Below are 57,671 nucleotides of genomic sequence, written 5' to 3'. Positions count from 1 at the left end.
GCAAAGGTTCCTGTTTGTTGATGACGATTTTCGAACCATCGACAAATTCTAGCTGTAACACGTTACCACTGGCATCAATATCCACATCGGCATCTTGTTCATCAATTGCGGTTTCGATAGCGGTCTCTATCGCTTGGAACATGTCATCGGCGAGCTGGTGAAATTCTGTATCTGTCATGGCCATGCATTTCTGTCCTTTGCTTTCGTCAAGATGGGTGCGATTATAAGACGATTAGACACTAGATGCACAGATGTTGAGAAAAATGAGACTGTTTTTATTGTTATTGATTGGTAGCCTATTCATTACGGCCTGTGGTCAAAAAGGCCCCCTGTATAAATCCTCTCCAGTAGAGGCGACTCAGTCTAAAAAAAATAAGCCAGCTAAGCGTGATGCTACGCCTGTACAAGCCGCGGAGCCTCAAGCTGAAACTGAAAAAACACAATAATAATCAGCATAATTACTACAAAGCGCAGTAAGGAATCGGACATTGGATCACTTTCTCTACCAAGATAATACCCTGTACGCAGAAGGCTGTCGGGTCAATGATTTAGCCCAGCAGTATGGCACGCCGCTGTATATCTATTCCCGTGCAACGCTCGAACGTCACTGGCATGCCTTTAATAATGCGGTTGCCGACCATCCACATTTAGTGTGTTACGCGGTAAAAGCCAACTCGAACTTAGCCGTACTGAACGTATTGGCTCGTTTGGGTAGTGGTTTTGATATTGTCTCGGGCGGCGAGTTAGCGCGGGTGATTGAAGCCGGTGGTGACCCTGCCAAAGTGGTGTTTTCGGGCGTGGGTAAAACCGTTGCCGAAATGGAGCAGGCATTAAATCTTGGTATCTACTGCTTTAACGTTGAATCGAGCGCTGAGCTTGAACAACTTAACGATGTTGCAGGCCGCTTAGGTAAAGTTGCTCCAGTGTCACTGCGGGTGAATCCTGATGTGGATGCGGGCACGCATCCCTATATTTCTACCGGCCTTAAAGAAAATAAATTCGGTATCGCCATGGATGAGGCCGAAGTTGTATTTGCTCGCGCTCATGCGCTGCCGCATTTGCAGGTAAAAGGGGTTGATTGCCATATTGGCTCACAGCTCACTGAAATTCAGCCGTTTCTCGATGCAATGGACAGAATGCTATCGCTCATTGACCGCCTAGCCGAGCAAGGGATAGTGATTGAGCACTTTGATGTCGGTGGCGGTTTAGGGGTGACCTATGATGATGAAACGCCACCGCATCCTGATGTGTACGCCGCTGCACTGCTCAAGCGTTTAGGTCATCGCAAGCTCAAACTGATTTTCGAACCGGGCCGTGCGATTGCTGCCAATGCGGGGATTTTTGTGACTGAGGTGCTGTACCTCAAAGAAAACAGTGACAAACGTTTTGCGATTGTTGATGGTGCCATGAACGACTTAATTCGGCCCGCACTCTATAGTGCATGGCAAAATATCATTCCGGTGAATCCACGGGATGAAGAGGCGCAAGTATTTGATATTGTAGGACCTGTGTGCGAAACCGGTGACTTTTTAGGTAAGGACAGACAACTCGCGATTGCGGCAGGGGATTTATTGGTTGTGCGCTCAAGCGGGGCCTACGGTTTTGCGATGGCGTCGAACTACAATACTCGTCCCCGTGCGGCCGAGTTAATGGTGGATGGCAATAAGGCTTATTTGGTGCGTGAGCGAGAAAAATTAGCGCAGCTCTGGCAAGGTGAGCAGCTCCTGCCGTAAACTAGAAAATTATATTGATTCAGGCGCTTGGCTAGTTATTGCGGCGCCTAGGCTTAAAGGATAAGTATCTTGATCCAATTCACTAAGATGCACGGACTTGGCAACGATTTTATGGTGGTCGATGGTGTCACGCAGAACGTGTTCTTTTCGCCTGAGCAGATCCGCCGTTTAGCTGACCGTAATTTTGGCATCGGTTTCGACCAACTCTTGCTGGTTGAGCCACCCTATGATCCCGACCTCGACTTTCACTATCGCATCTTTAATGCCGACGGTGGTGAGGTCGAAAACTGCGGCAATGGCGCCCGTTGCTTTGCGCGCTTTGTCCGTAATAAGGGGCTGACGAATAAGAATAAAATTCGTGTAAGTACCTCTGCGGGTAAGATGACACTGCGCCTTGAGCGCGATGGTACTGTCACTGTGAATATGGGCGTGCCCGTGCTCGAACCTAGCCAAATCCCCTTTAAAGCCAAAAAGGCCGAAAAAACCTATCTACTGCAAACACCGCAACAAACCTTTTTGTGTGGCGCGGCCTCCATGGGCAATCCCCATTGCGTGCTCGATGTGGAAGATGTTGCCAATGCTAACGTTGCCGAAATCGGTGCGCTACTCACCAAGCATGAGCGCTTTCCACGCGGGGTAAACGTTGGTTTTATGCAGGTGGTGAACTCGGGTCATATCAAGCTTAGAGTTTACGAACGTGGTGCGGCTGAGACTTTAGCCTGTGGCACAGGTGCTTGTGCTGCCGTGGTAGTTGGACAAATTCAAGGTAAACTTGACCAACAAGTACAAGTGGATTTACCGGGCGGCAGCTTAACCATCAATTGGGAAGGTGAAGGCAAACCGCTGTGGATGACGGGCCCAGCGCAGCACGTTTATGATGGACAAATTCAGTTATGACCGAGCCTTTGATGCCGCAGACCGATCTTCCCTTTGATGAGTTGATTATTCGCGAATATCTACTCGATAATCCTGACTTTTTTAATCGGTATCCCGAGCTGTTATTGGCGATGCGTTTGCCCCATTTGGAGCGCGGTGCGATTTCCTTAGTCGAACGACGTCAAGAGTTGTTGCGCCTGCGGGTTGGGCAACTCGAAGAAGAAATCACCAGTTTACTGGCCATGGCTGCACGTAATGAAAAGATATTCCGATTTAATACTGAACTGTCTTTTAAGCTACTCAATTGCGTTAACTTAGAATCCCTTAAAGAAGTGCTGGCTGATAATTTAAAGGCGCAGTTTAATTTTACCCATGTGCGTCTTATCAGTGTGTTAGAGGCCGATATTGAGATGAAGGCGATTTGGGCGCAGCGTTTACGCAAGAATTACTATTTTGGTCGTCTGACACAACAAGAGGCGAAACGCTTATTTGGCAGTGAGGTCGGCTCGGTGGCATTAGTTAAATTAGCTGATGATATTCCTGTCATTTTTGCAGTTGCCAGCCACGATGCCACCCATTTTCATCCCGATATGGACAATATGCTGCTCGAGCAACTGCGGCGATTGCTGGCACATATGCTCGCCAAACTCTAAGCCCCGATGAGGAGTCCAATATGAACTCGCCAGCTAATGATATGCCCGCGCGTTGTCACTCCTATTTACAGCAATTTGAAACCTATATGCAGTCTGAACGTCAGTTATCGGCGCATACGGTTCGCAATTATATGTACGAGTTGCAGCGGGGAAGCGAGTTACTGCCCGAAGGTGTTGATCTGCTTAATGTTGGGCGTGAGCATTGGCAACAAGTGCTTGCTAAGTTGCACCGCAAGGGACTGAGTCCGCGCTCGCTGTCATTATGGTTATCGGCAGTAAAACAGTGGGGAGAGTTTTTACTGCGCGCAGGCGTGATAGAACTCAATCCTGCCAAGGGGCTGAGTGCGCCCAAGCAAGCTAAGCCTTTACCGAAAAATATCGATGTCGATTCCCTCACACATTTACTTGAGATTGAAGGCAATGATCCGCTAACACTGCGTGATAAAGCCATTATGGAGCTATGCTATTCCAGCGGGTTACGTTTAGCAGAACTCGCAGCGCTCGATTTATCCAGTGTGCAATATGATCAGCGTGAAGTGCGGGTATTAGGTAAGGGCAACAAGGAGCGTATCGTCCCCGTTGGGCGTTATGCTATTGATGCCTTAGGCGCTTGGCTTGAGTGCCGCAGGCAAATTCCCTGTGAAGATAACGCATTATTTGTCACCGAAAAGGGCAAGCGTTTATCCCATCGCAGCATTCAGGCGCGCATGAGCAAATGGGGGCAGGAACAGGCGCTTTCTCTGCGGGTGCATCCCCATAAGCTGCGCCATTCCTTTGCGACGCACATGCTGGAATCCAGTGCCGATTTACGGGCGGTGCAGGAATTATTAGGCCACGAAAACCTGTCTACCACGCAAATTTATACCAGTTTAGATTTCCAACACTTAGCTAAGGTGTATGATAACGCCCATCCTAGAGCGAAAAAACAACAGGATAAATAATGCGTTGTTATCTTAGACCCCAGAATATTCGTGCGATTAGCTTCGATCTCGACGATACCCTATACGATAACGAACCCCACATTCTCAATGCCGAAGCTGAGTTAATGCAGTTTTTGCATCAGGCTTACCCGCTGACTCAAGCTTGGCAACCGCAGCAATGGCGACTGCTCAAGTTGCAGTTGCTACAGCAAAATCCGGCCCTCGCCCATGACACCTCGGCGGCGCGAATTGCGACTCTGCATAAAGGCCTTTTACTGCTCGGTTATAGTGAGCCTGAGGCAAAACGGGGCTCGCAGGAAGGTTTAGCTTGTTTTTATTTTCATCGAAGCCATTTTCAGGTTTCAGACGACGTCTTGGCGCTGCTCACGCGTTTATCGGTCCATTTTAGGCTGATTGGCATCACTAATGGTAATGTGGACGCACAGCGTATCGGCTTAAGTAATGTGTTTGAATTTGTGCTGCATCCTGGTAGTGGTGTAAGGATGAAGCCTGCTAAAGATATGTTTTCACAGGCCTGTGAAAGGTTAGATATCGGCTTAGATCAACTGCTGCACGTTGGCGATAGTATGAATGCCGATGTTCGCGGTGCGCGTTTGGCGGGGTGTCAGTCAGTTTGGCTCAACCCAAGTTTTGGCCGCGTGGCATCGTTACCGATTGCAGCACTCTTACCCCATATGGAGATTGCCACTCTCGATTCATTACAGGAAATGTTATTGCCTTAAAAGAATAGCAGCCTATTTAAAGTGATACGGATCAAGGATTGGCATATCGTTTTGCCGTAGAGTATTAGCATTTGTTTAACTCAGTCGTTACGCCCTCACTAACAAGGAACTGCTATGGTGCGTTTAAGTCTGTTGCTCCTCTTGAGTCTATCGTTTATAGCCCCTGCGTCGGCGCACGAAATCCACTCCGGTGGTGGTTTTATGGCGGGCTTTAACCATCCCGTTTTAGGCTTTGACCATCTCCTTGCCATGTTAAGTGTGGGCATGCTCAGTACGCAGCTCGGTGGTCGCGCGATTTGGACTGTGCCCTTAGCCTTTGTGTGTTTTATGTTGGTTGGTGGAATACTGGGGCTTTATGCCATTCCGGTGCCCTTTGTTGAAATTGGCATTGCTTTGTCAGTACTGTTGCTTGGGTTAGCGATTGCCTTTGACCGCCAATTATCGCTCTTATTTGCGATGGCATTTGTCGGCGTGTTTGCGATTTTCCACGGTCATGCCCACGGCATGGAAATGCCTGAACTTGCCAGCCCAGTTCTTTACGCCTTTGGTTTCTTATTTGGTACTGCGGTTATCCATTTAGGTGGCGTTATGCTAGGGCTAGGCATGCAGCGCGTCACTGGGCAACGCAGCTTAATGCGCGTATCTGGCGTGGCAATTGCCGCCATGGGAGGCTATTTACTCGCTGGTTTTTAGAAAAAGCACTACCGCGCCTTTATCAGCTTATTGCAGTGATGGGCGCGGCGTAGCATTTGTGTAACCTGTCTCCGGCTGGCATGCATGTCGGCATCTCCAACCCGAAAATAAGTCCCTGTATAAGCATCGGTGCCTATAAATACTGGCTTTAGGTGCTCTGGCGCGAGCGGGACACGAATCCTTATCAGCTTTTTATTCATAATTTCAATCAGCTGCACATCAGATATCGCTAAAATATTACAGCTTATCCGGCTAGGGTCATCGAGGATTTCCCAAAATTCCTGTAATACGGGTAGCGGATTAGGGATGCCTTCAATGGTGAAATGGCCACGATCTTCGCGTACCCCAAGAATAATCTCTCCGCCTAAGGTGTTGGCGAAGGAGCTATAGGTTGCCCAAATATCTTCAGGTAATTGACCTTGACCATCACGGCCTCTTGCGAGTTTAAATTCTACTTGGGCTGATTCGTGTAGAGAAGCAATATCATCGAGTGCGAATGTTGGGTATGTCATGGCGGCTTATCCTTGCAAGGCACACCACTTTTTGTAACACGCCAAAATCACAAAGGCCAGCAGTTATGCTGACCTTGGTGGTTAATCAATCTTGTTTATTAGGCGAGTTGCAGCGCCTTAGGGAAGAGAATGTTGTTTTCTAAATGAATGTGCCTATGCAGGTCCGCCTCAAATTCTGCGAGCGTTGCATAACAAACCCGCCAAGTAGTACACGCATATTCGGGAGGCGTAAAGTCGTTGGTTAACTCATGTAGCTTTTGTAAAATCAATCCTGCTTCTTCGTGCTCGTGTTGCATTGCATTGATAGGGTTACCTATATGACCAAAACAACCCTGCACTTGCTCGCCTTGACTCATCGCCCGAATCGCAGGAAAGAGGATATTTTCTTCCTTCATCAAATGCGGCATTAAATCTTCTATCAACGCACGAACCCAACCTGCAAATGGAACAATTTCGGCATAATGCTCGCCATGAGCGCGTACCATCTTTTCTGAGTATTCCAGCAATAACGGTGCTTTAGCACGGACATATTGGTGGTGAGTACGCTCAATATAATCAATTAGTTGCTCAAGTGGTAGTTGATTAAGTTCATCTTCTTTAGCACCTGAATGTGTCATGTACTCTAATGCGGCGACGACTTTATTTGGGTCGGCTTGCGCTCGCTCACAGGCACTGATCAGTGCTCGACCACCGCCACAGCAGAAATCGATACCAAATTGGCTAAACACATGGGCGCGGCGAAAATCCTCCGCGACCAACTCGCCTACTTTACGCTCAAGCCATGGGGATAAAGGGGCTGATGGTTGTTCAACGTGAGACGCTGACGAAAAGCTAGTTGATGACATTGCAACACTCCAAAGCACAAATAATTTACATGCATATTATTTGCAGCTTTATTGTGATGCAATAAATCCTGACTAATTTAGTCAGGATTTGCTGCGGCTGTCACATTAAATTGTCTGAATTATTCCCAAAGGAGTAGGGTGTAGAGGCTGATAAAGATGAGTCGATGTTTTATCTAATTAGTATGTTTTTGGAACTGTGTGGCGTATTGAATTTACCATTCTTTGCGTATCATCTAAGGCTCATCGAATATTAAGTATCTGATGATAAATGAAACTACAAAGATGCTTTCAACGCCCTAAGAGTAGGGCATTAAAAGCAAATTGCTGAAGAAATGAGGAGGTTATTCCACGTTTTGTATCTGCTCGCGCATTTGTTCGATGAGCACTTTGAGCTCGACGGCGGCGGCGGTGATTTCGGTGCTGATGGATTTAGAGGCGAGGGTGTTCGATTCGCGGTTAAATTCTTGCATCATAAAATCTAAACGGCGACCTTCGCTGCCGCCTTTTTTGAGGATGCGGCGGGCTTCGTTAACATGGGCTTCGAGCCTGTCCATCTCTTCGGCCACATCTTGTTTTTGTGCTAATAAGATCATCTCCTGCTCGATGCGGGCGGGATCGAGTTCACCTTTGATTTCGGCGAGACGATTGGTGAGTTTATCGCGCTGATATTCCATCACTTTAGGCATATGCTCGCGCACAACGGCGATTTGCTCGCTGACGCCATCCAAGCGGCTTAAGAGCATGTCTTTGATGGCTGCGCCTTCACGGCCACGGGCTTCAATGAATTGGTCGATAGCTAAGTCGAAGGCGGTCATTAAATCGGCACCAACCGCGTCCATATCCTGCTCAGCACTAGAAAGTACTCCTGGCCAGCGCAAAATATCGGTGAGGTTGACTTCGCCTTGTCCGGCTTCTTGTTTGAGCCAACTAGCGGCGTCGAGTAGCTGTTTGGCTAACCCTTGGTTTAATTTAAGTTCGTTATTGCTGTTATCGGCTAATTCGTAGCGTAAATTGACCTCGACTTTACCGCGGCTTAAGCGTTTACGCAGGCGGTCGCGTAAAACGGGCTCGAAGCTGCGGAATTGTTCTGGCAGACGTAGGTAAGTTTCGAGATAACGCTGGTTGACTGAGCGAATTTCCCAAGAGGCAGTGCCCCATTGTGCTTTGTGCTCAATGCGAGCGTAGGCTGTCATGCTTTGGATCATGGGTTGTCCTAGTGGTTTAATCGTCATAATGAGAGGCGATTATAGAGTCAATGGCTTTAGGATTAAAGGCATACCACTACTCGCGAGGAGGATTAGGTGTTTGTGTGACGAGTTTGCTAGAGAATCACCCTAAGCATGGCATCTATAGGCACAAAACCCTATAATATGCAGCCAAAATCGGTCAATGACTCAGAATACAGGAATTTCGCATGCGTCCAAGTAACAGAACGCCAGCACAAACACGTCCCATCACTATCACTCGCCAATTTACGGCCCATGCCGAAGGTTCTGTGTTAGTGGAATTTGGCGAAACAAAAGTGCTTTGTACCGCCAGTTTTACTGAAGGTGTGCCACGTTTCCTTAAAGGTCAGGGTCAAGGCTGGGTGACGGCGGAGTACGGCATGTTACCTCGTTCGACCCATAGCCGTATGGACCGTGAAGCCGCTCGTGGTAAACAATCTGGCCGCACGCAAGAAATTCAACGTCTTATCGGCCGTGCGTTGCGTGCCTGTGTGGATATGAAAGCGCTGGGTGAAAACACCATTGTCATCGATTGTGATGTGATCCAAGCTGATGGTGGTACCCGTACTGCGTCAATCACTGGTGCTTGTGTCGCCTTAGTGGATGCGCTTAACTGGGCTCGTGGTAAAGGCATTATTAAATCTAACCCGCTTAAGTTCTTAATCGCTGCGGTCAGCGTGGGTATCTACAACGGTGAAGCGATAAGCGACCTAGAGTATGTTGAAGACAGCGCTGCCGAAACCGATATGAACGTGGTAATGACAGAAACCGGTAAGATTATCGAAATTCAAGGCACTGCCGAAGGTGAGCCGTTTAGCCATGAAGAATTGATTGAGCTACTCGGGTTGGCGAAGAACAGTATTCGTGAAATCGTCGATGTGCAGAAAGCCGCATTAAATTAATTGTTGTTGATAAGAAGCCCCGTTATGGGGCTTTTTATTAAATCAATATTGCTATAACCCAATAAAAATAGAACGTTAAAGTCGTAAGGAGAGATTGTGAAAGCCTATCAACGTGAGTTTATTGAATTTGCCCTAGAGCGTCAGGTACTGCGATTCGGTGAGTTTACCCTTAAATCGGGCCGTATCAGTCCTTACTTCTTTAATGCTGGCCTATTCAATACTGGCCGTGATTTAGCCCGTTTAGGGCGTTTTTATGCGGCGGCGTTAGTGGATTCTGGCATAGAGTACGATCTGTTGTTTGGCCCAGCTTACAAAGGTATTCCGATTGCGACCACGACAGCGGTGGCTTTGTGCGAACATCACAATATCGATATTCCTTACTGCTTTAACCGTAAAGAGAAAAAAGATCACGGTGAGGGCGGTAGCTTAGTCGGTAGCGAGCTTAAAGGTCGGGTGATGCTGGTGGATGATGTGATCACTGCGGGAACGGCGATCCGTGAGTCGATGGAAATCATCGAAGCTCATCAAGCGCAGCTCGCTGGCGTATTAATTGCGCTGGATAGACAAGAAAAGGGCAAGGGCGAATTGTCGGCCATCCAAGAGGTTGAGCGTGATTTTGGCTGCGGTATTGTGGCGATTATTAAGCTTGCGGATCTAATCCGCTATTTATCTGAAAAACCAGGTATGGAAGCGCAACTAGCAGCGGTAAGCCAGTACCGTGAGCAGTATGGCATCGAGGCCTAATAAGGCTTAAGCGTGTTATAAACCGCTAAAACAGAAACGCTGCGATCCTGTCGCAGCGTTTTTTATGCCTCGCACAAAGTAAGGTCTTACTTCGACTGGTGTAAAAACTCGGCGCGGGTCGCGGGGTTGGATTTAAAAATGCCACCTAAGGCCGTAGTGGTGGTTGAGCTGGTGGAGTCCATTACGCCGCGGGATTTTACGCAGTAATGCACCGCATCCATTTTAACCGCAACATCTTTAGTTTCGAGCAAGGTCTGCAGCGCGACTAACACTTGCTGAGTCAAACGCTCTTGTACCTGAGGACGTTGGGCAAAGAAACGTACAATGCGGTTAATCTTTGATAAACCAATAATTTTTTTACGTGGAAGATACGCAATGGTTGCTGTGCCATCAATAGTGACAAGGTGATGTTCACAGGTACTGGTCAGGCTAATATCCTGTACGCGCACCATTTCATCAAAGCCCATTTTGTTATCAATCACAGTGATCTTCGGGAAGTTAGCATAATCTAGACCGGAGAAGATTTCGTCGACATACATTTTGGCGATGCGGCGTGGGGTATCGGCAAGACTGTCGTCAGAAAGATCCAGTGACATAAGTGTCAGGATTTCCTTCATATGGTGTTCAATCTTGTCCTTACGCTCTTCAGGAGTAAACACACTGGGGAGCATGGGGGTTTCAAGTCCGCGCTCTTGCAGGGCGGCCTGTACTTTTACTGCTGCTTCACTTAATGCCATTATTATCCTCCACTACTTTTGTAGCGGCTATCACTGAAAACCTAGCACTGGTCGCTGAGTATCAGCAATCAGGCGCACTAGGGTACAAATCGATTCGTTGTCACTTGGACAAGAATAAGGTGGGGCAGAATAGCGCGAATTGCGGACAATTCATACCAAAAAACGCGCACGTAGCGGATGAAAAAGCCGATAGTCCTTATCGATTATCGGCTCCTTGGGGCGCTAAAACATCATTATCTTGATGAAGATAGCTTTTATTTTAGTTAAGGCTAAAGTTTTAAATTGGTTTTTAAGAAGCTCAGCATCTGATCGTAATACTTGGCTCTATGAGAATCGTTATAAAAACCATGGCCTTCGTTATCCATCACCAGTTTTTGGTAGGGATAATTATGGGCTTTGAGGGCTTTTTCGAGTGATTCCAACTGTTCAATTGGCGCGCGCTCATCTTCACCACCGTGCACCAGTAAGAGGTTCGCTTTTAATTTAGCAACGTTTTCAGAGGGAGACATGGCTTTTAGGGTGGCTTTATCTTGGCCAAGTACGTCCTTAAGATAGCTTGTTCCTGAACGTGTTCTGGCGACGTCACCTTCATCAAACATCAACTCCAGATCATACACACCGGCAAACCCAACCGCGCATTTAAACATATCGGGTGCTATTATCGCACTTTGCAATGCGCTATAACCGCCAAAGCTACCGCCTGCGATACACACCCGTTCTTTATCGGCAAAGCCTTGGTCAATCACATATTGAGTTGCATCGATAATATCGTGCTGAATATCCGAGCCCCATTTTTGATAGCCAGCTTGCTCGAAACGCTCGCCATAACCACCTGAGCCACGGAAGTTAACCTGCAACACCGCCATGCCATTTTGAGCAAGTAGTTGGTTTTGTGGGTCAAATCCCCACCAATCACGAATGCCATGGGGACCGCCATGGGGATTAACGACCAAGGGTAAATTTTTGGCTTCTTTGCCGAAGGGTAAGGTTAAATAGCCATGTATTTTCTGGCCATCGCGGTTAGTGAAGCTAATGGGTTTGACCTCAGCCATTTGCTCTGGGTCGAGCCATTTACGGGCGGCGGCTAGATACTCTAGCTTGAGTTTTTTCGTATCAAACACATAGTAATCACCGGGATTGCGATCGTTAAATGCAATTACCACCAATTGTTCGCCATTACGGGTTTCGCTAACGATTTGTACTTGATGCCCCGGCAGGGCCGCGAGTAAATCCTTGAGTAGTTTGGCGTGGCTGTCGTTGTTATCGACAAAGGCATAGCTTGGATAGCCATTTTCAAACTCAACGGCATAGAGCTGTTTGTTGGTGCCGTTGATCCAGAAGTTGCTAGGATCAACAACCTCATCTTGAATGATCTCGGCCTTATCGCCTGTTTCGAGGTTGATGCGATAGACGCCTAAGGTTTCAGTGCCCACTCGACCCGCTGCATAGATGGTATTTTTATCATCAGCGAAGGAGATAGGCGTAAAATCACTTAAGCCTAGGTTGAGTTTATCGGTGTTTATCCATTCGCCATCTTTACGGTAAAAGACTTTAGTAATGTTTTTGCTGTCTTTCCCTGCCACAAAGCGGACGTCACCATCATGATCGGTCATAAAGCGAGCTTGGCCTATGGGAGAGCCTGTGATGCGTTTACGCACCCCGCTAAAAAGGTCAACGCGGTAGACATCCTGAGGCGTTTCACTCAAGTCCGGAGCACCAGTCCATGGGAGCGCGTTGACCAGCATATAGCGTTCATCATCCGGTAGAGGGTCCAGTATGAATGCTGTGGCATTTATGGCGGTATTTTTCTTGAGATTTGAACCCGTTTGCTGCTCGCCGCTGTTATAACCAAATAGATATTTAGGGCGAGAACCATCGGCGTTGACCGCCATTAATTCGCCGTAGTATTGGGGCACATCGCTCCAGCCCTTAAGGTATTCTTTTGCCAGTACAATACGCTCACTATTGGCCCATTCATAGGTGCCTACCTGGGCGTTGCTTGGGAAGCGAATCGCATTCAGCAGTTTTTTGGTTTGAGCATCTAATACTATGAGTACATTTTTACCCTCAATACTGGTAATTGCACTTAAGTATTTGCCGGTAGGCGAGATCTTGACGTTAGAATACTCGTTGCCGCGACTGAATAATTGGGATTGTGACAGGGCATTTGTCGCCGAGGTTTCGGCCGCTAATGTGCTGAAAGGCGTAATAGGCAAGCAAATTACGGCCAATGCAGCAAATGGCAAAGATTTCATCTGACATCCTTGTAATATTATTGTGTTTTTAGTTTTAGAAATGTGTAAACAAGATTAAAGCAAAAGCACTACTGATACAAGGAGTCGGGATAAAAGAAAGGACGGTGATTACCGTCCTTTATGTTGATAAATCATTAGCTTTGCAACAGCTGATGCTGAATAAAGCGCCACTGTTCATCGAAGTGCTGAGTCGGTTTGAGTTTAAACTCGCTGCGGACAAATTGAGCAATTCGCCCCTCTGCGAAGGCTAACAGCAAATTGGCTAAAATAGCCTCATCTAAATTAAAGCCTTTGCCTTCTCGCAGGGTCTTTTCCCGCAAAATTTGCTTAAGTTGAGTTTCTATTTTTGCAAATAGCGTACTAATGCGGCTACGCAGACGCTCATTTTCACCTAAAAGCGCATCACCATTGAGGACGCGCGAGATCCCTGGATTACGTTCGGCGAAAATCAATAACAACTGTAGTACTAATTGACAGCGTTTCATGGTGTCTTTTTCATCATCCATGATGATGTTAATACGGGAGAGTAATGATTCTTCAATAAACTCAATTAACCCTTCAAACATCCGCGCTTTACTCGGGAAGTGTCGATAGAGTGCCGCTTCCGATACGCCTACTTCTGAGGCGAGTTTAGCGGTGGTAATACGTTGTCCTGGGCTGGTTTCTAGCATTTGTGCTAGGCATTGCAGTATGTGTTCACGACGATTAATTTTTGGGCTTACAGCCATTGCAGTATCCTTCGCTCAATAACGATTCAGGTTATTTAGTGCCAGAATGGCCAAATCCACCTTCACCACGGTCTGAGCTATCGAACTCATCAACGAGTTTGAATTGTGCTTGTACCACAGGAACAAACACCAGTTGTGCGAGACGATCACCGATTTCTAAGGTAAATGGGGTATCGCTGCGGTTCCAACAAGAGACCATTAAGGGCCCCTGATAATCCGAATCGATGAGGCCAACGAGATTTCCAAGGACGATACCGTGTTTATGGCCAAGGCCTGAACGCGGTAAAATCACTGCTGCAAGGCCTGGATCTGCTACGTGGATGGCGATACCCGTAGGGATTAACTGAGTTTCTCCTGGGGCTATCGTCATGGTGGTATCTATCATGGCGCGAAGATCCATGCCTGCGCTGCCTAGTGTGGCATAGGCAGGCAGCGGGAATTCAGAGCCAATACGGGAATCGAGGATCTTTAATTCAATCGGTGTTTTCATTTATGTTGTTTTTCTTTCACTATCAACGAAAGTAATTGCCGAGCCAACGTGAGTTTATCGGTAGCAGGCAAATCTTGACTACCCTGTGGCCAGAATACGCGCAGGGCATTGGCATCGGCGTTAAAGCCTAGACCAGCAACGGATACATCGTTTGCCGCGATCATATTCAAATTTTTACGTTTGAGTTTATCGCGGGCGTAGGCTTCTACATCATGGGTTTCTGCGGCAAATCCCACCATAAAAGGACGGTTTGCCAAGCTTGCGACCGTCGCTAAGATATCAGGATTCCTCACCAGCGCAAGTTGCATTTCTTCCGCTGACTTTTTGATTTTACTGGTGGCAATATCGCTGACTCGATAGTCAGCAACCGCCGCACAGCCGATAAAAATATCTTTATTATCAACATTCTCCATCACAGCATCGAGCATATTCTGTGCCGATTCAACATTGATTCGCGTCACCCCTTCTGGGGTGGCTAAATTTACGGGCCCTGCGACCAAGGTCACATCGGCGCCCATATCGGCCGCGGCCTTCGCTAAGGCAAAGCCCATCTTGCCTGAGCTGTGATTAGAGATATAGCGTACAGGGTCGATGGCTTCGCGGGTTGGGCCTGCGGTGATCAGTACCGATTGGCCTGCTAGCGGTTGTGATTCCTGTTCAGCATAGACATCTTTTGTTGCAAAAAAGCGACTCGCAAGTTCGGCAATTTCGAGCGGTTCGAGCATGCGGCCTGGGCCAACTTCACCGCAGGCTTGACTGCCACTTGCCGGTCCCCACAGGGTGTAACCACGGCTTTGTAAACTGGCTAAATTGGCTTGAGTGGCGAGATTACGATACATCTGCTGATTCATTGCTGGACAGAGCGCAATTGGTGCTTCAGTGGCAAGACAAGTGGTTGTGATTAATTCATCTGCCATGCCTGCATTGATACGGGCGAGAAGATTTGCTGTAGCAGGGGCGATAATCACTAAATCGGCCCAGCGTGCCAGTTCAATATGGCCCATCGCCGCTTCGGCAGCGGGATCGAGTAAGCTCGATGATACCGGATGCCCTGATAAGGCTTGCAGTGTGAGTGGGGTAATAAATTCCATCGCACTTTGGCTCATGACCACACGCACATCAAAGCCGCGTTCTTTTAAGCGGCGCACTAAATCCGCACTTTTGTAGGCCGCAATGCCGCCACCAATACCCAGTAGGACGTTTTTCGTTATCAGGCTCACAGACATCATCCGAGATTGAAATAATGTCGCCAACCATACCACAAAGCGATGAATTGGCGTGACTGTCCCAGTTCAAAAAATCTCGTCCATACTTGCTAAAGTAAAAATATGCGACGACAGGAGGTCACATGGCGATTAAGGATTGGCCAGAGGGTGAAGGGCCGCGGGATAAGTTATTGCTAAAAGGCGCCAGTCATCTCTCGGATGCCGAATTACTGGCGGTGTTGTTGCGTAATGGCCTGTCTGGGCTGAATGCCGTAGACCTTGCCCGCTCACTTATTCAAGAATTTGGTGGTTTAAGAAGCTTACTTTGCGCACCAAAGCATCAGGTGTGTCGACTTCCGGGCGTGGGACCTGTAAAATACGCCCAGCTTCAAGCCGCGGCTGAATTAGCGAGGCGTGTGGCACAAGAAAACCTGCAGAGAGGTCAGGTTTTGACAAATCCTGATTTAACTCGGGATTATTTAATGAGACAATTAGCTGACCGCTCCTATGAAGTGTTCGCAATTTTGCTGCTGGATAGCCAGCATAGAGTGATTCAGTTCGTCGAATTATTCCGCGGAACAATAGATTCAGCCTCAGTATACCCACGTGAAGTGGTGAGCTTAGTGCTGGAAAAAAAGGCTGCTGCCGTCATAGTGTGTCACAATCATCCGTCTGGTATTGCCGAGCCCAGTCAGGCTGACAGACGAATAACTGAGCGATTAAAAAATGCGTTGGCAACCATAGATGTATCCCTATTGGATCATATGGTTGTTGGTGATAGAGAGATAGTTTCCTTCGCGGAACGAGGCTGGATTAATTAATCTAACGCTTGATCTTACCTCTATGATCGTGTATAAAATGCGCCCTCTTTGTGCCTCGGGCGACGGCCATACGAGGTACATTAATGCTCGAGCGTTAAAATTGTTTTTGGAGAAGACTGACATGTCAAGAGTATGCCAAGTTACTGGCAAGAAGCCGATGGTTGGTAACAACCGTTCGCACGCAAAAAACGCGACCCGTCGTCGTTTTTTACCTAACCTACAAAACCACCGTTTTTGGTTAGAAGAAGAAAAACGTTTCGTACAGTTACGTGTATCTACTAAAGGTATCCGTCTGATCGATAAGAAAGGTATTGAAGTTGTTGTTGCTGAACTTCGTGCCCGTGGCGAGAAGGTGTAATAGATCATGGCTAAAGCTAAAGGTAATCGTGAGAAGATCAAATTAGTTTCTACAGCTAAAACTGGTCACTTCTACACAACTGAAAAAAACAAGCGTAACATGCCAGAAAAAATGGAAATCAAAAAATTTGATCCAGTTATTCGTCAGCACGTTATCTACAAAGAAGCAAAAATCAAGTAATCCTTGTTTAGTGTTTCGAGAAAAGCCCCTTATCTAAGGGGCTTTTTTTTTGGCTTTTCGTCATCAAGATGAGATAAATCTGTCCCATATTTGGCGATTGCGACTAAATCATATTTGGTTAAAAAAATGTGACCATTTATCAAAAGTGCAATTTTTTGAAAATATAAGCACTTTGTTGTATTAAAACTGCATTTTAATGAGAATAAATTCTTTATTGGTGAATTAAAATGCAATACTATACGCGGGTTTTCGTTATTCACTCCTGGTAAGCCATTTTGGGGGGACCAGCTTAAATATGAGGTGTAAACAACGCGTGCGTACCACTGAACTGGTTGATGGATTTCGTCATTCTGCCCCTTACGTTAATGCCCATAGAGGGAAAACCTTTGTGGTGATGTTGGGTGGCGAGGCTTTAGCACAAAATCAATTTCGCGGCATTTTGAATGACGTGGCGTTGTTACACAGTTTGGGTATTAAAGTGGTGTTGGTGTATGGCGCGAGGCCGCAAATCGATGCAGCGTTAGCCGCCAATGGGATTGAACCCGCCTACCACGAAGGTGTACGTATCACGGATGAAGACTCACTCAAAGTCATTAAGCAAGTCGCGGGTGCATTACAGTTTGATATTACCGCGCGTTTATCGATGAGTTTAAGCAATACGCCGATGCAAGGTGCGCAAATTAACTTAGTCAGCGGTAACTTTGTGATTGCTCAGCCACTGGGCGTCGATAATGGTGTGGATTTTTGTCTAAGCGGCAAAGTGCGCCGTATCGATACTCAAGGGCTTAAGCGTCAGCTCGATAACCACTGTATCGTGTTGATGGGGCCGATTGCTGCATCTGTCACTGGCGAAAGCTTTAACCTCACGGCTGAAGAAATTGCTACTCAGGTTGCTATTAAGCTTAAGGCCGACAAGATGATTGGCTTTAGTTCGCAAAACGGTATTCTCGATCGCAATGGCGATGTGATTGCCGAATTAATGCCAAATGATGCGCAAAATATTCTGACTAAGCTTGCTGAGCAAGGTTCTGCCTGTGTGGGCACGATGGCTTTCCTCAAGGCAAGTATTGATGCGTGCCGTAATGGGGTGCCCCGTTGTCATTTGGTTAGCTATCTTGATGATGGTGCCTTGCTGCAGGAGTTGTTCTCCCGCGAAGGCATAGGCACGCAAATCGTGACAGAAAGCGCTGAGCGCCTGCGCCGCGCATCGATTAGCGATATTGGCGGCATATTGAATTTAATCCGTCCTCTGGAAGAGCAAGGCATTTTAGTGCGCCGAAGCCGTGAGCAGCTTGAGATTGAGATCGAGCAGTTTATGTTGATTGAGCGAGACGGCTTAGTGATTGGCTGCGCGGCCCTGTATCCGTTCGAGGAGGATAACGCCGGTGAGTTTGCCTGTTTAGTGGTGCATCCAGATTATCGCGATGCGGATAGGGGCAGTCTGCTGCTGAAAAACATCATAGGTCAGGCGCGTCATCGGGGTTATTCGCGTTTGTTTGCCTTGACTACCCGCAGCATTCACTGGTTCTTAGAGCATGGCTTTGTGATCGAAGATGTTGATGCATTGCCACAGAAGAAAAAGCAGCTGTATAACTATCAGCGCCGCTCTAAAATTCTCGCCCTTGATCTGTAAGCTTTTTACGCTTGATAAGATGCCAGCCTAGCGCTGGCATTTTTGTTGACATAATATGTCTTTGTTGGCAGATTAAGCTTTTCTTCCTTAAGGACTGCCCACCATGGTGACTCAGTTTTTCTCCCTCGCGCCTCTGACTCAAACTTCAATTTTAAGCTTTATTATCTTGCTGTTAGGTTTAGCTGGCTTACTGTGGATGTTGTGGGTTAAACCTATGCCGAAAGTGGCTAAATCGGCGAGCTTAGGCATCTTGTTAGTGATGATTGGCGGATTTTCTTGGGTGTTTTATCAATCCCATAATGCTGAAATCGCGTTAACCGACACCGAACTAAAACTCGATATTCCCTTCTATAAAGTGCAATTAGCGCGTTCCGAACTGTTAGTCGAGCAGGCGCGTCTTATCGACTTGAAGCAGGAGGCGGATTTAGCGCCCAGCTTTAAAACCAATGGTATAGGTATGCCAGGGTATCAACTTGGCTGGTTTAATTTGAAGGGGAAGGGCAAGGCATTTGTGGCAGTGACGGATAAATCCGAGCTAGTGTTAGTGCCAACGACACGAGGCTACAATCTGCTCTTGTCTGTGCCCGAGGGCGAGAAATTTTTAGCCCAACTACAAAAGTAGCAGGTTCAGTACACTTACCACTACTTTTGTAACCATTGGCTACAGCGCGATATTATCGCACCGTTTTGCGTTTATAGGCCATATCGAAGGTGAACACCAGCAGGGCGCTCCAGATAAAACCAAAGGTGATGCTCTTCTCGGCATCGAAGGGTTCATTGAATAAGGTTACCGCGAGGATAAACATAATACTCGGGCCGATATATTGGAAAAAGCCGAGCATAGACAATGGAATACGTACCGCTGCACCGGCAAAACACAATAGTGGAATCGTGGTAACAATCCCGGCTGCTATCAACAATAAATTAAGGTGCCAATCGTTGGTGAGCATATTCGCCGTGGCGCTATCTAAGGTTGCGACCAGATAAACCAATGCGACCGGTAGTAGGATGGCGGTTTCGACTAGCAGACCCGATTTAGCATCCACGTTGACCTTTTTACGCAGCAGAGCATATACCCCGAAGGTGCCCGCTAAGGCGAGGGAGACAATAGGGATTGAGCCGAATGAGACTAATTGGATCAGCACGCCAGTACTCGCCAGCGCGACGGCAAACCATTGCAACTTGCGTAATCTTTCCCCTAAAAACAGCATGCCGAGCAGTACATTGAGTAATGGGTTAATAAAATAGCCTAGGCTAGCATCGAGCATATGATCATTATTCACTGCCCAGATAAAAATCAACCAGTTACCTGCAATTAACAGAGAGGTGATTGTCAGTACAAGCAGTTGTTTTGGCTGTTTAAACAGCTGGCGCAGTTTTCCAAAACCGCCAATAAACAGCATGATGATCACCATAAATACAAATGACCAGATCACCCGATGCAGTAAAATTTCGGTCGCCGAAACATGGTGGAGTAGTTTGAAATATAAGGGCGCAAATCCCCACATACAGTAAGCACTGACGGCAAGTAGGATCCCTTTGCGGTATTCGGTATCAGGCATGAGACATCTTCGAAGGACAACAGGACGGCGATTGTAGGAGGCTATGGGAATTGACTCAAGATGTGTGTAGTCGCCTTTTTCGTTACAGGATGTCTCTGATGACGAGTGCTCGAAATGAATAAGAGGGAAACAGCTGAATAATCAAGGTGTTTCCCTTTAGTTTATTGATGTTGAATGCGGTAAATTAATCTTGAAAAAACGATGGGTGACAACGGACTATCCCACCATATAAGTGCCAGTGCCGAAGGCGATATGGGTTCCTTGCTCGTTGTGTAACTCCATTCGGCAGACCGAGACGCGATTGCCGGCTCGGATCACACTGCCAGTGCCAGTGAAAATCTGTCCACGCCCGGGGCGCAGGTAATCGACACGCATATCAATAGTGCCTAAGGTTTGCAGCCGTTGCTGTAACTCTTCAACCGTCCAATCATCACGGCTAGCGACCAGTCCTGCAAAGGCGGTGAGCCCTCCTACGACATCAAGCACTGTGGCGGTGACACCACCGTGGAGAATTTGTTGATGAATATTGCCAATGAGCTCTGGCTTCATATTGATCACCACTTCAACGCCATCTATGTCGTATCGCTTGATATCCAGACCCAATAAATTATGAAACGGTACGTGCTGGTCAAACACTTCGGCAACTCGTTTGAGTACTTCGGCTTGAATTGGGGTTGTCATGCTGTTCGTCCTTGTAGGCTGTAGGGCTTCTTAGAATAGGGTCGAAGCGGGCGCAATGGCATTCGACTTAGAGCAATTAATCTACCGCTAAGCCTATGTCTAATGCAACTTAAGCCGCTGTGCAGGCAAATTTGTGATGAGCTGTGGATGTAGGCTAAACCTATTATCTGATTGTTGGCGTGGGCCAGTTTGGGCAAGATGGCGCAAGACAGGAGCGATTCTGTCCTTTAGAATAGGCGCCCTTACTTTTTAGCTAGAAGATCCATGGAAACTCAGTTACTCGACATACATGATGATCCGCTGTCTCAACGCCTGGCTCAGGTGTTTGGTTACCGTGACTTTAGGGACGGTCAGCGCGAGGTTATCGAACGTGTATGCAGTGGTGAGGACTGCCTGGTGATCATGCCCACCGGCGGCGGTAAGAGTCTGTGTTACCAGTTGCCCGCACTGCTGATGCCTGGCATCACTATCGTGGTATCACCGCTGATTTCATTGATGAAAGATCAGGTCGACAGCCTGTTGCAGACGGGGGTCAATGCAGCCTATTTAAACTCATCGCAGCCGCGGGAGCAGAGTGTAGAGGTGCTTAGGCAGTTGCATCGAGGCGAGCTAAAACTGCTGTATGTGTCCCCTGAGCGGTTGCTGACGGCTGATTTTATCGAGCGCATGCGCTCCTTGCCGCTGTCGATGTTTGCTATTGACGAGGCGCACTGCATCAGCCAGTGGGGGCATGATTTTCGACCTGAATATGCCGCCCTTGGGCAGTTAAAGCAGCTCTTTCCCCGTGTGCCAATGATGGCGCTCACCGCCACCGCGGATCAGGCGACGCGACAAAATATTTGTGAGCGCCTAGGGATTAATCCCTTTAAATTACTATCGAGTTTCGATCGGCCCAATATTCGCTATACGGTTGCCGAAAAACTCAATGCCGCGAATCAATTACGACAGTTTTTACTGCAACAAAATGGCAGTAGCGGCATTATCTACTGCAGCAGTCGACGCCGCGTGGATGAGGTGGCAGAAAGGCTCACCCTGCAAGGGTTTCATGCTAAGGCTTACCATGCGGGCATGACGGCAGAAGAGCGCGGCGAAGTGCAGGATAGCTTCCTTAAAGATCAAATTGATATTGTGGTTGCCACCGTCGCCTTTGGTATGGGGATTAACAAATCCAACGTGCGCTTTGTGGTGCATTACGATATCCCGAAGAGTATCGAAGCTTATTATCAAGAAACTGGCCGAGCGGGCCGTGATGGACTCGAGGCCGAAGCCTTTATGTTGTTCGATCCCGCTGATATTGGTCGAGTGCGCCATCTTATCGAGCAATCGGAGCCAGGGTCGCAGCAGCAGGTGGATTTCCATAAACTCAATACCATGGCCGCCTTTGCCGAGGCGCAAACCTGTCGGCGCCAAGTGCTGTTGCATTACTTCGATGAAAGCGCATTAGAACCCTGCGGTAACTGTGATATTTGTCTTGACCCGCCTAAGCGTTATAACGGCACCGAAGATGCGCAGAAGGTGCTTTCTTGCATCTATCGTCTCGGGCAACGCTTTGGTATTAATCATTTGATTGAAGTGTTGCGTGGCTCCAAGGGGGCCGCGATTGTTGACCGTGGCCACGATAAGCTCAGTACATGGGGGATTGGTAAAGATAAGAGCCATGAGTATTGGCTGAGTGTTATTCGCCAACTGATCCATTTGGGTCTGGCAAGCCAAGATATTACTCGTGGCTCATCCATCACCTTAAATCCTTCAGCAAGACCGATCCTTAAGGGCGAGGTGGCGCTGATGTTGGCAGAGCCGCGCATTCAACTCACCAGCATAAAGCGTAAAACGACACAGTCGAGAGTGCCGCTTAACTATGATCGCAAGTTATTTGCCCGCCTTAAAACACTGCGCCGCACTATTGCCGAAGAGCAGGATGTGCCGCCTTATCTGGTGTTTAACGATGCTACTTTAGCGGAAATGGCGGCTATGATGCCGACAAGCCCTGGGGAAATGCTGGCAGTTAATGGCGTGGGGGAGCGTAAACTCAGTCGATTTGGCGGTGAGTTCCTCGACGAAATAGCCGCTTATTTAGCGGGGGAGTAGTCGTTTTGTGTATCGGTCACCTTGAGTTTGCTGAGTTGATTGATGTTGGCACGTTTCACTAAAGAATCCAACGTATCAAACTGTTGCATCACTGCAATCCCGATATCGACCTTGCTTGATCCTTGTGATGTTTGAATTGTGGGCGTTAACTGGTTGACGACTCGTTGTGCGCCGCGGGCGGAGGTGTAAGGTAGCACTATCACAATTTCATCCATCGAATACCGTAATAGTATGTCTTGCTCACGGAGTTTATCTTGTAATTTATCGATCAAGGTTGGCAGATCGACTTGGCGAATTTGGCTAGCATTAAAAAGTAATAATGTCAGTGGATAAGCGCCCTGTTTGGCACTATGCAGGGTGAGCTCAAGCTGCTGGATAGGTGCAAGGCGCTTGGATTTGGTGTCAGGTGATGGGGCGTGTTTATTTTGCTTATCAATAAAGTACCAAATGGCGCCACCTAAGAGTGTCATGCTCACTAAAAACAAGGTACTAAAGGCCCAATCTACATTCAGCTCATCCAGTAAGGTGGGATTGCTCTGTGGATCATCTGCGCTGAGTTGCTGTAATCCCTGCTGATTTAATCTGGCTTTAAACTGCAAAATTCGCATGTTGTTTATTGATTCGTTAGCCAGTTCTGCGGCATCGAAGCGCTTTTGTAAAAATTCGTAGGCGAGTTTGTAGTTATCTTGAGTGTGGTAATAATCACTCAATATACCATAAAACCATTTAAGATCAGTATATTGCTTAAGCGTTTCGCCTTGTTCAATGGCAGAGTGCATGAGTGTTAGCGCTGCTTCATCCCTATGTTGTGCAAATCGTACTTGAGCGAGTAAACGAGTCGAACGCATCATAGCAACCTGTTGCTTTTGCTGCTTAAAAGTGTTCATTGCAATGGAGATATACTCTTCGGCTGTATCAATTTTGCCTTTATCAAGGGAAATTGAAGCCAGAATGGCATAGCTGTAGGCGAGTTCAAGTGGGGAGCCTATTTCTGGTAGTAAAGTTTTGGCTTGTTTTTCTAGTTGATCACTGTATTCACGCTCACCATTATCTAGTGCAATCCGCGCGGCATTGCTCAGCAGTACATGCCGGACTTTTCCTTGGGCATCAGCACTTTTTAATGCCAATCTAGTGTAATACATGGCTTGGGGTAAATCTTCGGTGGCATAGAGTAAACTCCCCATCGCAGCATAGACATAACCCTCTGGCGGCCAGACCCAATTTTGCGTTTGAGTATGGATATCGGGATAGATATCAATAGCGATGCGTAAATCTTCAATTGCGGAGGAAAAATTCTCCGTATTGGTATCCAGTTGCCCTCTTAATCGGAGTGCATCGATAAGGGCTTGAGGCTGCTGGTAGCGTCTAGCAAGAGTGATTGCGGAGTCCAGTATGGGTAATGCATCTTTAATATTGTCGTAATTTAGATAGGCATCGGCCTGACAATTCAAAAAATAGGGGCGTGCTTGATCTAACTTAAGCTGTTTAGCATTGGCTTCACCCATTTGCGAAAGATTAATCGCCGCTTCATTTTCACCGAGTTGTAACAGGTTTTGACACTTCAATATACTGAGGCGAAGCTTATCAATATTACTAGTATTATCAGTTTGTTGCTGCTTTTCTAATGCGGTAATTTGTGCCAAAGCCTTGGTTGGATACTGATAAACTTCCCATGTCAATTTATCTAACTGCTCATTAGCGCAAGCCCATAACGGCACAAGCCACAATAATAGGCTCAGCGCTAAGACGCGAAAATCCATTTTTTGCTCCATACCGTGCATTTATTCTAGTATCCGTAACTTCGGGCGAGGATTATAACGTGTCTCAGGCTATTTTTGCATAAAAAATGATTTTTTTGTTAAAAGTTTGAGGTGCAGCATTTAATTTATTTATCTTGTATTGCAAGGGATTAACAATACAACCTTGAGACAAACATATCTGTTTCTGCCATTTTGCAGCAGATATATTAAGGAACATGAAAAAAATTGGGGTTGACACATTTAGCCAAGCAAGTTAAATATTAACCAAAGCAATATTCAATCAACAGAATAAATATTTAATTTAAATGAATAGAATTAGCGGCAAACTCGACCTCCTCCTTCTATCTCTCGCGCCACAAACGCGGAGGTCTTAGTGTTGCTCGCTCGATAGATAGGCAAAACACTCAAAAACCCCGCACCGATGTTGCGGGGTTTTTTGTATCTGAATACAGCAAAAGTTAAATAATGAACGGTGACGTTCCATGGAGAAACCCGATGTCTAACAGAGTCATTATATTTGATACCACCTTACGTGATGGCGAGCAGGCGTTAGCGGCAAGCTTGTCGGTCAAAGAAAAGTTACAGATCGCCATGGCGTTGGAACGTCTCGGTGTCGATGTGATGGAAGTCGGTTTTCCCGTATCTTCCCCTGGTGATTTTGAGTCGGTGCAAACCATTGCTCGCACCATTAAAAATAGCCGAGTGTGCGCATTATCCCGCGCCTTGGAAAAAGATATTGATGCCGCCGCTCAAGCATTATCGGTGGCTGATCAGTTCCGCATTCATACGTTTATCTCCACCTCGACCATCCATGTTGAGAGCAAATTAAAACGTTCATTCGAGCAAGTGTTGGAAATGGCGGTCGGTGCAGTGAAATATGCCCGTCGTTTTACCGATGATGTTGAATTTTCATGCGAAGATGCGGGACGTACGCCGATTGATAATTTGTGCCGTATGGTGGAAGCGGCGATTCATGCGGGGGCGCGCACTATCAATATCCCAGATACCGTGGGCTACACAGTGCCAAGCGAGTTTGGTGGCATTATTCAAACTTTGTTTAATCGCGTACCGAATATCGACCAAGCCATTATTTCGGTTCACTGCCACGATGACTTAGGTCTGTCGGTCGCCAATTCGATTACTGCTGTGCAGCATGGCGCGCGCCAAATCGAATGTACCATGAATGGTATTGGTGAGCGTGCGGGTAACTGCTCTTTAGAAGAGATCGCCATGATCTTAGCAACCCGTAAGAACCTGCTAGGGTTTGAAACGGGGATCAATGCGAAGGAAATTCACCGAACCTCAAATTTAGTCAGCCAGTTGTGCAATATGCCAATCCAGTCGAATAAGGCGATTGTTGGCGCTAATGCCTTTACCCATTCGTCGGGAATTCACCAAGATGGCATGTTAAAAGCGCAAAACACTTATGAAATTATGACGCCAGAGAGCATCGGCCTGAATCGTAACAATCTGAATATGACCTCGCGCTCCGGCCGTCATGTGATTAAGCATCGCATGGAGGAAATGGGCTACAGCGAGCAGGATTACAACTTGGATGCCCTGTACGAACAGTTTTTAAAATTGGCGGATAAAAAAGGCCAAGTCTTCGATTATGACTTAGAAGCCTTAGCCTTTATGGAGACACAAGCCGCAGAAGATAACTTCTACCAATTACAGCAATTGGTGGTGCAATCTGACTCAACCGAAGGCGTGGCCACGGCAACGGTGCGTATTGATGTCGGCGGTGAGATTAAAACTGAGGCCGCTACAGGCAATGGCCCTGTTGATGCAGCCTATAATGCTATCGCCCGCGCGACTGACCGCCGTATCGATATCATCAGCTACAAATTGGGGGCTAAGGGCGTAGGACAAAATGCGCTCGGCCAAGTTGATATTACCGCGGTTTACCATGAGCAAAATTTCCACGGTGTCGGGTTAGCGACCGACGTGGTTGAGGCATCAGCCCGTGCATTAGTGCACGTGATGAACTTGACATGCCGTGCCGATAAGGTTGCAGATTACAAACAGAATATGCATAAAAACAAAGAGCTGGGCGGCGTATAGCCAAGGTAATATCGAGCATAAAGTTTTCACATTGAAGGAGTGAGCGGGCGTATGAGTTATCAAATTGCAGTATTAGCCGGGGATGGCATTGGGCCTGAAGTGATGGCCGAGGCGCGTAAGGTGTTAAAAGCGGTTGAGGCACGTTTTGGTCTTAATATTGAATACACTGAATATGATGTTGGCGGTATCGCCATCGACAATCATGGTTGTCCATTGCCAGAGGCAACACTGAAAGGCTGTGAAGCGGCCGATGCCATTCTATTCGGCTCTGTCGGTGGCCCCAAATGGGAAAAACTGCCGCCCAATGATCAGCCCGAGCGCGGTGCATTGTTACCGCTACGGGGTCACTTCGAACTGTTTTGTAACCTACGCCCCGCTAAATTGCATGATGGTTTAGAACATATGTCACCGCTGCGCAGCGATATTTCTGCAAGAGGTTTCGATGTTCTCTGCGTACGTGAGTTAACGGGTGGGATCTACTTCGGCAAGCCTAAGGGGCGCCAAGGTGAAGGTGAGAGCGAAGAAGCCTTCGATACCATGCGTTACAGCCGCCGTGAAATTAGCCGTATTGCGCGCATTGCCTTTGAAGCCGCTCGCGGACGCCGTAAAAAAGTCACTTCGGTCGATAAGGCAAACGTATTGGCTTGCTCGGTATTGTGGCGTCAAGTGGTCGAAGAAGTGGCGGTCGATTTTCCCGATGTTGAGCTGGAACATATCTATATCGACAACGCGACCATGCAGTTACTGCGCCGCCCCGATGAGTTTGACGTTATGCTGTGCTCTAACTTGTTTGGCGACATTTTATCGGATGAAATCGCCATGCTGACGGGTTCTATGGGCTTGTTGTCTTCGGCGAGCATGAATAGCACTGGCTTTGGTTTGTTTGAACCAGCTGGTGGCAGTGCGCCGGATATCGCTGGTAAAGGTATTGCTAATCCGATTGCACAAATTCTGTCGGCGGCACTGATGCTGCGCCACAGCTTAAAGCAAGAAGAGGCGGCAAGTGCGATTGAACGTGCTGTGACTAAGGCGCTGAATTCTGGCTATTTAACCGGTGAGCTATTAAGTAGCGACCAACGCCATAAGGCTAAATCGACGGTCGAAATGGGCAACTTTATCGCCGATGCAGTTAAGGCAGGTGTGTAATGACTAATCCTTCAATATCAAGCGCTCCGAAAACCCTGTATCAAAAGGTGTGGGATGCTCACGTTGTAGCAACTCCCGAGGGTGAAGCACCGATCATTTATGTCGACAGACACTTAGTTCATGAAGTGACTTCTCCCCAAGCCTTTAGCGGCTTAAAAGTCGCGGGGCGTCAGTTGCGTGCGCCCGAAAAAACCTTTGCCACCATGGATCACAACACTTCGACACGCAGTGCCAGTCTCGATGCCTTAAGCCCGATGGCGCGCACTCAGGTCGAGACCTTGGCGCAAAACTGTAAAGACTTCGGCGTGCGCTTATATGATATTCACCATCCTAATCAAGGTATTGTGCATGTGATGGGGCCTGAGCTTGGGATTACCTTACCCGGCACTGTGATCGTCTGTGGTGATTCTCACACCGCGACCCACGGCGCCTTTGGCGCCTTGGCCTTCGGTATCGGCACTTCCGAGGTGGAGCATGTGTTGGCGACCCAGACACTGCGCCAATTAAAAGCCAAGACCATGAAAATCGAAGTCCGTGGTCAGGTCACCGATGGCGTGACCGCCAAAGATATCGTACTGGCGATTATCGGTAAGATAGGTATGGATGGCGGCACTGGCTATGTGGTTGAGTTTTGTGGTGATGCCATTGAAGCCTTATCGATGGAAGGGCGCATGACAGTCTGCAATATGGCGATTGAAATGGGCGCTAAGGCGGGCATGGTTGCGCCGGATCAAACTACCTTCGATTACTTAGAAGGGCGTGAATTTGCACCCAAGGGCGAAGATTGGGTGCAAGCCGTCGCTGAATGGAAAACACTGAAAACCGATGTTGGCGCTGAGTTTGATGCCACCGTGGTGTTGGATGCTGCCGATATCGCGCCGCAGCTCACGTGGGGTACTAACCCTGGACAAGTCGTTGCTATCGATGCGCCTGTGCCTAATCCTGCCGATGAGGTGAATCCAACGATTCGCGCTAGCATGGAAAAAGCACTGGACTATATCGGCTTAACTGCTGGTACGCCAATGACAGATGTGACGATCAATAAGGTCTTTATTGGCTCTTGCACTAACTCGCGGATTGAAGATTTACGCAGTGCGGCGAAACAGGCGCAAGGGCGCAAAGTGGCTGCGGGCGTTACAGCAATCGTAGTACCGGGCTCTGGCCAAGTGAAGGCGCAGGCCGAGGCCGAAGGCTTAGATAAAATCTTTATCGAGGCCGGATTCGAATGGCGTTTACCGGGCTGCTCTATGTGTTTGGCGATGAACGATGACAGATTAGAGGCGGGCGATCGCTGCGCTTCGACCAGTAACCGTAACTTCGAAGGTCGCCAAGGACGTGGTAGTCGTACGCACTTGGTGAGTCCGGCGATGGCTGCTGCGGCGGCAATCGCAGGGCATTTTGTCGATATCCGTAAACCTTACTAACCGTCACCCCAACAGGAGAAGTTAATGCAACCTTTTACTTGCCATACCGGGCTTGCGGTGATGATCGACAGCGCCAATATCGATACCGATCAAATTATCCCGAAGCAATTTTTATCTAAGGTGACGCGCGATGGATTCGGTGTGCACCTATTTCACGATTGGCGCTATCTCGATGATGCGGGAGATGTGCCTAATCCTGATTTTACTCTAAACAAACCTCGCTATAGCGGCGCCTCGATTCTGCTGGCGCAGGAAAACTTTGGCTGTGGTTCTAGTCGTGAACACGCCCCGTGGGCATTGGTGGATTTTGGCCTGCGCGCCATTATCGCCCCGAGCTTTGCCGATATTTTTTATGGAAACTCCATCAATAACGGTTTACTGCCAGTGAAGCTTAGCGCGAATGAAGTTCGTCAGTTAATGGATGAGGTGGCGAGCGAAGAAGGCGCACAAATCACCGTCGACTTAACCACTTGTAAGGTGACGTCGCCTTCGGGGGCTGAGTTTAGCTTTACACTGGCTGAGTCGGCGCGACATAAATTGCTGAATGGATTAGATGCCATTGGATTGACCTTATCCCACGGGACGCAGATCAGCGAATACGAATCACAAATCCCAAGTTGGCGACGCTGAGCTATTCGGCGAACACTTGTACCTTAATAGATGTTAATCTTAAACGCCTAGTTCGAAAACTAGGCGTTTTTGTTATTTCTGCTTAAGCGGCTAAATGTAATTTATTGTATTTATTATTTTAAAATGAATGGCGGTTTTCCTGTATGGTAAGGAAAATGATTGCTAGTGATTTGTGCTGAATTTTTATGAACAAAACGGCTTACAAGTGTTTATGAGTTTTATGTTGTTTAATGTGTTGTTTTTAAATTAATTTGACTCTTGTGGTGCTTGCCTTGAAAATGCTTTCAGCAAATCTATCTTTGGAAATGCACTGATTGTTCTTGTTTTAAAAGTGATTTATCTCACTAAAAATATTGATTAGATTGTTTTGGCTAGTTTTTTTATCTGTTTTATTCTCGCTTGTTGCAAACATCTTCTGCATCAGTAAACTGCCGAGCATTCAATATGGAGTGTTTGCTCTATTTTGTGTGAGCGCCATTGTGATCCCGTGAATGGCACAAGATAACAATAATATTTTTCGAGAATAATGATGCAAAAACGTCTTCTGACTTTGGCTGTGACTGCGGCCCTATTAAGTACAACGACTCAAGTCCATGCCGCAGGTTTTCAACTTGCCGAATACTCAGCAACTGGCCTAGGCCGTGCCTTCGCCGGTGAAGCCGCTATTGCTGATAATGCTTCGGCACAAGCGCGCAACCCTGCGATGCTGACCTATTTAGAAGGTCGCCAGTTATCTGCTGGTGGTATCTATGTGATGCCAAATGTGGATGTAAAAGGTGATGTGAGCCTAAGCTCGCCTCTGCTTGGTCCTAATCCAATCGTGATGAACGGTGATGCTATCGACGTAGCCGATGACGCTTTGGTACCTAACTTCTATTATTCCAATCAGTTAAATGACCAATGGACTTGGGGTCTAGCGGTAAACTCTAACTATGGTCTTGCCACTGAATTGCCAGCGACTCATGCTGCGGCCATTTTTGGTAACAAGACATCAGTAACGACCGTTGAGTTTAATCCAAACATTGCGTACCGCATCAATGATGCCGTCAGCGTTGGTGGTGGTGTGCGTATCGTTTATGGCGAAGGTGAAATCGGTGCTTCGTTACCGGGCTGGGTGGATAAAATTAAACCCGGTTTACCTCCACAAGTAGCTGGTATGCTGCCTCCTGGTGGCACTGAACTCAAAAGCATGAAGGGTGATGACATTGGCTACGGTTGGCAACTCGGTGCTAGCTGGCAGATTAATCCTGCCCATCGTTTAGGTTTGGCTTACCACAGTGGCGTGCAGCTTGACTTAGATGGTCATGCTTCGGGGGTGATTTACGATGGTGGTCAAAATCTATCAATCGAAGGTTATTTACCCCTTGAGTTACCTGCGTTTGCAGAGTTGTCGTCTTATCACCAATTAACGGATAACTGGGCGATGCACGCCAGTGTTAACTGGACCGATTGGAGTGTATTCGATCAGTTAGTGGCGTACTTCCCTGGTGAAGTTAAGCCAAAGGGCGGCTTAGAATCTGACTTAGTGAAAGAAGAGCACTTTGAAGATAACTGGCGCTTTGCGTTAGGCACGACTTATCAAGTGAACAATGAGTGGTTAGTGCGTGCGGGTGTGGCCTTAGATAAAACGGCGGCAACTAATGAATGGCGTACAACAACTATCCCTGACTCAGATCGTCTGTGGTTCTCTGTTGGTGCAGGTTATCAGGCGACTAAAAACCTGAATGTTGATTTCGCGCTGACTTATATCCGCGCCACGGGTGATGCGCCAATTAACGAGCAGCAAAATCTGTTAAACCTCGCGACTGTTATCTTTAACGGTGAAGCCAGTGGTAATGTCTGGTTAGCGGGTATTCAAATGAGCTACAAGATGTAATATCAAGTTTGATTAAAATAGCCCTGAATCTTCAGGGCTTTTTTGTATCCTCAATCTAATAAGTTGATTTCCGTTTAGGCATGTTTGCTGGTCATTAGGGAAAATTGCGAATATATTCATAACATAATCAACAAGTCATTAGGCTCCATGTCGGTCTAGATACCTCAGCTGAGCCAGACAGGATAGTCGCGTGCAGAAAAAATATGTAGTGGCGCTAGATCAAGGCACAACCAGCTCAAGAGCGATTGTGTTTGACCACGATGCCAATATTGTCAGTGTTTCACAGCGGGAGTTTACTCAACTTTATCCTAATCCCGGCTGGGTTGAACACGATCCAATGGAGATTTGGGCAAGCCAAAGTTCAGTGCTTATTGAGTCGTTGGCTCGAGCGGGGATTCACAGCGATGAAGTGGCGGCGATTGGTATTACCAATCAGCGGGAAACCACCGTTGTTTGGGAAAAGGCAACCGGTAAACCGGTTTACAATGCCATTGTCTGGCAGTGTCGCCGCAGCGCTGAGATCTGTGAGCAACTGAAAGCGCACGGCTTAGAAGATTATGTGCGTGAGAATACCGGCCTTTTACTCGATCCTTATTTTTCAGGCACTAAGATCAAATGGATCTTAGATAATGTGCCGGATGCACGTGCGAAGGCCAAACGAGGTGAACTGTTATTTGGTACGGTTGACACTTGGTTACTGTGGAAACTCACGGAAGGCAAAGTGCATGTGACCGATCCCACCAACGCCGCTCGCACGTTGCTGTTTAATATCCATAGCTTGAGTTGGGATAGTAAGCTGCTTGAGGCGCTCGATATTCCTGCTGCCATGTTGCCCGAAGTAAAACCTTCCTGCAGTGTGTATGGCACAACCCGTATTGCCGGTGAGGGCAGTGAAATTCCACTGGCGGGGATTGCGGGGGATCAACAGGCGGCGCTCTTTGGCCAGCTCTGTGTTGAGCCTGGAATGGCCAAAAACACTTATGGTACAGGCTGCTTTTTGCTGATGAACACAGGTAACAACGCCGTGCGTTCATCCCATGGTTTATTAACCACAGTGGCGGTAGGTGCGCAAGGTGAAGTGAACTACGCCCTCGAAGGCTCAGTATTTATGGGCGGTGCGACTATTCAATGGTTGCGAGATGAGCTGGGACTTATTCGCGATGCCAGCGATACCGAATATTTTGCCTCTAAAGTGTCGGATACTAATGGGGTGTATTTCGTCCCCGCTTTTGTGGGGCTCGGCGCACCCTATTGGGACCCCAATGCCCGTGGTGCATTATTTGGATTAACGCGCGGTGCTAACCGTAATCATATTATCCGCGCGGCATTAGAGTCGATTGCCTACCAGAGCAAGGATTTGCTCGATGCCATGATCAAAGACAGTGGCGTCAGCCTAAAGCGTTTGAAAGTGGATGGTGGCGCGGTCGCAAATGACTTTTTAATGCAATTTCAAGCAGATATTACCGATGTTGAAGTGTTGCGGCCGAGTGTTTGTGAAACGACCGCTTTGGGTGCGGCATTCTTAGCTGGGCTGGCCGTTGGATTTTGGCACTCGGTAACTGAGCTGGAGCATAAGGCCTGTATCGATAAACACTTCAAACCGAATATTGATGCGAGTAAAAGGGAGCGGTTATACGCTGGTTGGCAAGATGCGGTGGCAAGAACGCGCTCTTAGTTTCGTTTAGGCTTGAAACACATAAGGCGCATCCTAAGGTTGCGCCTTATTTATTTAACGGCCAGCACGTTAAACTTCGATATCGATAATATGTTTGTTAGCTGGCTGCGCTGTGTCAGCGGTATCGTCAGTGACTTCAAGTACTTTTCCTTCTTTTAAATCTTGTTTGTCCGCTGCGCGGCGTTTTTTATTGCGACTGGCATTATCCTGTTTACGTCTTTCTCTGACTTTTGCATCTAGGGTGGGTGGCAATTGCGACTGCGGCGTTTCATGGCTATCGGGCGCATTGGCGGTGGCACTGCTCACCTGATCAACGATCCGCTTTGGGGTTAATACGGGTTTTACTGGCTGAGCCAGCATAGCGTAAAGACTGTCCAATCCACTCATAGCGCCTCCTTGGTTTATGACCACTTAACCCTTTATCGGCAGGGGCTGCTCAATATTTAGACTATACGCCGATTGAAGCCTATGCGCGACACTCTACTTTGGCCAATATCTGTGTTGCGCCTTAGTGACGAGTGCAAGTTTGCTAGGGCTGGCCTTGTGTTGGCAGCTTAGGCGAATGCCCTGTTCAAGCTCTGCTGTGGTGAGTTTATCCAGATCATAATCATTGGGGCTGGGCGCCTGCTCGACAAACCTTAGTTTACACAGGCCGCAGCGTCCGCCACCGCCACATTGGGTTCTTAGCCTTTCACTCCCTCGATTAATGCTTTCTAAATAAGTGCCATTGAGCTCAGTAAATTCGGCAAGAGGCTGATTGTCCTGAGTATAAAGCGCCAGTTTTCCTGTTGCGGCCTTACGTCTAAAGAAAGGGAGTGATAACTGACTTTGATGGAATTTATGCCCAAGAATGTAGATACCCGTAAGACCTAATAACAGCGCGGCAATGCTGACGAGTTGTACCAATAAGTGGTTAAAACCAATGCCATTATCGGGAGCATAATCCATAAAATGCAGTATAAAGAGCAGATCTTTAAGATCCGATTGGCGATTTTGGTGGGCAAGAACCAGGCCTGAGGCTGTGTCGATATAAATCCGAGTGCCGACTTTGTCCGCGGCTGTCAGCATAGCAACTGGGCCACTGGCGTCGAATGGCGTTTCATGGGTGAGGATTTGCGGTGCGCTGAGTTCACCAGGGCCTGAGTAACTCTGTTTGGCAATAGCGAGTATCTCGGCATCATGCAAGGATAGCGGTTGGAGTGAGTCCGCCCAAAACCAGCGGTTTTGCTGAGTTGTTGTGAGGGCATACACTGCGCGGCTAAGTACTGAAGTCAACTTAAGCTCGATAATGCCTTCTGCTTGGTATTGTTGCAGTAGTTTTGCTGTAGGAGCGAGAGGCGAATTGAAGCTCTGAGCTTTAGCGGCGATACGATATTGATTAGCATCCAGAAACTGCTCGTCAATTAGGTTAAAGGCCAGTCCTGTTACGATCCAAATCAACAGTTGTAGGCCAACAATAAGTGATAGCCATTTGTGTAGAGTTTGCATCACTAAACTGATATGGCGTTTACTCTCAGCATTCCGTTTGTTTGAGAAGCTCATTTTGGCTCCTCTTGGGAGTTAGTATTGCGAAAACTGATATAGCTCAACGCGATACCAAAGAGTGCGGTCAATAGGGCGAGTGTACTCATTACCGTGAGTAACGGGTTCTGCACATTCTCCCGAGTCTTGTAGTCCATAATGTGCAGCATCCACATTATATCGAACAGCCGCCAGTAATTATGTCGAGCGCTGACCAATTGTCCTGTGACCGCGGAGATATAGAGTGTCGAGTTCATTGCATCGTCCAACTCCAACTGCCATACAGGTAATGCGCGGAGGGAGATTTCATTCGGTGCTGTTTGCTGGTGGAGTGTTGAATGGATGATCTTAGCCTTGCCCGTATATAGTTGCTGAGCGGTGTCGAGTGCTTGTTGTTGATTTAAGAGGGGTAATAATTCTCCCGTCACAGTGCTAAAATGCTGTAATTTCCCCGCTATTTTGGCGCTATAAAAGAGTGTGCTTTGGTGAGCATATAAATTGATTTCTGTTGCATCTGGGTGAGTTTTGATGAAATCCGTCAAGCTATAAGCGGGAGCTTCTACATGGAAAATTGCGGCATTGTTCTTGTTTGCCAGAGGTTTGCCACGGATAAACTCGATATCCATCCATACCATATAAGCACCTGTTGCAATCCATATTAACAATTGAAAGGCGGCGAGGAGTGCAAACCATTTGTGGTAGGTGCGGATCTGAGTTGCGGTCATAGGCGATTTATTTTGAGTTAATCCCATGGGAGTTTTGATCTTCCTCGCAATCGTGAAATAAAAATACTCACCTAATTGCAGAATAAATCTACAACCAAAAATAAAATTTCAGCTATTTATGCTGAAATTTTACACTTTACGGGATCACAAAAAGGTTAATTTTAGGTTTGTTTTGTTACGCGTTGTGAGTCTAGCGTGATTTACCTATGAGGAAAATCCCACATTTACCGAAATTTTGTGGCAGAAATTTCATTGCAACTGCCTGAAAGCAAAAGGCTGCTGTTTTTTTGTCCGCTTTTTATTTCTATGGTTTCCACCGTTTAGCTGATTTTAAGCTGCTCATTTTATCAAAACATTGTCGCTAAGTTATGGGGTCAACATGCTGCTAACCCGCTTGCCGACTGGCTTTATAAAAGGATCCCATCCCTTGACAATGCTTGTCGACTATCCCTAAACTTAGCATTTGTGGGAAATAGTGGATATTTGTGGATCAAAAAGCAAAGGATAGGATGAATTAGCGTGTTTCGTGGAGCCAGTGCTATCAACTTAGATACAAAGGGACGGATCGCTATTCCAGTGCGATACCGCGAACCTTTGCAACTAGAGCACCAGGGCCGCATTGTCATCACAGTCGATATTCAATCTGCGTGTTTGCTCCTTTATCCCCTCCACGAATGGGAGTTGATTGAAGCTAAGTTGCTCAAGCTTTCGGATACAGATAAAACCCAACGATCCCTTAAGCGCATGTTGCTGGGCTATGCCCATGAGGTGGAGCTGGACGGCAACGGACGCATATTACTGCCACCACCGCTAAGGCAATATGCCAATTTAGATAAGCGCATCATGCTGGTGGGACAGTTAAACAAATTTGAGCTGTGGGATGAGCAAGCTTGGCTGCAGCAAATTGATGAGTGTCAGGAAACGATTCGAAGCGAGGAGCTTGCTAACAACGAGCGTCTGGCGGATTTTTCACTCTAACGAGTCGCATAATTAAATAAGAAGAAATTAATGAGTCAAGAATTTGCCCATTTATCCGTTTTGCTCGAAGAAACGGTTGGCGGTTTAAACATTAAAGACGATGGCATCTATATTGATGGCACGTTTGGCCGCGGTGGTCATTCAAGACAAGTATTGCAAAGACTGGGTGAAAACGGACGCCTGATTGCGATCGACCGCGATCCTCAGGCTATTGAAGCTGCTAAACAATTTGCCGATGATCCCCGTTTTCAAATCGTACACGGTGGCTTTGGTCAGTTAGCCGATTACGTCGAAGAGCTTGGTCTGGTTGGCAAGATTGATGGTGTGTTACTCGACTTAGGCGTGTCCTCACCGCAGCTCGATGATGCGGAACGTGGTTTTAGCTTTTTGCGTGATGGTCCACTCGACATGCGCATGGACAATAGCCAAGGTGAAACTGCTGCCCAGTGGTTAGCCCGTGCTGAAATTGAAGATATGGCATGGGTATTCAAAACCTATGGCGAAGAGAAAAATGCTCGTCATATTGCCCGTTGCATTGCCGCCGACCGCGATAAAACCCCGTTTTTACGTACCAAAGATTTAGCCGATTTAATTGCGCGGATCACCAAAAATAAAGAGCGTAATAAACACCCTGCCACCCGGGTGTTTCAGGCAATACGTATCTATATCAATAGTGAGTTAGATCAAATTGATCAAGCACTTGAAGGTGCATTAACCGTGCTTGCTCCGCAGGGCCGCTTATCGATTATCAGCTTTCACTCCTTAGAAGACCGCATAGTGAAGCGATTTATCCGCCGCCACAGTCAAGGTGAGAGTGTTCCTCATGGTTTACCCATCACTGAAGATCAGATTAATAAGTCGCGTAAGCTACGCGCCATTGGCAAGGCGATTATGCCATCCGATGAGGAAATTGAACGCAATGCAAGAGCCCGTAGTTCGGTATTACGCATTGCCGAGCGACTAGATTATTAGAGGGCAAGTAAATGAGTAAGCCCTCATTGAGTCTACCACAGGTTGTATTACACGACCTTTGGCAACACAAATGGATTTTGTTACTTGCCCTGCTCGTGCTCAGTAATGCTGTGGCTGTGGTGTATACCAGCCATGTGAGTCGCAAACTCACTACTGAATGGGATCTGCTATTGCAGGAGCGTGACAGGTTAGATATCGAGTGGCGCAATTTATTATTGGAAGAGCAATCCCAAACGGAGCATAGCCGAATTACGCGGATTGCATCGAAGGATCTCAACATGAGTCGCCCATTACCCAGCGAAGAAGTTGTGGTAAAGGTGCCGTGAACATAGGGAAGATATGATTAGGCAAGCAAAAACCAAACAGGCAAGCAAAAAGCAAAAGCCACAACTGATCCATTGGCGGTTATACGTCGTGGTTGGTTTTGTATTTGCGATGTTTTCAAGCCTGGTGGGTCGTGCTGCTTATATCCAAATTATTGAGCCTGATAAGCTTCGCCATGAGAGCGATATGCGTACTTTACGTACTACCAGTCGTGAGGTACAGCGTGGCTTAATTACTGATCGCAATGGGGATATGCTGGCGGTGAGTGTGCCAGTGCGTGCAGTGTGGGCAGATCCAAAGCAAGTTAACGATAGCAATGGCTTTACAGATATGCGCCGTTGGCAAGCACTGGCTGACGTGTTACACGAACCCGTTGAAGACGTACTCGATAAAGTCCGTAGCAATCCAACCAAACGTTTTACCTACCTTAAGCGTCAAGTGACTCCCGCAGTGGCTGACTACATCACTCAGCTTAAATTGCCTGGGGTATTTTTAAAGTCTGAGTCTCGCCGTTACTATCCCGGTGGTGAGATAACTGCCCAGCTTATCGGTATCACTAATATCGATGATGTGGGTATTGAAGGCGTTGAAAATGCCTATAACAGTTGGCTTACTGGTACGCCATCCAAACAAAAAGTGCGTAAGTCACGTGATGGTCATGTGGTTGAGCGCCTCGATATCGTCCAAGAAGGCGAAAGCCCAAATGATCTTGTCCTGAGTATCGACCATAGGATCCAGCAGCTTGCCTATCGAGAGTTAAAGCGCACCACAGAAATGAACCAAGCGACATCAGGATCGATTGTGGTACTCGATATCCACACAGGTGAAGTGTTAGCGATGGCGAATACGCCCTCCTTCAACCCTAATTCCCGTGATAATTTTCAAACCTTCAGAATGCGTAACCGCGCGATGACGGACACCTTCGAGCCCGGCTCGACCATTAAACCCTTTGTGGTTGCGGCGGCGTTAGAAGCGGGCACCGTTAAATCCACCGATGTGATCCCAACCTCTCCAGGTTGGATGCGTTTAGGTGGACGCCAAGTGCGTGATGCATCTAACTACGGTGATATGACGCTAGCGCGTATTTTGGCCAAATCCAGTAACGTGGGCATTAGTAAATTAGCACTGTCGATACCTGTACAGCAGTTACTCGGCACTTATCAATCCATGGGATTAGGTAGTTTTTCAGGGATTAACTTAACGGGAGAAAGCGCAGGCCTTATCCAAGATCGCCACCGTTGGTCTGACTTTGAGCGTGCCACTTTATCCTTTGGTTACGGCTTAACCGCGACGACGCTGCAGTTAGCGCGGATGTACGCGACTTTAGGCAATGGCGGCACTTTATATCCAGTATCGATTTTAAAACTTAAAAAGCCGCCCGAAGGTGAACGGGTGATTTCAGAAGAAGTAGCCAGAGACGTGCTGCAAATGATGGTGGGTGTCACCGAAAAAGGTGGTACAGGTACGCTTGCGCATATCGATGGTTATCCCGTCGCAGGTAAGTCAGGCACCAGCCGTAAGGCGGTAGCCGGTGGTTATGGTGATGATTATGTTGCGTTATTTGCAGGCGTTGCGCCGGTGAATAATCCCAAACTCGCTATCGTCGTTGTGGTCAATGAACCTAAGGGCGATCTCTATTATGGTGGTTCAGTGGCAGGGCCTGCTTTCGCTAAGGTGATGTCAGGCGCACTGCAAATGTTAAATGTTGAACCCATTTCCGATAAAGAACAGGTGCAATTGGCGGGTCTCGCCGGGAGAACTGAATAATGTTATTAAGGGATCTACTCGCCCCTTGGTTCCCCTACGCGGGTGAACAAACCTTCCAAGATTTGACTCTAGATAGCCGCGCAATACGTCGCGGCGATGTGTTTTTAGCGCTGCCAGGACACAAGGTCGATGGTCGTCAGTTTATCGATAAGGCCTTAGCCCAAGGTGCGGCTGCAGTGTTAGTGCATACGGATAATCCCCAAGAGCAGGGCAAAGTTATTGCGGCTGAGCAAGGCGTACAGATTTATTTCTATGAGTTAGCGAAGCACGTTTCAGCGGTGGCTGCGGTGCGTTATCCCGTTGTTCAAGGTCAAGCTATGGCCATTGTGGGTATTACAGGGACTAATGGCAAAACTTCGACAAGCCAATTGTGCGCGCAATTAGTGACGCTACTTGAGGGTAAAGCGGCGGTGATGGGCACGCTCGGTAATGGCCTGTGGGGCGAGTTAGTCGATAGCGGTAATACGACCGCCGATGCCATTACTTTAATGCGCCAACTTAATGAATTTGCAGATAAAGGTGTAAATACCTGTGCGATGGAAGTTTCGAGCCATGGTTTAGTCCAAGGGCGAGTCGATGCAGTGCCCTTCGATGTCGCGGTATTTACTAACCTGACCCGTGATCACTTGGACTACCACGGTGATATGGAAAACTATGCCGCGGCCAAGCAAATGCTGTTTCGCTTCGACTCTCTGCGCCACGGCCTACTGAATCTCGATGATCCCGTGGGCATCGCTTGGTTATCCGAGCTGGCAAACGTCCCTGCGAAAATGTGGGGCTTTAGCATTGAAGCGCATACCGATGCGACGTTTTACACTAAGAATGCCCAATTCAATGACCAAGGCGTGCAGGCAACCTTAGTCTGGCCCGAGGGCGAAATCGATATTCGTTCCCCGTTATTAGGCGCCTTTAACCTCTCGAATTTACTCGCTGCACTATCCGCCCTGTATTTACAGGGAATGGATATGCGTGCATTAGCTGCCAAAGTGCCTTACTTAGTGCCCGTTGCTGGCCGTATGGAACGTTTTACCACCGCGGACAACATCACCTTAGTCGTCGATTATGCCCACACCCCCGATGCGATTGAACAGGCACTTAATGCCCTGCGTCGTCACTGTGCAGGGGAGCTTTGGTGCGTGTTTGGCTGTGGTGGCGACCGTGATAAGGGTAAGCGGCCATTAATGGGACGTGCGGCGGAGCAATTTGCCGATCGCATTATGGTGACTAGCGATAATGCCCGCAGCGAAGATCCTAACCAAATTATTACCGATATTATCCAAGGGCTGACTCACCCAGAGCGAGCGCTGACCGAGGTTGACCGTGTTGCTGCGATTAAACAAGTCGTGGCACAGGCTAAATCTGGAGATGTGATTTTGCTTGCGGGCAAAGGCCATGAAACTTACCAAGAGGCGGCAGGTGTGCGTCATGACTATGATGAACGCGCTCTGGCACGTCAGTTATCGGAGCAACGCTAATGATCCCAATTTCCCTCGGGGCACTGAGTCAACACTTAGGTGCGCATCGAGTCGGTGACGATGTCACTATCCAAGCATTAAGCAGCGATAGCCGTAAAATCGGCCCCGCGACCCTTTTCGTCGCCTTAAAGGGTGAGCGGTTTGATGGCCATGATTTTGCGGCCACGGCAATTGAAAATGGCGCCATTGCATTACTGGTTGAACGTGAATTGGCCTTTGATATTCCGCAGCTAATTGTTGCCGATTGCCAAAAGGCCATGGGCGCGATTGGCGCCTATGTCCGCGACCAAGTGAATCCTATTTGTGTGGCATTAACTGGCTCTAACGGCAAAACCAGCGTGAAAGAGATGATTGCCACTATTTTGTCGGCTAAGCATCAAGTACTTTACACCGCGGGTAATTTTAATAATGAAATCGGCGTACCTTTAACCCTACTGCGCTTAACGCCCGAAGATAAGTATGGGGTATTTGAGTTAGGGGCTAACCATAAAGGCGAGATTGATTACACCTCTGCTTTGGTCCGTCCGCATGTAGCGTTAGTCAATAACGTCGGCAGTGCCCACTTAGAAGGATTTGGTTCACAGGCCGGCGTTGCCCAGGCGAAATCGGAAATCTATAACCATCTACAACAAGGCGGCACTGCGATTATTAATGCCGACGACGCCTTTGCTGATGTGATGCGTGTTAAAGCCAAGCATTATAAGCAATTGAGCTTCTCCCAGCAGGAAGGCGCGGCGAAACGCCAAATCGATGTGATTGCCACTGGCCATAAAGCCAATAGCGATGGTTGTTACCGCTTTATTCTTAATTATGCGGGTGAGTCCTGCGAAGTGACCTTACCTTTAGCGGGACGTCATCAAGTCAGCAACGCCTTAGCTGCTGCAAGTGTTTGTATCGCATTAGGATTAACTCTAAAAGAGATCGCCGAAGGCTTAAGCAAACTGATCCCTGTGAAGGGACGTATGCAGCCGACTCAATTAGGCCGAGTCCGTTTAATCGATGATAGCTATAACGCTAACCCTGTATCCGTGGGGGCGGCTATCGCTTGGTTAAAGGAAATTTCTGAAAATCGTTGTTTGGTACTGGGAGATTTGGGCGAATTAGGCGACAATGCGCCCCTTTTACACGCTGAACTGGGACAACTGGCAAAGCAACAGGGGATCGATGCCCTGTTCTGTACTGGCACCTTGACTCAGCATACTAGCCAAGCTTTCGGGGCGGAGCACCATGACAGCGTGGCGACGTTAGTAGAAAAACTCATAAAACACATCAACCAGTTGCCGGGACAGGTGACGGTTTTAGTTAAAGGTTCACGAAGTGCCGCAATGGAGCGGGTCGTGGATGGCCTAACAGTAGCCTTCGGGCGTGGGGAGTTAGTGTAGATGCTGGTGTATCTGGCCGAGTATTTAACCCGTTTTCACACTGGGTTTAACGTATTTTCCTATGTGACGTTTCGAGCCATTTTGGGCTTGTTAACCGCATTAGTATTTAGTTTATGGTGGGGTCCTAAACTTATCGAGCGCTTACAGTTGATGCAAATTGGTCAAGTGGTGCGTAATGATGGGCCTGAGTCGCATTTCAGTAAGCGCGGAACGCCCACTATGGGTGGTTTACTGATCCTTGCGGCCATCTTTATCAGTGTGCTGTTGTGGGGCGATCTTGGTAGCCGTTATGTGTGGGTGATGCTGTTTGTATTGGGCAGCTTCGGCATGATCGGTTTTATTGATGATTACCGCAAAGTGGTACGTAAAGATACTAAGGGATTAATTGCGCGCTGGAAGTATATTCTGCAATCTTTAGCAGCGTTAATTATTGCCTTTTTTCTTTACACTACAGCCGCTAATCCTGGCGAAACGCAATTAGTCGTACCTTTCTTTAAGGACGTGATGCCACAGCTTGGCGCTGTGTTTATCGTATTGGCCTACTTTACTATCGTGGGTTCAAGCAACGCGGTGAACTTAACCGACGGTCTCGATGGTTTGGCGATTATGCCAACTGTGATGGTGGCCGCAGCATTCGCGCTGATAGCTTATCTGTCTGGCCATGCTCAGTTTGCCAATTACCTGCATATTCCGCATTTACCTGGCTCTGGTGAGCTGGTGATCGTTTGCACCGCGATTGTGGGTGCAGGCTTAGGCTTTTTGTGGTTTAACACTTATCCAGCACAGGTCTTTATGGGCGATGTGGGCTCTCTTTCTTTAGGGGCTGCATTAGGTGCGATTGCGGTATTAGTTCGCCAAGAAATCCTGTTAGTGATCATGGGCGGGGTGTTTGTCATGGAAACCGTGTCAGTGATATTGCAGGTCGGTTCTTACAAATTACGCGGTCAACGGATATTCCGCATGGCGCCTATCCATCACCACTACGAGTTAAAAGGTTGGCCTGAACCACGCGTGATTGTCCGCTTTTGGATTATCTCTATTTTCTTAGTGTTGCTCGGCTTAGCCACGTTGAAGTTAAGGTAATCATTCATGCAAAGTCATTATTCACACATAGTATTAGGTTTGGGTGCCACAGGGCTCTCGGTAGTGCGCTATTTGTGTGGAAAAGGCATTACGCCGTTGGTGATGGATAGCCGTCGCCAGCCCCCCGGTGCCGAAACACTGGCAAGCTCATTCCCTGAGGTGCAATTAATTGCTGGCGGATTTGATTGCCGTTACTTAGTGCAAGCAACGCAAATCATTATCAGCCCAGGCATTGCGATTGATACTCCCGAAGTGCGCGCGGCACTGGATATGGGGATTGAAGTCATTGGTGATGTTGAGTTATTTGCCCGTGAAATTGCCGACCGTAAACCATGCGTGATTGGGATTACGGGCTCAAATGGCAAAACGACAGTCACCACCTTAGTGGGTGAAATGCTGCGTGAAGCAGGCATTGCTGTTGCCGTGGGCGGCAATATTGGTACTCCGGCGCTGGATTTGCTGCAAGAGAATGCGGATATTTTTGTGCTTGAGTTATCGAGTTTCCAGCTGGAAACCACCCATAGCTTGAATTGTGTGGCCTCAACCTGTTTAAACGTGACGGAAGATCATATGGACAGGTACAGCGATATGGATGCCTATCGGAAGGCCAAACTACGTTTGTATCATCAAAGCCGTTCCATCATTTTTAACCGTGATGATGCGCTGACTATCCCAACTGAACCCATGAACCAAAACAGCTTTGGTTTAGCGCCGCCTGAAGGCGACGAGTGGGGCATTTGCGACAGCAAGATTTATCACGGCCACAGTGAAATCATGCCAATCACCGAAGTGTCGCTGATTGGTAGCCATAACCATGCCAACCTACTTGCTGCAATGGCGCTGGTCTACGCGGTGGGTGTGGATAAGCAAGTGATGGCCAAAGTCGCTCGCACCTTTACTGGCCTTTCTCACCGTTGCGAAGTGGTAGGGGTCAAAGGTGGTGTGACTTATGTGAATGACTCTAAAGCAACCAATGTGGGGGCTACTGTTGCGGCCCTTGATGGTTTAAGCGATCACCTCGGCGACATTATTTTGATTGCTGGCGGCGATGGTAAAGGTGCGGATTTCAGTCCACTGGCCGAGCCGTTAACAAAAGTGACTCACCTCATTACCTTAGGTAGAGATGGCAATAAGATTGCCGCGCTGAAAGAAGGCGCTATTAAGGTTGATTCAATGGCTGCCGCTGTTGCTAAGGCCGCTCAATTAGCGACTTCGGGTGATATTGTGTTGTTGTCGCCCGCCTGTGCAAGTCTGGATATGTACAGCAACTTTATGGCCCGTGGTGATGATTTTAGAAGCCAAGTGGAGCGACTCGATGGCGAGTGATGCAAGACAGCTCAGCCTGTTTGGGCGAGTGCTGAATGCACTGCCTAACTGGCAACGAGATACCGAAGTCCCGGGCGCACAATTGTACGATCGGGCTTTGCTCACTGCTGTTTTGTCTTTGATTGGCTTTGGTTTTGTAATGGTGATGTCGGCCTCTATGCCCGAGGCACAAACACTGACGGGTAACCCATTCCATTTTATGACTCGCCATGTGGGTTATCTGTTGGGATGTTTAGTGATTGCCGCATTTGTGCTGAGGGTTGAAATGCAAACTTGGCAGCGGATGAGCCCTATCATGCTGCTGGTTGTATTTTTGATGTTACTGGCAGTACTGGTTGTGGGAACTACCGTAAACGGCGCGACCCGTTGGTTATCAATCGGCCCAATCCGTATTCAAGTGGCCGAGGTCGCTAAGTTTGCGTTTTCTGTGTACATGGCGGGCTATCTGGTGCGTCGTCATCAGGAAGTGCGTGAAAATGCTAAGGGCTTCTATAAGCCGATTGCGGTATTTGCGATTTACGCGATTTTGATTTTGATGCAGCCCGACTTAGGCACTGTGGTGGTGTTGTTCGTCGGCACTGTTGGACTGTTGTTTCTCGCGGGTGCTCGGTTGCTGGACTTTTTCGCGCTGATCTTTGCTGGCATTTTAGCTTTCGTCGCGCTGGTACTGCTCGAGCCTTATCGTATGCGCCGGGTGACATCGTTTTTAGACCCTTGGCAAGATCCGTTTGGTAGTGGCTACCAGTTAACCCAATCGCTGATGGCCTACGGCCGGGGTGATTGGTTCGGCCAGGGCCTTGGCAACAGTATTCAAAAGTTGGAGTACCTCCCCGAGGCGCATACCGACTTTATCTTTGCCGTGATTGGTGAAGAGTTAGGGTTTATCGGCATTATCGCGGTGCTATCCGTGTTGCTGTTTGTGGCATTAAGGGCCATTCGCCTCGGCAATTTATGCCTGGTGATGGATAAAGCCTTCGAAGGTTATCTGGCCTATGCCATTGGGATTTGGATCTGTTTTCAGACCGTCGTTAATGTGGGTGCAAGCATTGGTATGTTACCTACTAAAGGGTTAACACTGCCCTTTGTGAGTTATGGCGGTAGTAGTTTATGGGTCATGACGGCGGCGGCAATGACATTGCTACGCATCGATTATGAGCGGCGCATGAGTTTAGTTCAGGCCGTGCAAGGGAGATTGAAGTAATGACCGACGCGGGTAAACGTATTTTAGTCATGGCAGGCGGCACGGGTGGACATGTGTTCCCGGCGCTCGCGGTGGCAAAATATTTAGCGCAGCAAGGTTGGCAAGTGCGTTGGTTAGGCACCGCCGACCGCATGGAGGCGCGTTTAGTGCCTCAGTATGGCTTCGACATCGATTTTATCGACATTAAGGGCGTGCGTGGCAATGGCTTAGTGCGTAAATTGGCGGCGCCTTTTAAAGTGGTGCGCTCGATTCTGCAAGCCAAGGCAGTGATTGCCGAATTTAAACCCGATGTGGTGCTAGGGATGGGCGGTTTTGCCAGTGGCCCTGGTGGTGTGGCCGCGAAATTAGCGGGCGTGCCTTTAGTGTTGCATGAGCAAAATGCCATTCCGGGAATGACCAATAAATTACTCTCGCGGATTGCTAGCCAAGTATTATGCGCCTTTAAAAATACCTTCACTCAAGTTAAGGCAAAGGTGGTGGGTAACCCCATCCGTCGCGAGTTAATTGCCTTAGGTGCCGAGCCTAAGCAAGCCGCGGATGATGCCTTAAAAGTCTTGGTGGTAGGCGGCAGCTTAGGCGCCAAAGTCTTTAACGACTTAATGCCTGAAGTCGTGGCTGCGCTCAGTAAACAGCAGTCGATTACGGTTTGGCATCAAGTGGGTAAGGATAATCTGACAGGAGTCAAGTCGGCTTATCAACAGCAAGGACAAGAGGGCGGCGTTAACGTTGCCGAATTTATTGATGACATGGAAGCCGCTTATCGCTGGGCAGATGTGGTATTGTGCCGCGCTGGCGCGCTGACGGTATCCGAGTTAGCGGCGGTGGGACTTCCGAGTATTCTGGTGCCTTATCCCCATGCAGTGGATGATCACCAAACCCGTAACGCTCAAGTATTGGTTGAGGCTGGCGCCGCTTTCCTATTGCCACAGGCCATCTTGGACGTGAATAAGCTGGTGAGTAAATTACAGTTACTCGCCAATGACAGAGCAGAATTAGCCCAAATGGGCCAAAGAGCGAGAGATGTTGCCGTACTGGATGCAACCGAACAGGTGGCCCAAGTGTGTATCGCTCTCGCCGAGAAAGGATAGGTATGACTAAGACAGAAAGATACTTACAGCTAAGAAGTATGATCCCAGAAATGCGCCGGATTAAGCGTATTCATTTCGTCGGCATTGGCGGCGCGGGCATGGGCGGGATCGCTGAAGTATTAGTAAACGAAGGGTATGTTGTCAGTGGTTCTGACATCGCGCAAAACGCCGTGACTGACAGACTCTGCCTGCTGGGCGCGAAAATTCATATCGGCCATGGCGCCGATAACGTGCAGCAAGCCGATGTGGTGGTGGTCTCGACCGCGATTAATTCTGAGAATCCAGAGATTATTGCGGCGAAGGAATTGCGTATTCCTATCGTGCGCCGCGCTGAAATGTTGGCTGAGTTGATGCGTTATCGCCATGGTGTAGCGATTGCAGGAACTCACGGTAAAACCACGACCACCAGTTTGATTGCCAGTTTGTATGGTCAAGCGGGGCGCGATCCAACTTTTGTTATCGGTGGTTTACTTAACAGCGCTGGCACCAATGCCCGCTTAGGCACGAGTCGTTATCTGATTGCCGAAGCAGACGAAAGTGATGCGAGCTTCCTGCATCTGCAACCTATGGTCAGCGTAGTGACGAATATCGAAGCCGATCATATGGATACCTACGGTGGTGATTTTGAAAAGCTCAAATCGACCTTCGTCGACTTTTTGCATAACCTGCCATTCTATGGCGTGGCTGTCGTCTGTATTGATGATCCAGTCGTACGTGAGATTATGCCGCGTATAGGTCGTCATATGATCACCTATGGCTTCAGTGATGATGCCGACGTGCAGGCGCTGAATTTCCATCAGCAGGGTCACCAATGTCGCTTTACCGTCAGACGTAAAGGCAAAGAAGATTTAGATCTGCTGCTTAATCTGCCGGGTCAGCACAATGTATTAAATGCACTGGCAGCGATTGCCGTGGCGACAGAAGATGAAATTGATGATAGCGCCATCATTCAAGCCTTGGCTGAATTCCAGGGTATTGGTCGTCGTTTCCAACACTTAGGCAAGTTCGCGACGCCAAAGGGCGAAGTGATGTTAGTGGATGATTATGGTCACCACCCCAGCGAAGTGGCGGCGACCATTAAAGCGGCGCGTGCAGGCTGGCCTGACAAACGTTTAGTGATGGCTTATCAGCCACACAGATACACTCGTACCCGCGATCTGTACGAAGACTTTATTGAAGTGTTATCTCAGGTAGATTGCTTGCTATTGCTCGATGTGTATAGTGCCGGTGAAGCACCGATCCCCGGTGCCGATGGTCGGGCTCTATGCCGTTCGATTCGTTTGCGTGGGCAGTTAGACCCCATCTTTATTGCTAGCCCAGATCAGTTAGCCGAAGTGCTACCCGATGTGTTGCAGGAAGGGGATTTATTGTTGACCCAAGGTGCAGGTAATATAGGTGCCTTGTCGCGTCAGTTAGCCGCCACTGAATTAGGCTTTAGCACGGCTGTGACAACCGAGGTAAAACCTTGATGAATTGCGTGACAACTTGGATTTAAAGGAAATGTTGATCCGAGGTTTTAGCGCTATATAATGGCCGGTTTTCTGTGGTTTTTAGTAGTGTCGTTGAAGGGTGGAAACAAACGTGTCTTGGAGTGATAAGAGGCGACACTGGCGGGCGAGGATGTCACGGGTTAATTGGTACTTGTGGAGTGGGATTGGTTTTTTATGGTTAGTCATTGGTAGTTTTGTTTTTGGCGGCTACCTGCTACATAAGTTTTTAAATGATGCCAGCACTTTGCCCATTGAAGCGGTCGCCATTAAAGGTGAGCGGACTTACACCACAGATAGGGATATACAAATTGCACTACAGGATTTAATGCAGCGGAGTTTTTTTAGTGCTGACATCACCTTAGTGCAACAGGCATTAGAAGCTTTACCTTGGGTGTATCGTGCGTCAGTGAGACGTGAATGGCCTGCGAAACTCAGGGTGTATTTACAGGAGCAACAACCGGTCGCCCATTGGAATGGTACCGCTTGGCTCAATGTGCATGGTGAAGTGTTTGAAGCGCCATCGCACCCTGAGTTAGAGCATCTGCCTTATTTATCTGGGCCAGATGATATGGGGACCGAAGTGTTAACCGCCTACGCGCAGGTTAACTCGCTACTGAAGATTAATGGCTTTACCTTAGCCAATTTGAGTTTAACACCACGTCATGCGTGGCACGCGACACTAGGTAACGGTATTGTTTTAGACCTAGGTCGAGAAGATAAAATGGCAAGGATACAAAGGTTTATCACTGTTTACCCATTATTGGCGAAACAAGATAAACCGATTGCCAGAGTGGATTTGCGCTACGACACAGGGTTGGCCGTAGGCTGGGGCGATGCACAAACAAGAGAGCCGATAATTAATGACCAAAAACCAAGATAGAAATCTGATCGTCGGATTGGACATAGGAACCTCTAAAGTCGCAGTGATCATAGGCGAAGTTCTGCCCGATGGCGAAATCAGCATAGTCGGCCTTGGTAACCACCCTTCAAGGGGCATGGATAAAGGTGGCGTTAACGATTTAGACTCCATCGTGCGCAGTGTGCAACGCGCGCTCGATCAAGCGGAATTAATGGCAGATTGCCAAGTATCATCGGTTTACCTAAGCATTTCCGGTAAACATATCGCCTGCCAAAACGAAAATGGCATGGTGTCGATTAACGATGAAGAAGTGACACAGGAAGACGTTGACAACGTGATCCACACTGCGCGCTCAGTGAAAATCCCGACAGAACGTCGTATTCTGCATGTGTTACCGCAGGAATACGCAATTGACGTACAAGACGGCATTCGCAGCCCTATCGGCATGTCAGGCATGCGGATGGAAGCCAAGGTACACATAGTGACCTGCGCCAATGATATGGCGAAGAACATCACTAAGAGTGTTGAGCGCTGTGGTTTGAAGGTTGATGACTTAGTGTTCTCAGGCATTGCGTCGGCGGATGCGGTGTTAACCTTCGATGAAAAAGACTTAGGTGTGTGTATCGTCGATATCGGCGGTGGCACGACGGACATCGCTGTGTACACCAATGGTGCGCTACGTCATTGCGCGGTTGTGCCCGTTGCGGGTAACCAAGTGACCAACGATATCGCGAAGATTTTCCGCACGCCATCGTCACACGCTGAACAAATTAAAGTGCAGTTCGCCTGTGCGCGCAGCTCCATGGTGAGCCGCGAAGACAGTATCGAAGTGCCTTCGGTGGGTGGTCGCCCATCGCGTAGCATGTCGCGCCATACTTTGGCCGAAGTGGTTGAGCCAAGATATCAAGAGCTGTTTGAGTTAGTGCTCAAGGAGCTGAAAGACAGTGGTTTAGAAGATCAAATCGCCGCAGGTATCGTGTTAACAGGTGGTACGGCGTCGATTCAAGGCGTGGTGGACATTGCGGAGGCAACCTTTGGTATGCCTGTTCGCGTCGCCTCACCATTGCCAGTTAAAGGGTTATACGAATACGTGGATCAGTCTATTTACTCCACTGGGGTTGGATTGCTTCACTACGGTGCAAGACGGGTGCTTGAGCGTCAATTCGAGCGTCCTGAGCGTCAAGGGGTTACCAGTGCTTGGAATCGGGTCCAAAGCTGGTTTAAGGGTGAATTTTAATAACGCAGGCAACACGGAGATCAGACAATGTTTGAGATCATGGACACTCACTCAGACGACGCGGTGATTAAAGTCATCGGCGTTGGCGGCGGCGGCGGTAACGCTGTCGAACATATGGTCAAACACAACATTGAAGGTGTTGAGTTTGTCGTTACCAACACAGACGCACAGGCGCTACGTAAATCTGGCGCTGGCTCAACGATTCAATTAGGTCGCGATGTCACTAAAGGTCTTGGCGCTGGCGCCAACCCCGAAGTGGGTCGCGCCGCAGCGGAAGAAGACCGCGAAAACATTCGTGCAGCGATCAAAGGCTCAGACATGATCTTTATCGCCGCCGGTATGGGCGGTGGTACTGGTACAGGTGCTGCGCCAGTTGTTGCTCAAATCGCTCGTGAAGAAGGCATCTTAACGGTTGCGGTCGTAACTAAGCCTTTCCCTTTCGAAGGCAAAAAGCGCATGGCTTATGCCGAGCAAGGTATCGCTGAGCTTGCTAAGCACGTGGATTCGTTAATCACTATCCCTAACGAAAAATTATTAAAAGTATTGGGTCGTGGTACGTCATTACTCGATGCGTTTGCCGCAGCGAATAACGTGTTACTCGGCGCAGTACAAGGTATTGCTGAGCTGATTACTCGCCCAGGTCTGATTAACGTCGACTTTGCGGACGTGAAAACCGTTATGTCTGAAATGGGTAATGCCATGATGGGGACTGGTGTTGCGCGTGGTGAAGACCGTGCAGAAGAAGCGGCTGAAGCTGCTGTAGCCAGCCCATTATTAGAAGACATCGACTTAGCCGGTGCCCGTGGTGTGTTAGTTAACATTACTGCAGGTATGGACATGAGCATCGAAGAATTTGAAACTGTTGGTAACCATGTTAAAGCTTATGCTTCTGACAATGCTACCGTGGTTGTGGGTGCGGTTATCGACCCAGAAATGAGCGACGAACTGCGCGTAACCGTAGTTGCAACGGGTATTGGTGCTGAAAAGCGTCCTGATATTCAATTGGTTTCTAAGCCTGCACCACGTCCAGAACCTGTGGTTGTGGAACCAAAAGTTGAAGCTTATGTCGAAGAAGCAACTCATGTGAGCTATGCGGCGCCAAAGGGTAACGTATTACCTGCATCGCCAGCACCTGCTCCTGCGCCAGCGCCTTCAACAAAGCATGAATTGGATTACTTAGATATCCCAGCGTTTTTGCGTAAGCAAGCTGATTAAAACAGGTATTTGAGTCCAGCGTATCGGGTGATGTATTGCTCTATCGGCAATACCACCCAATGACGACATTTGTATGACATAGCTAACTTATGTTACTATGTCGAACCTATGTGGTCGTTTTGCTGCCGCTGTGTGCGCAAATATTAGGCTTAATTATTGAAATCTAAACGGGTAACTGAATGATATTTCAAAGAACTGTTCAAAAAATGGTGAAAGCTACCGGAGTCGGTTTGCACTCTGGGAATAAAGTCACCTTGAGCATTATGCCCGCACCAGTCAATACAGGGATCGTACTTGTGCGTACCGATATGAGTCCTGCCGTTGCTATTCCAGCAAAGGCGGAACAAGTTCGCGAAACCACGATGTGCACGGCACTTGTCAATGACGAAGGTATTCGTATTTCGACTATTGAGCATTTATTTGCAGCCTTAGCGGGTTTAGGCATTGATAACGCCGTAATCGAAGTGGACGCCCCTGAAATCCCAATTATGGATGGCAGTGCGAGCCCATTTGTCTTCTTACTTCAGTCTGCGGGTATCAAAGAGCAGGCTGCACCTAAGAAGTACTTAAAGATTAAACGCCCTGTGCGTGTTGAAGACGGTGATAAGTGGGCCGAGCTGAAGCCATTCAAAGGCTTTAGAGTCAACTTCAAAATTGACTTTGCTCACCCTGAAATTGCCCGTAGTCAACAGCATGTGGTGATGGACTTCTCTACTTCTGCTTTTGTTAAAGACATTAGCCGCGCTCGTACTTTTGGTTTTATGCGTGATATTGAGTATCTGCGTGCAAATAACCTAGCATTAGGTGGCAGCATGGAAAACGCAGTTGTACTTGATGAATATCGCGTCCTCAACCCCGACGGCCTGCGTTATGAGGATGAGTTCGTTAAGCACAAAATTTTAGATGCGTTTGGTGATCTCTATGTGGCAGGACACGCCATTCTTGGTGAGTTTACTGCCTATAAAACGGGTCATGCTCTGAATAACCAGTTAGTACGTGCCTTATTGGCGCAGCAAGATGCGTGGGAGTTAGTGAGCTTTGAGAAAGAAGCCGATGTCCCCGTTAGCTTTGCTGTACCTGGTGGCGCGGTCTTCGCTTAATTGCGTCTGATGTTTACTTATTACGGCTGGCCAATGTGGCCAGCCGTTTTAGTTTTTCGCCTAGTGTCCCGCTCACATTTTCTGCAAGTGCGGCAATATGTTCTGCAGCGGCTGGACTCAATGCCTTATGCGCTTGTTTCGGCTTTGCGTCATACAATGCTAATCTCGGGTTGACTTTAACTTCAATTGCGGTAAGGATTGGGAGCGTTTCTGCTTGAAGCTGCGCGAGTAGTTTCGGCTTTTGGAAATTAATTCGTGCGGCCCATGCTGCCGAAGTGGTTTCAACCACAAGAACACCCTGGCGGAAATTAGCGACTTTCAGCTGCTCCGCAACAGGACCTGCGACAATCTGCTTCACGTGCTGATCCAGATATAAAAGTAGTTCCGCTTTCTCAGCTATGTCGGGTAATGTGCCTGATTGGTGTAGTAATTGGCTGAGATCCTGAGGGGGCTTTTTCATATGATAATAAGATGGCTGAATTAGGCTATGAGTGTAACAGTATTTATTCAAGGTCGGAATGGCGTTACGCGCTGGCAACCCAGTAAACGCTGGTTGATCCTTCCCATGCTATTGTTAGCTACTGGTGCCGGTATTTATCAACACAACTCTGCTAAGTTTGAAAATCAGCAAGCCAGTGTTGATAACGATCGAATCCAACGCGAACAACAAAAGAAGCAAGTCTTAGAGCTTAAAAGTGCCACAGAGTCACAGCTAGCCATGCTGGCGACCCATGTCGCGCGCATGCAAGCTAAAATCACCCGTCTCGAGGCCTTAGGTCAACAAGTCGCAAAACAAAACAAATTGGATGAAGACTTTGATTTCTCATCTGAAGTTGGGGTTGGTGGTTTAAGCGAATTAGGCTCAAATATCGAAATTAGTCAGCTTATCGAAGATATGGATAAACTGGCGTCACGAATTGACAACAATAATGTTCAACTATCACTACTTGAAACAGTGTCATCTAACCACCATATAGATGCTGAACGTTATGTATCAGGGCTCCCACTCGATAAAGGTTGGTTATCGTCGCCCTACGGATTACGTAATGACCCTTTTAACGGTCGTCGAACCATGCACAAAGGGATCGATTTTACCGGTCGGGAAGGGGCTAAAGTTGTCGCGACTGCAGCAGGCGTGGTGACTTGGGCTGGGAATATGTTTGGTTATGGCGAATTGGTCGAAATCGACCATGGTAACGGTTTACGTACACGCTATGGCCATAATAAAGCTTTGTCAGTAGCTGTAGGTGATGTGGTCGCTAAAGGCGAAACCATCGCCAGTATGGGAAGCACTGGGCGCTCAACAGGGGCTCATGTGCATTATGAAGTGTTGCGTGGCGGACAGCAGATAGATCCACAAAAGTTTGTCTACCGCAAAGCAAGTTAATTGAAACATTGGCTTCTAGTTTCCATCATGGACTTGGCCTACAGAAAATAAGTGATTCAGATGTTTGGTAAATTACTGACAAAAGTATTTGGTAGTCGCAACGACCGTACCCTTAAAGGGTTACAAAAAGTAGTTAATAAGATTAATGCGCTTGAAGCCGATTATGAAAAATTAACCGATGAGCAGCTTAAAGCGAAAACCGCAGAGTTTCGTGAGCGTTTAGCTGCGGGCGCTTCATTAGATAGCATTATGGCGGAAGCGTTTGCCACCGTGCGTGAAGCATCTAAGCGTGTGTTCGAAATGCGTCACTTCGACGTGCAGTTACTCGGTGGTATGGTACTTGATAGTAACCGTATCGCTGAAATGCGTACGGGTGAAGGTAAAACTTTAACCGCAACACTGCCTGCTTACTTAAATGCCTTAACGGGCAAAGGCGTTCACGTTATTACCGTCAACGATTACTTAGCACGCCGTGATGCTGAGAATAACCGTCCACTGTTCGAATTCTTAGGTTTAACTGTTGGGATTAACGTTGCTGGCCTTAGCCAACAGGCGAAAAAAGATGCCTATAACGCCGATATTACCTACGGTACCAACAATGAATTTGGTTTCGATTATCTGCGCGACAACATGGCGTTTTCACCACAAGAGCGTGTTCAACGTCCATTACACTATGCACTGATCGACGAAGTCGACTCAATCCTTATCGACGAAGCCCGCACGCCATTGATTATCTCTGGTGCAGCGGAAGACAGCTCTGAGCTATACATCAAGATCAACACGCTTATCCCCAATCTTATCCGTCAAGATAAAGAAGACTCTGAAGAGTATGTGGGCGAAGGCGACTACACCATTGATGAAAAAGCCAAACAAGTGCACTTTACTGAACGCGGTCAAGAGAAGGTTGAAAACCTGCTGATTGAACGTGGCATGTTAGCTGAAGGCGACTCACTTTACTCAGCAGCCAATATTTCGCTACTGCACCATGTGAACGCTGCACTACGTGCTCATACCTTATTTGAGTGTGATGTGGACTATATCGTTCAAGATGGTGAAGTGATCATCGTTGATGAACACACTGGCCGAACTATGCCAGGTCGTCGTTGGTCAGAAGGTTTACATCAAGCTGTTGAAGCTAAAGAAGGTGTTCGTATTCAAAACGAAAACCAAACTCTGGCATCGATTACCTTCCAAAACTACTTCCGTTTATATGAGAAGTTAGCGGGCATGACAGGTACTGCCGATACCGAGGCGTTTGAGTTTCAACACATCTATGGTTTAGATACCGTTGTGGTGCCAACCAACCGTCCAATGGTCCGTAAGGATATGGCGGATTTAGTTTACTTAACCGCTAATGAAAAGTATCAAGCGATTATTAAAGATATCAAAGACTGCCGCGAGCGTGGCCAACCTGTATTGGTCGGTACCGTTTCTATCGAACAGTCAGAACTGTTAGCGCGCTTAATGGTGAAGGAAAAGATCCCGCACCAAGTGCTTAACGCCAAGTTCCATGAAAAAGAAGCCGAGATTGTTGCCCAAGCTGGCCGTACTGGCGCCGTAACCATTGCCACTAACATGGCGGGTCGTGGTACCGACATCGTGCTTGGTGGCAACTGGAATATGGAAATCGAGGCGCTGGAAAATCCTACCCCAGAGCAAAAAGCCAAGATCAAAGCTGATTGGCAGGTGCGTCATGACGAAGTCGTTGCCGCGGGTGGTTTACACATTCTCGGTACCGAGCGCCACGAATCACGTCGTATCGACAACCAGCTACGTGGTCGTGCGGGCCGTCAAGGTGATGCGGGCTCTTCACGTTTCTACCTGTCGATGGAAGATAGTTTAATGCGTATCTTCGCTTCTGATCGCGTCTCCGGCATGATGAAGAAGCTGGGCATGGAAGAAGGCGAAGCGATCGAACATCCATGGGTTTCCCGTGCAATCGAAAATGCTCAACGTAAAGTAGAAGCACGTAACTTCGATATTCGTAAGCAATTACTTGAATTCGATGACGTGGCAAACGATCAGCGCCAAGTGGTTTACGCCCAGCGTAATGAGTTGATGGATGCGGAAAGTATTGAAGACACGATTAAAAACATCCAAGACGATGTAATTGGTGCGGTAATTGATCAGTACATTCCACCACAATCAGTAGAAGAGTTATGGGATGTTCCTGGGTTAGAGCAGCGCCTAAACCAAGAGTTTATGCTTAAACTGCCAATCCAAGAATGGCTCGATAAAGAAGACGACTTACACGAAGAAAGCCTACGTGAGCGTATTATCACTTCTTGGTCAGATGCTTATAAAGCCAAAGAAGAAATGGTCGGTGCCTCAGTACTGCGCCAATTCGAAAAAGCAGTGATGCTACAAACCCTCGATGGCTTGTGGAAAGAGCATTTAGCCGCAATGGATCATTTACGCCAAGGCATCCACTTACGTGGTTACGCGCAGAAGAATCCAAAGCAAGAGTATAAGCGTGAGTCATTCGAACTGTTCCAACAATTGCTGAATACGCTGAAACATGACGTGATTAGCGTGTTGTCTAAAGTTCAAGTGCAAGCTCAATCTGATGTTGAAGAAATGGAAGCTCGTCGTCGTGAAGAAGATGCCAAGATCCAACGCGACTACCAGCACGCAGCAGCCGAAGCCTTAGTTGGTGGGGATGATGGTAGCGACGAGATGATGGCGCACACACCAATGATCCGCGATGGCGATAAAGTTGGCCGTAACGATCCTTGTCCTTGTGGCTCTGGCCGTAAATATAAGCAGTGTCACGGTAAGTTAAGCTAAGCTAATTCAACACGTGCACCTAATTCTAAAAGGCGACTGTAATAGTCGCCTTTTTCATGCCTACTCAAAGCCAGATACAAATCATTGAATCTGTCTGCATCTATATAAAGCTTATTTGAATCTCCAGCCTTCCAGTTATGGTAAGTCATGCTTTGTTCACAAATAAAGCAGTAAAATTGCCTTTTGTGGATAACGTTGGGGGTAACTAGTGGGTACTTTGTGACTAACTGAAACTATTGAAAAAAGATCGAAAAAATACAAAAAAGCGCTTGCACAAAAAGTTCCGCTGCCTATAATGCGCATCCACTGACACGGCAGACAGCGATACGCAGTTGCAAGTGCCAGTTCATCAAGTGATTCAGTCCTTGATGGGCGAAAAGAAAGTTTAAAAAACTACTTGACGCAAAAACGGGAATGCGTAAAATACGCAGCCCTGACCCGCTGAAATCACTTGTGATAATGCGATGGTCAACGCTCTTTAACAATTTATCAAGCAAATCTGTGTGGACACTCACAGGTGTTGAGTTAATCGAAATTACTCTGCCGTTTGGCGAGTAATCAAAGAATTAAATCAATGAATGAGTGTTCATAGCA

The 57,671-nt window shown here is 47.9% G+C and carries 54 protein-coding genes (1 of these 54 running past the window's edge); 38 read left to right on the top strand and 16 right to left on the bottom strand.

Going from position 1 to position 57,671, the window contains the following annotated elements; all coding sequences use genetic code 11:
- Positions 1-184, bottom strand: the 5' portion of a protein-coding gene (gene cyaY, locus HG547_RS19315; RefSeq protein WP_037422994.1) for an iron donor protein CyaY. It extends 149 nt beyond the left edge of the window; the window shows 184 of its 333 coding nt (coding positions 1-184); its start codon is at positions 182-184; its stop codon lies off the left edge, out of view.
- Between the two features lie 79 nt (positions 185-263).
- On the opposite strand from cyaY, the gene HG547_RS19310 reads away from it, so the two are divergent.
- From HG547_RS19310 to HG547_RS19280, 7 genes are all read left to right on the top strand, one after another.
- Entirely contained in the window at positions 264-446 is a 183-nt protein-coding gene (locus HG547_RS19310) for a lipoprotein (RefSeq protein WP_051714241.1), read from the top strand.
- Between the two features lie 42 nt (positions 447-488).
- Positions 489-1,733, top strand: a complete 1,245-nt coding sequence (gene lysA, locus HG547_RS19305) for a diaminopimelate decarboxylase (protein ID WP_055648795.1) — start codon at positions 489-491, stop codon at positions 1,731-1,733.
- A 69-nt stretch (positions 1,734-1,802) separates the two neighbouring features.
- Positions 1,803-2,630 (top strand): diaminopimelate epimerase, encoded by an 828-nt coding sequence (gene dapF, locus HG547_RS19300; RefSeq protein ID WP_140907592.1) that lies wholly within the window; start codon positions 1,803-1,805, stop codon positions 2,628-2,630.
- Positions 2,627-3,262 carry a DUF484 family protein gene (locus HG547_RS19295; protein WP_169548747.1) on the top strand — a complete coding sequence of 212 codons (636 nt, stop codon included), beginning with the start codon at positions 2,627-2,629 and terminating at the stop codon, positions 3,260-3,262. The genes dapF and HG547_RS19295 overlap by 4 nt, the downstream gene beginning before the upstream one ends.
- Before the next feature lie 41 nt (positions 3,263-3,303).
- Entirely contained in the window at positions 3,304-4,203 is a 900-nt protein-coding gene (xerC, locus tag HG547_RS19290) for a tyrosine recombinase XerC (protein ID WP_169548755.1), read from the top strand.
- Positions 4,203-4,925, top strand: a complete 723-nt coding sequence (locus HG547_RS19285) for an HAD-IA family hydrolase (protein WP_169548746.1) — start codon at positions 4,203-4,205, stop codon at positions 4,923-4,925. Before xerC ends, HG547_RS19285 begins: the two co-directional genes overlap by 1 nt.
- A gap of 114 nt (positions 4,926-5,039) precedes the next feature.
- Positions 5,040-5,618, top strand: coding sequence for a HupE/UreJ family protein (locus tag HG547_RS19280; RefSeq protein WP_169548745.1), 579 nt, complete (start codon positions 5,040-5,042; stop codon positions 5,616-5,618).
- An 8-nt stretch (positions 5,619-5,626) separates the two neighbouring features.
- Here the strand turns inward: HG547_RS19280 and HG547_RS19275 are convergent, their stop codons facing one another.
- From HG547_RS19275 to HG547_RS19265, 3 genes are all read right to left on the bottom strand, one after another.
- Positions 5,627-6,130 carry an ATP-binding protein gene (locus tag HG547_RS19275; protein WP_047537623.1) on the bottom strand — a complete coding sequence of 168 codons (504 nt, stop codon included), beginning with the start codon at positions 6,128-6,130 and terminating at the stop codon, positions 5,627-5,629.
- Between the two features lie 98 nt (positions 6,131-6,228).
- Positions 6,229-6,975 carry an iron-sulfur cluster repair di-iron protein gene (gene ric, locus HG547_RS19270; RefSeq protein WP_037422968.1) on the bottom strand — a complete coding sequence of 249 codons (747 nt, stop codon included), beginning with the start codon at positions 6,973-6,975 and terminating at the stop codon, positions 6,229-6,231.
- A gap of 341 nt (positions 6,976-7,316) precedes the next feature.
- Entirely contained in the window at positions 7,317-8,180 is an 864-nt protein-coding gene (locus tag HG547_RS19265) for a YicC/YloC family endoribonuclease (protein WP_037422912.1), read from the bottom strand.
- Between the two features lie 209 nt (positions 8,181-8,389).
- Between HG547_RS19265 and rph the strand changes: the two genes are divergently transcribed.
- Both rph and pyrE read left to right on the top strand, forming a co-directional pair.
- Positions 8,390-9,103, top strand: coding sequence for a ribonuclease PH (gene rph / locus HG547_RS19260; RefSeq protein ID WP_011624329.1), 714 nt, complete (start codon positions 8,390-8,392; stop codon positions 9,101-9,103).
- Between the two features lie 96 nt (positions 9,104-9,199).
- The gene (gene pyrE, locus HG547_RS19255) at positions 9,200-9,847 is read left to right on the top strand and encodes an orotate phosphoribosyltransferase (protein ID WP_169548744.1); all 648 of its coding nucleotides are present in this window, start codon (positions 9,200-9,202) and stop codon (positions 9,845-9,847) included.
- Between the two features lie 86 nt (positions 9,848-9,933).
- Here pyrE and folE read toward each other — a convergent pair whose 3' ends face one another.
- The 5 genes from folE to coaBC all read right to left on the bottom strand — a co-directional run bounded on the left by folE (position 9,934) and on the right by coaBC (position 15,286).
- On the bottom strand, positions 9,934-10,584 hold the full coding sequence (gene folE / locus HG547_RS19250; RefSeq protein WP_169548743.1) for a GTP cyclohydrolase I FolE: 651 nt from the start codon (positions 10,582-10,584) through the stop codon (positions 9,934-9,936).
- Positions 10,585-10,853: 269 nt separating this feature from the next.
- Positions 10,854-12,839: a S9 family peptidase gene (locus tag HG547_RS19245; RefSeq protein WP_169548742.1), complete on the bottom strand. Its 1,986-nt coding sequence runs from the start codon at positions 12,837-12,839 to the stop codon at positions 10,854-10,856.
- A gap of 134 nt (positions 12,840-12,973) precedes the next feature.
- Entirely contained in the window at positions 12,974-13,567 is a 594-nt protein-coding gene (gene slmA, locus HG547_RS19240; RefSeq protein WP_011073926.1) for a nucleoid occlusion factor SlmA, read from the bottom strand.
- A 31-nt stretch (positions 13,568-13,598) separates the two neighbouring features.
- Entirely contained in the window at positions 13,599-14,057 is a 459-nt protein-coding gene (gene dut / locus HG547_RS19235) for a dUTP diphosphatase (protein ID WP_109287821.1), read from the bottom strand.
- Entirely contained in the window at positions 14,054-15,286 is a 1,233-nt protein-coding gene (gene coaBC / locus HG547_RS19230; protein WP_037422903.1) for a bifunctional phosphopantothenoylcysteine decarboxylase/phosphopantothenate--cysteine ligase CoaBC, read from the bottom strand. Before coaBC ends, dut begins: the two co-directional genes overlap by 4 nt.
- A gap of 119 nt (positions 15,287-15,405) precedes the next feature.
- Between coaBC and radC the strand changes: the two genes are divergently transcribed.
- The 5 genes from radC to HG547_RS19205 all read left to right on the top strand — a co-directional run bounded on the left by radC (position 15,406) and on the right by HG547_RS19205 (position 18,876).
- On the top strand, positions 15,406-16,083 hold the full coding sequence (radC, locus tag HG547_RS19225; protein ID WP_011073923.1) for a DNA repair protein RadC: 678 nt from the start codon (positions 15,406-15,408) through the stop codon (positions 16,081-16,083).
- Between the two features lie 121 nt (positions 16,084-16,204).
- Positions 16,205-16,441, top strand: coding sequence for a 50S ribosomal protein L28 (gene rpmB / locus HG547_RS19220; RefSeq protein ID WP_006079870.1), 237 nt, complete (start codon positions 16,205-16,207; stop codon positions 16,439-16,441).
- A gap of 6 nt (positions 16,442-16,447) precedes the next feature.
- Complete coding sequence (gene rpmG / locus HG547_RS19215; protein WP_006079871.1) at positions 16,448-16,621, top strand: 50S ribosomal protein L33; 174 nt, start codon at positions 16,448-16,450, stop codon at positions 16,619-16,621.
- A gap of 313 nt (positions 16,622-16,934) precedes the next feature.
- A complete protein-coding gene (gene argA / locus HG547_RS19210; RefSeq protein WP_055647679.1) occupies positions 16,935-18,254 on the top strand; it encodes an amino-acid N-acetyltransferase in 1,320 nt (439 codons plus the stop codon).
- A gap of 103 nt (positions 18,255-18,357) precedes the next feature.
- Entirely contained in the window at positions 18,358-18,876 is a 519-nt protein-coding gene (locus HG547_RS19205) for a PH domain-containing protein (RefSeq protein ID WP_055647678.1), read from the top strand.
- 52 nt (positions 18,877-18,928) lie between these two features.
- Here the strand turns inward: HG547_RS19205 and rarD are convergent, their stop codons facing one another.
- Both rarD and HG547_RS19195 read right to left on the bottom strand, forming a co-directional pair.
- On the bottom strand, positions 18,929-19,816 hold the full coding sequence (rarD, locus tag HG547_RS19200; RefSeq protein ID WP_169548741.1) for an EamA family transporter RarD: 888 nt from the start codon (positions 19,814-19,816) through the stop codon (positions 18,929-18,931).
- A 216-nt stretch (positions 19,817-20,032) separates the two neighbouring features.
- On the bottom strand, positions 20,033-20,497 hold the full coding sequence (locus HG547_RS19195; RefSeq protein WP_037422889.1) for a thioesterase family protein: 465 nt from the start codon (positions 20,495-20,497) through the stop codon (positions 20,033-20,035).
- Positions 20,498-20,761: 264 nt separating this feature from the next.
- Between HG547_RS19195 and recQ the strand changes: the two genes are divergently transcribed.
- Positions 20,762-22,585, top strand: a complete 1,824-nt coding sequence (gene recQ, locus HG547_RS19190) for a DNA helicase RecQ (protein ID WP_169548740.1) — start codon at positions 20,762-20,764, stop codon at positions 22,583-22,585.
- Here the strand turns inward: recQ and HG547_RS19185 are convergent.
- Entirely contained in the window at positions 22,567-24,345 is a 1,779-nt protein-coding gene (locus HG547_RS19185) for a diguanylate cyclase (protein WP_169548739.1), read from the bottom strand. The genes recQ and HG547_RS19185 overlap by 19 nt on opposite strands.
- A 495-nt stretch (positions 24,346-24,840) precedes the next feature.
- Here HG547_RS19185 and leuA point away from each other — a divergent pair, with 495 nt between their 5' ends.
- From leuA to glpK, 6 genes are all read left to right on the top strand, one after another.
- Positions 24,841-26,409: a 2-isopropylmalate synthase gene (gene leuA / locus HG547_RS19180; protein WP_047534488.1), complete on the top strand. Its 1,569-nt coding sequence runs from the start codon at positions 24,841-24,843 to the stop codon at positions 26,407-26,409.
- Between the two features lie 51 nt (positions 26,410-26,460).
- On the top strand, positions 26,461-27,555 hold the full coding sequence (gene leuB, locus HG547_RS19175) for a 3-isopropylmalate dehydrogenase (RefSeq protein WP_047534490.1): 1,095 nt from the start codon (positions 26,461-26,463) through the stop codon (positions 27,553-27,555).
- Positions 27,555-28,979 (top strand): 3-isopropylmalate dehydratase large subunit, encoded by a 1,425-nt coding sequence (gene leuC, locus HG547_RS19170; RefSeq protein ID WP_099457355.1) that lies wholly within the window; start codon positions 27,555-27,557, stop codon positions 28,977-28,979. Before leuB ends, leuC begins: the two co-directional genes overlap by 1 nt.
- A 24-nt stretch (positions 28,980-29,003) precedes the next feature.
- Positions 29,004-29,609 (top strand): 3-isopropylmalate dehydratase small subunit, encoded by a 606-nt coding sequence (leuD, locus tag HG547_RS19165; RefSeq protein ID WP_099457356.1) that lies wholly within the window; start codon positions 29,004-29,006, stop codon positions 29,607-29,609.
- A 529-nt stretch (positions 29,610-30,138) separates the two neighbouring features.
- Positions 30,139-31,485: an outer membrane protein transport protein gene (locus tag HG547_RS19160; RefSeq protein ID WP_169548754.1), complete on the top strand. Its 1,347-nt coding sequence runs from the start codon at positions 30,139-30,141 to the stop codon at positions 31,483-31,485.
- A 190-nt stretch (positions 31,486-31,675) separates the two neighbouring features.
- Positions 31,676-33,160, top strand: a complete 1,485-nt coding sequence (gene glpK, locus HG547_RS19155; RefSeq protein WP_169548738.1) for a glycerol kinase GlpK — start codon at positions 31,676-31,678, stop codon at positions 33,158-33,160.
- 69 nt (positions 33,161-33,229) lie between these two features.
- Here the strand turns inward: glpK and HG547_RS19150 are convergent, their stop codons facing one another.
- The 3 genes from HG547_RS19150 to HG547_RS19140 form a co-directional block, all read right to left on the bottom strand.
- The gene (locus tag HG547_RS19150; RefSeq protein ID WP_037422850.1) at positions 33,230-33,547 is read right to left on the bottom strand and encodes a hypothetical protein; all 318 of its coding nucleotides are present in this window, start codon (positions 33,545-33,547) and stop codon (positions 33,230-33,232) included.
- A gap of 93 nt (positions 33,548-33,640) precedes the next feature.
- Complete coding sequence (locus tag HG547_RS19145; RefSeq protein WP_169548737.1) at positions 33,641-34,702, bottom strand: PepSY domain-containing protein; 1,062 nt, start codon at positions 34,700-34,702, stop codon at positions 33,641-33,643.
- Positions 34,699-35,433, bottom strand: coding sequence for a peptidase (locus HG547_RS19140; RefSeq protein WP_248278767.1), 735 nt, complete (start codon positions 35,431-35,433; stop codon positions 34,699-34,701). The genes HG547_RS19145 and HG547_RS19140 overlap by 4 nt, the downstream gene beginning before the upstream one ends.
- Before the next feature lie 492 nt (positions 35,434-35,925).
- Here HG547_RS19140 and mraZ point away from each other — a divergent pair, with 492 nt between their 5' ends.
- The 15 genes from mraZ to lpxC all read left to right on the top strand — a co-directional run bounded on the left by mraZ (position 35,926) and on the right by lpxC (position 52,903).
- Positions 35,926-36,384 carry a division/cell wall cluster transcriptional repressor MraZ gene (gene mraZ / locus HG547_RS19135; protein ID WP_011624920.1) on the top strand — a complete coding sequence of 153 codons (459 nt, stop codon included), beginning with the start codon at positions 35,926-35,928 and terminating at the stop codon, positions 36,382-36,384.
- A 30-nt stretch (positions 36,385-36,414) separates the two neighbouring features.
- Entirely contained in the window at positions 36,415-37,356 is a 942-nt protein-coding gene (gene rsmH / locus HG547_RS19130; protein ID WP_011624305.1) for a 16S rRNA (cytosine(1402)-N(4))-methyltransferase RsmH, read from the top strand.
- Between the two features lie 11 nt (positions 37,357-37,367).
- The gene (ftsL, locus tag HG547_RS19125; protein ID WP_037422840.1) at positions 37,368-37,682 is read left to right on the top strand and encodes a cell division protein FtsL; all 315 of its coding nucleotides are present in this window, start codon (positions 37,368-37,370) and stop codon (positions 37,680-37,682) included.
- 13 nt (positions 37,683-37,695) lie between these two features.
- Positions 37,696-39,447, top strand: coding sequence for a penicillin-binding transpeptidase domain-containing protein (locus HG547_RS19120; protein WP_037422838.1), 1,752 nt, complete (start codon positions 37,696-37,698; stop codon positions 39,445-39,447).
- Entirely contained in the window at positions 39,444-40,922 is a 1,479-nt protein-coding gene (gene murE / locus HG547_RS19115; RefSeq protein WP_169548752.1) for a UDP-N-acetylmuramoyl-L-alanyl-D-glutamate--2,6-diaminopimelate ligase, read from the top strand. Before HG547_RS19120 ends, murE begins: the two co-directional genes overlap by 4 nt.
- On the top strand, positions 40,922-42,304 hold the full coding sequence (gene murF / locus HG547_RS19110) for a UDP-N-acetylmuramoyl-tripeptide--D-alanyl-D-alanine ligase (protein WP_169548736.1): 1,383 nt from the start codon (positions 40,922-40,924) through the stop codon (positions 42,302-42,304). The genes murE and murF overlap by 1 nt, the downstream gene beginning before the upstream one ends.
- Entirely contained in the window at positions 42,305-43,387 is a 1,083-nt protein-coding gene (gene mraY / locus HG547_RS19105) for a phospho-N-acetylmuramoyl-pentapeptide-transferase (RefSeq protein ID WP_047536141.1), read from the top strand.
- Between the two features lie 6 nt (positions 43,388-43,393).
- A complete protein-coding gene (murD, locus tag HG547_RS19100) occupies positions 43,394-44,713 on the top strand; it encodes a UDP-N-acetylmuramoyl-L-alanine--D-glutamate ligase (protein ID WP_144346569.1) in 1,320 nt (439 codons plus the stop codon).
- Positions 44,703-45,914, top strand: coding sequence for a cell division protein FtsW (ftsW, locus tag HG547_RS19095; protein ID WP_037422827.1), 1,212 nt, complete (start codon positions 44,703-44,705; stop codon positions 45,912-45,914). The genes murD and ftsW overlap by 11 nt, the downstream gene beginning before the upstream one ends.
- Positions 45,914-47,002, top strand: a complete 1,089-nt coding sequence (murG, locus tag HG547_RS19090) for an undecaprenyldiphospho-muramoylpentapeptide beta-N-acetylglucosaminyltransferase (RefSeq protein ID WP_037422824.1) — start codon at positions 45,914-45,916, stop codon at positions 47,000-47,002. The genes ftsW and murG overlap by 1 nt, the downstream gene beginning before the upstream one ends.
- Positions 47,003-47,004: 2 nt before the next feature.
- Positions 47,005-48,471 carry a UDP-N-acetylmuramate--L-alanine ligase gene (gene murC, locus HG547_RS19085; RefSeq protein ID WP_169548735.1) on the top strand — a complete coding sequence of 489 codons (1,467 nt, stop codon included), beginning with the start codon at positions 47,005-47,007 and terminating at the stop codon, positions 48,469-48,471.
- A 151-nt stretch (positions 48,472-48,622) separates the two neighbouring features.
- Positions 48,623-49,372: a cell division protein FtsQ/DivIB gene (locus tag HG547_RS19080; RefSeq protein WP_037428855.1), complete on the top strand. Its 750-nt coding sequence runs from the start codon at positions 48,623-48,625 to the stop codon at positions 49,370-49,372.
- Entirely contained in the window at positions 49,353-50,588 is a 1,236-nt protein-coding gene (ftsA, locus tag HG547_RS19075) for a cell division protein FtsA (RefSeq protein ID WP_011073897.1), read from the top strand. Before HG547_RS19080 ends, ftsA begins: the two co-directional genes overlap by 20 nt.
- A 27-nt stretch (positions 50,589-50,615) precedes the next feature.
- Complete coding sequence (ftsZ, locus tag HG547_RS19070) at positions 50,616-51,803, top strand: cell division protein FtsZ (protein ID WP_011624294.1); 1,188 nt, start codon at positions 50,616-50,618, stop codon at positions 51,801-51,803.
- Positions 51,804-51,982: 179 nt separating this feature from the next.
- Entirely contained in the window at positions 51,983-52,903 is a 921-nt protein-coding gene (lpxC, locus tag HG547_RS19065; protein WP_169548734.1) for a UDP-3-O-acyl-N-acetylglucosamine deacetylase, read from the top strand.
- A 13-nt stretch (positions 52,904-52,916) separates the two neighbouring features.
- On the opposite strand, the gene HG547_RS19060 is transcribed toward lpxC, so the two are convergent.
- Positions 52,917-53,363 (bottom strand): DciA family protein, encoded by a 447-nt coding sequence (locus HG547_RS19060; protein ID WP_037422811.1) that lies wholly within the window; start codon positions 53,361-53,363, stop codon positions 52,917-52,919.
- Between the two features lie 27 nt (positions 53,364-53,390).
- Here HG547_RS19060 and HG547_RS19055 point away from each other — a divergent pair, with 27 nt between their 5' ends.
- Both HG547_RS19055 and secA read left to right on the top strand, forming a co-directional pair.
- Positions 53,391-54,290, top strand: a complete 900-nt coding sequence (locus HG547_RS19055) for a M23 family metallopeptidase (protein ID WP_037428847.1) — start codon at positions 53,391-53,393, stop codon at positions 54,288-54,290.
- A gap of 60 nt (positions 54,291-54,350) precedes the next feature.
- Complete coding sequence (gene secA / locus HG547_RS19050; protein ID WP_169548733.1) at positions 54,351-57,077, top strand: preprotein translocase subunit SecA; 2,727 nt, start codon at positions 54,351-54,353, stop codon at positions 57,075-57,077.
- Positions 57,078-57,671: the final 594 nt, after the last annotated feature.

It is taken from the genome of Shewanella sp. DNRA4 (genome assembly GCF_012843185.1).
Lineage (GTDB): Bacteria > Pseudomonadota > Gammaproteobacteria > Enterobacterales > Shewanellaceae > Shewanella > Shewanella xiamenensis.
Note: the sequence above shows the minus strand (reverse complement) of the source record. Positions and strands in the feature narration are given on the sequence as shown.

Excerpts from the sequence above, each read along its gene's own strand:
- HG547_RS19310 (WP_051714241.1), top strand. The coding sequence starts at position 264 with ATGAGACTGTTTTTATTGTTATTGATTGGTAGCCTATTCATTACGGCC.
- HG547_RS19295 (WP_169548747.1), top strand. The coding sequence starts at position 2,627 with ATGACCGAGCCTTTGATGCCGCAGACCGATCTTCCCTTTGATGAGTTG.
- xerC (WP_169548755.1), top strand. The coding sequence starts at position 3,304 with ATGCCCGCGCGTTGTCACTCCTATTTACAGCAATTTGAAACCTATATG.
- HG547_RS19285 (WP_169548746.1), top strand. The coding sequence starts at position 4,203 with ATGCGTTGTTATCTTAGACCCCAGAATATTCGTGCGATTAGCTTCGAT.
- HG547_RS19280 (WP_169548745.1), top strand. The coding sequence starts at position 5,040 with ATGGTGCGTTTAAGTCTGTTGCTCCTCTTGAGTCTATCGTTTATAGCC.
- HG547_RS19275 (WP_047537623.1), bottom strand. The coding sequence starts at position 6,130 with ATGACATACCCAACATTCGCACTCGATGATATTGCTTCTCTACACGAA.
- ric (WP_037422968.1), bottom strand. The coding sequence starts at position 6,975 with ATGTCATCAACTAGCTTTTCGTCAGCGTCTCACGTTGAACAACCATCA.
- HG547_RS19265 (WP_037422912.1), bottom strand. The coding sequence starts at position 8,180 with ATGATCCAAAGCATGACAGCCTACGCTCGCATTGAGCACAAAGCACAA.
- rph (WP_011624329.1), top strand. The coding sequence starts at position 8,390 with ATGCGTCCAAGTAACAGAACGCCAGCACAAACACGTCCCATCACTATC.
- folE (WP_169548743.1), bottom strand. The coding sequence starts at position 10,584 with ATGGCATTAAGTGAAGCAGCAGTAAAAGTACAGGCCGCCCTGCAAGAG.
- HG547_RS19245 (WP_169548742.1), bottom strand. The coding sequence starts at position 12,839 with ATGAAATCTTTGCCATTTGCTGCATTGGCCGTAATTTGCTTGCCTATT.
- slmA (WP_011073926.1), bottom strand. The coding sequence starts at position 13,567 with ATGGCTGTAAGCCCAAAAATTAATCGTCGTGAACACATACTGCAATGC.
- dut (WP_109287821.1), bottom strand. The coding sequence starts at position 14,057 with ATGAAAACACCGATTGAATTAAAGATCCTCGATTCCCGTATTGGCTCT.
- coaBC (WP_037422903.1), bottom strand. The coding sequence starts at position 15,286 with ATGATGTCTGTGAGCCTGATAACGAAAAACGTCCTACTGGGTATTGGT.
- radC (WP_011073923.1), top strand. The coding sequence starts at position 15,406 with ATGGCGATTAAGGATTGGCCAGAGGGTGAAGGGCCGCGGGATAAGTTA.
- rpmB (WP_006079870.1), top strand. The coding sequence starts at position 16,205 with ATGTCAAGAGTATGCCAAGTTACTGGCAAGAAGCCGATGGTTGGTAAC.
- rpmG (WP_006079871.1), top strand. The coding sequence starts at position 16,448 with ATGGCTAAAGCTAAAGGTAATCGTGAGAAGATCAAATTAGTTTCTACA.
- HG547_RS19205 (WP_055647678.1), top strand. The coding sequence starts at position 18,358 with ATGGTGACTCAGTTTTTCTCCCTCGCGCCTCTGACTCAAACTTCAATT.
- rarD (WP_169548741.1), bottom strand. The coding sequence starts at position 19,816 with ATGCCTGATACCGAATACCGCAAAGGGATCCTACTTGCCGTCAGTGCT.
- HG547_RS19195 (WP_037422889.1), bottom strand. The coding sequence starts at position 20,497 with ATGACAACCCCAATTCAAGCCGAAGTACTCAAACGAGTTGCCGAAGTG.
- recQ (WP_169548740.1), top strand. The coding sequence starts at position 20,762 with ATGGAAACTCAGTTACTCGACATACATGATGATCCGCTGTCTCAACGC.
- HG547_RS19185 (WP_169548739.1), bottom strand. The coding sequence starts at position 24,345 with ATGGATTTTCGCGTCTTAGCGCTGAGCCTATTATTGTGGCTTGTGCCG.
- leuA (WP_047534488.1), top strand. The coding sequence starts at position 24,841 with ATGTCTAACAGAGTCATTATATTTGATACCACCTTACGTGATGGCGAG.
- leuB (WP_047534490.1), top strand. The coding sequence starts at position 26,461 with ATGAGTTATCAAATTGCAGTATTAGCCGGGGATGGCATTGGGCCTGAA.
- leuC (WP_099457355.1), top strand. The coding sequence starts at position 27,555 with ATGACTAATCCTTCAATATCAAGCGCTCCGAAAACCCTGTATCAAAAG.
- leuD (WP_099457356.1), top strand. The coding sequence starts at position 29,004 with ATGCAACCTTTTACTTGCCATACCGGGCTTGCGGTGATGATCGACAGC.
- HG547_RS19160 (WP_169548754.1), top strand. The coding sequence starts at position 30,139 with ATGCAAAAACGTCTTCTGACTTTGGCTGTGACTGCGGCCCTATTAAGT.
- HG547_RS19150 (WP_037422850.1), bottom strand. The coding sequence starts at position 33,547 with ATGAGTGGATTGGACAGTCTTTACGCTATGCTGGCTCAGCCAGTAAAA.
- HG547_RS19145 (WP_169548737.1), bottom strand. The coding sequence starts at position 34,702 with ATGAGCTTCTCAAACAAACGGAATGCTGAGAGTAAACGCCATATCAGT.
- HG547_RS19140 (WP_248278767.1), bottom strand. The coding sequence starts at position 35,433 with ATGGGATTAACTCAAAATAAATCGCCTATGACCGCAACTCAGATCCGC.
- rsmH (WP_011624305.1), top strand. The coding sequence starts at position 36,415 with ATGAGTCAAGAATTTGCCCATTTATCCGTTTTGCTCGAAGAAACGGTT.
- ftsL (WP_037422840.1), top strand. The coding sequence starts at position 37,368 with ATGAGTAAGCCCTCATTGAGTCTACCACAGGTTGTATTACACGACCTT.
- HG547_RS19120 (WP_037422838.1), top strand. The coding sequence starts at position 37,696 with ATGATTAGGCAAGCAAAAACCAAACAGGCAAGCAAAAAGCAAAAGCCA.
- murF (WP_169548736.1), top strand. The coding sequence starts at position 40,922 with ATGATCCCAATTTCCCTCGGGGCACTGAGTCAACACTTAGGTGCGCAT.
- mraY (WP_047536141.1), top strand. The coding sequence starts at position 42,305 with ATGCTGGTGTATCTGGCCGAGTATTTAACCCGTTTTCACACTGGGTTT.
- murD (WP_144346569.1), top strand. The coding sequence starts at position 43,394 with ATGCAAAGTCATTATTCACACATAGTATTAGGTTTGGGTGCCACAGGG.
- ftsW (WP_037422827.1), top strand. The coding sequence starts at position 44,703 with ATGGCGAGTGATGCAAGACAGCTCAGCCTGTTTGGGCGAGTGCTGAAT.
- murG (WP_037422824.1), top strand. The coding sequence starts at position 45,914 with ATGACCGACGCGGGTAAACGTATTTTAGTCATGGCAGGCGGCACGGGT.
- murC (WP_169548735.1), top strand. The coding sequence starts at position 47,005 with ATGACTAAGACAGAAAGATACTTACAGCTAAGAAGTATGATCCCAGAA.
- HG547_RS19080 (WP_037428855.1), top strand. The coding sequence starts at position 48,623 with ATGTCACGGGTTAATTGGTACTTGTGGAGTGGGATTGGTTTTTTATGG.
- ftsA (WP_011073897.1), top strand. The coding sequence starts at position 49,353 with ATGACCAAAAACCAAGATAGAAATCTGATCGTCGGATTGGACATAGGA.
- ftsZ (WP_011624294.1), top strand. The coding sequence starts at position 50,616 with ATGTTTGAGATCATGGACACTCACTCAGACGACGCGGTGATTAAAGTC.
- lpxC (WP_169548734.1), top strand. The coding sequence starts at position 51,983 with ATGATATTTCAAAGAACTGTTCAAAAAATGGTGAAAGCTACCGGAGTC.
- HG547_RS19060 (WP_037422811.1), bottom strand. The coding sequence starts at position 53,363 with ATGAAAAAGCCCCCTCAGGATCTCAGCCAATTACTACACCAATCAGGC.
- HG547_RS19055 (WP_037428847.1), top strand. The coding sequence starts at position 53,391 with ATGAGTGTAACAGTATTTATTCAAGGTCGGAATGGCGTTACGCGCTGG.
- secA (WP_169548733.1), top strand. The coding sequence starts at position 54,351 with ATGTTTGGTAAATTACTGACAAAAGTATTTGGTAGTCGCAACGACCGT.